The 56,416-nt window shown below is 71.1% G+C and carries 53 protein-coding genes and 3 pseudogenes (2 of these 56 cut by a window edge); 34 read left to right on the top strand and 22 right to left on the bottom strand.

The genetic code is table 11. The features are described 5' to 3' along the window. The 3 genes from ACZ7OO_RS28340 to ACZ7OO_RS28350 form a co-directional block, all read left to right on the top strand. A protein-coding gene (locus ACZ7OO_RS28340) for a class II aldolase/adducin family protein (RefSeq protein WP_471508927.1) crosses the window boundary here: on the top strand, window positions 1-112 show its 3' end. Its footprint begins 623 nt before the window's first position; 112 of the gene's 735 nt are visible here — the last part of the coding sequence; its start codon lies off the left edge, out of view; its stop codon occupies window positions 110-112. Window positions 113-232: 120 nt separating this feature from the next. Then, window positions 233-1,360 (top strand): alpha/beta hydrolase family protein, encoded by a 1,128-nt coding sequence (locus ACZ7OO_RS28345; RefSeq protein WP_471508929.1) that lies wholly within the window; start codon window positions 233-235, stop codon window positions 1,358-1,360. A gap of 341 nt (window positions 1,361-1,701) precedes the next feature. Beyond that, a complete protein-coding gene (locus ACZ7OO_RS28350) occupies window positions 1,702-3,090 on the top strand; it encodes a hypothetical protein (RefSeq protein ID WP_471508931.1) in 1,389 nt (462 codons plus the stop codon). A gap of 23 nt (window positions 3,091-3,113) precedes the next feature. Here the strand turns inward: ACZ7OO_RS28350 and ACZ7OO_RS28355 are convergent, their stop codons facing one another. Together ACZ7OO_RS28355 and ypfJ are read right to left on the bottom strand one after the other, a co-directional pair. Further along, window positions 3,114-3,527: a VOC family protein gene (locus tag ACZ7OO_RS28355; protein WP_471508933.1), complete on the bottom strand. Its 414-nt coding sequence runs from the start codon at window positions 3,525-3,527 to the stop codon at window positions 3,114-3,116. Between the two features lie 140 nt (window positions 3,528-3,667). After that, window positions 3,668-4,557, bottom strand: a pseudogene (ypfJ, locus tag ACZ7OO_RS28360) (KPN_02809 family neutral zinc metallopeptidase). Window positions 4,558-5,491: 934 nt separating this feature from the next. Between ypfJ and ACZ7OO_RS28365 the strand changes: the two are divergent. The 4 genes from ACZ7OO_RS28365 (at window position 5,492) to ACZ7OO_RS28380 (ending at window position 9,457) form a co-directional block, all read left to right on the top strand. Then, window positions 5,492-6,205 carry a hypothetical protein gene (locus tag ACZ7OO_RS28365; RefSeq protein ID WP_471508935.1) on the top strand — a complete coding sequence of 238 codons (714 nt, stop codon included), beginning with the start codon at window positions 5,492-5,494 and terminating at the stop codon, window positions 6,203-6,205. Window positions 6,206-6,297: 92 nt separating this feature from the next. After that, window positions 6,298-7,896, top strand: a complete 1,599-nt coding sequence (locus ACZ7OO_RS28370) for an ABC-F family ATP-binding cassette domain-containing protein (protein WP_471508937.1) — start codon at window positions 6,298-6,300, stop codon at window positions 7,894-7,896. 410 nt (window positions 7,897-8,306) lie between these two features. Next, window positions 8,307-8,525 carry a helix-turn-helix domain-containing protein gene (locus ACZ7OO_RS28375; protein ID WP_046727957.1) on the top strand — a complete coding sequence of 73 codons (219 nt, stop codon included), beginning with the start codon at window positions 8,307-8,309 and terminating at the stop codon, window positions 8,523-8,525. A gap of 128 nt (window positions 8,526-8,653) precedes the next feature. Further along, entirely contained in the window at window positions 8,654-9,457 is an 804-nt protein-coding gene (locus tag ACZ7OO_RS28380; protein ID WP_471508939.1) for an enoyl-CoA hydratase/isomerase family protein, read from the top strand. Between the two features lie 39 nt (window positions 9,458-9,496). On the opposite strand, the gene ACZ7OO_RS28385 is transcribed toward ACZ7OO_RS28380, so the two are convergent. Then, on the bottom strand, window positions 9,497-9,652 hold the full coding sequence (locus ACZ7OO_RS28385) for a hypothetical protein (RefSeq protein WP_471508941.1): 156 nt from the start codon (window positions 9,650-9,652) through the stop codon (window positions 9,497-9,499). A 176-nt stretch (window positions 9,653-9,828) separates the two neighbouring features. Between ACZ7OO_RS28385 and ACZ7OO_RS28390 the strand changes: the two are divergent. The 4 genes and pseudogenes from ACZ7OO_RS28390 to ACZ7OO_RS28405 form a co-directional block, all read left to right on the top strand. Continuing rightward, a pseudogene (locus ACZ7OO_RS28390) lies at window positions 9,829-10,178 on the top strand (hypothetical protein); the annotation flags it as partial. 7 nt (window positions 10,179-10,185) lie between these two features. Further along, on the top strand, window positions 10,186-10,791 hold the full coding sequence (locus tag ACZ7OO_RS28395) for a DUF6286 domain-containing protein (protein WP_471508943.1): 606 nt from the start codon (window positions 10,186-10,188) through the stop codon (window positions 10,789-10,791). Window positions 10,792-10,794: 3 nt separating this feature from the next. Further along, the gene (gene amaP, locus ACZ7OO_RS28400) at window positions 10,795-11,373 is read left to right on the top strand and encodes an alkaline shock response membrane anchor protein AmaP (protein ID WP_471508945.1); all 579 of its coding nucleotides are present in this window, start codon (window positions 10,795-10,797) and stop codon (window positions 11,371-11,373) included. Between the two features lie 212 nt (window positions 11,374-11,585). Next, on the top strand, window positions 11,586-12,482 hold the full coding sequence (locus tag ACZ7OO_RS28405; protein WP_471508947.1) for a LysR family transcriptional regulator: 897 nt from the start codon (window positions 11,586-11,588) through the stop codon (window positions 12,480-12,482). Window positions 12,483-12,557: 75 nt separating this feature from the next. Here ACZ7OO_RS28405 and ACZ7OO_RS28410 read toward each other — a convergent pair whose 3' ends face one another. From ACZ7OO_RS28410 to ACZ7OO_RS28425, 4 genes are all read right to left on the bottom strand, one after another. Then, on the bottom strand, window positions 12,558-13,334 hold the full coding sequence (locus tag ACZ7OO_RS28410) for an SDR family oxidoreductase (RefSeq protein ID WP_471508949.1): 777 nt from the start codon (window positions 13,332-13,334) through the stop codon (window positions 12,558-12,560). 148 nt (window positions 13,335-13,482) lie between these two features. Then, a complete protein-coding gene (locus ACZ7OO_RS28415; protein WP_471508951.1) occupies window positions 13,483-14,238 on the bottom strand; it encodes an SDR family oxidoreductase in 756 nt (251 codons plus the stop codon). A gap of 5 nt (window positions 14,239-14,243) precedes the next feature. Then, a complete protein-coding gene (locus tag ACZ7OO_RS28420; RefSeq protein ID WP_471508952.1) occupies window positions 14,244-16,028 on the bottom strand; it encodes a glycoside hydrolase family 15 protein in 1,785 nt (594 codons plus the stop codon). 65 nt (window positions 16,029-16,093) lie between these two features. After that, a complete protein-coding gene (locus tag ACZ7OO_RS28425) occupies window positions 16,094-16,891 on the bottom strand; it encodes an SURF1 family cytochrome oxidase biogenesis protein (RefSeq protein WP_471508953.1) in 798 nt (265 codons plus the stop codon). Window positions 16,892-17,115: 224 nt separating this feature from the next. Here ACZ7OO_RS28425 and ACZ7OO_RS28430 point away from each other — a divergent pair, with 224 nt between their 5' ends. From ACZ7OO_RS28430 to ACZ7OO_RS28440, 3 genes and pseudogenes are all read left to right on the top strand, one after another. After that, window positions 17,116-17,364 (top strand): hypothetical protein, encoded by a 249-nt coding sequence (locus ACZ7OO_RS28430; RefSeq protein ID WP_471508954.1) that lies wholly within the window; start codon window positions 17,116-17,118, stop codon window positions 17,362-17,364. A 117-nt stretch (window positions 17,365-17,481) separates the two neighbouring features. Next, a pseudogene (locus ACZ7OO_RS28435) lies at window positions 17,482-17,797 on the top strand (IS1380 family transposase); the annotation flags it as partial. Between the two features lie 48 nt (window positions 17,798-17,845). Next, on the top strand, window positions 17,846-18,868 hold the full coding sequence (locus tag ACZ7OO_RS28440) for a DUF7405 family protein (protein ID WP_471509049.1): 1,023 nt from the start codon (window positions 17,846-17,848) through the stop codon (window positions 18,866-18,868). A 231-nt stretch (window positions 18,869-19,099) separates the two neighbouring features. On the opposite strand, the gene ACZ7OO_RS28445 is transcribed toward ACZ7OO_RS28440, so the two are convergent. Together ACZ7OO_RS28445 and ACZ7OO_RS28450 are read right to left on the bottom strand one after the other, a co-directional pair. Next, a complete protein-coding gene (locus ACZ7OO_RS28445; protein WP_471508956.1) occupies window positions 19,100-19,633 on the bottom strand; it encodes a GNAT family N-acetyltransferase in 534 nt (177 codons plus the stop codon). Between the two features lie 441 nt (window positions 19,634-20,074). Continuing rightward, a complete protein-coding gene (locus ACZ7OO_RS28450) occupies window positions 20,075-21,064 on the bottom strand; it encodes a DEDDh family exonuclease (protein WP_471508958.1) in 990 nt (329 codons plus the stop codon). 213 nt (window positions 21,065-21,277) lie between these two features. On the opposite strand from ACZ7OO_RS28450, the gene ACZ7OO_RS28455 reads away from it, so the two are divergent. The 8 genes from ACZ7OO_RS28455 to ACZ7OO_RS28490 all read left to right on the top strand — a co-directional run bounded on the left by ACZ7OO_RS28455 (window position 21,278) and on the right by ACZ7OO_RS28490 (window position 28,959). Continuing rightward, the gene (locus tag ACZ7OO_RS28455; protein WP_471508960.1) at window positions 21,278-22,072 is read left to right on the top strand and encodes an acetoacetate decarboxylase family protein; all 795 of its coding nucleotides are present in this window, start codon (window positions 21,278-21,280) and stop codon (window positions 22,070-22,072) included. After that, window positions 22,072-22,956 carry an SDR family NAD(P)-dependent oxidoreductase gene (locus tag ACZ7OO_RS28460; protein WP_471508962.1) on the top strand — a complete coding sequence of 295 codons (885 nt, stop codon included), beginning with the start codon at window positions 22,072-22,074 and terminating at the stop codon, window positions 22,954-22,956. Before ACZ7OO_RS28455 ends, ACZ7OO_RS28460 begins: the two co-directional genes overlap by 1 nt. Window positions 22,957-22,968: 12 nt before the next feature. Continuing rightward, a complete protein-coding gene (locus tag ACZ7OO_RS28465) occupies window positions 22,969-24,255 on the top strand; it encodes an amidohydrolase family protein (RefSeq protein WP_471508964.1) in 1,287 nt (428 codons plus the stop codon). After that, window positions 24,252-25,478 carry an amidohydrolase family protein gene (locus tag ACZ7OO_RS28470; protein ID WP_471508966.1) on the top strand — a complete coding sequence of 409 codons (1,227 nt, stop codon included), beginning with the start codon at window positions 24,252-24,254 and terminating at the stop codon, window positions 25,476-25,478. Before ACZ7OO_RS28465 ends, ACZ7OO_RS28470 begins: the two co-directional genes overlap by 4 nt. A 45-nt stretch (window positions 25,479-25,523) precedes the next feature. Then, on the top strand, window positions 25,524-26,237 hold the full coding sequence (locus ACZ7OO_RS28475; RefSeq protein WP_471508968.1) for a VIT1/CCC1 transporter family protein: 714 nt from the start codon (window positions 25,524-25,526) through the stop codon (window positions 26,235-26,237). Window positions 26,238-26,347: 110 nt separating this feature from the next. After that, window positions 26,348-27,214, top strand: a complete 867-nt coding sequence (locus tag ACZ7OO_RS28480) for a sterol desaturase family protein (RefSeq protein WP_471508970.1) — start codon at window positions 26,348-26,350, stop codon at window positions 27,212-27,214. Then, complete coding sequence (locus ACZ7OO_RS28485; protein ID WP_471508972.1) at window positions 27,211-27,876, top strand: lysoplasmalogenase; 666 nt, start codon at window positions 27,211-27,213, stop codon at window positions 27,874-27,876. The genes ACZ7OO_RS28480 and ACZ7OO_RS28485 overlap by 4 nt, the downstream gene beginning before the upstream one ends. Before the next feature lie 36 nt (window positions 27,877-27,912). After that, window positions 27,913-28,959, top strand: coding sequence for a zinc-dependent alcohol dehydrogenase family protein (locus ACZ7OO_RS28490; protein ID WP_471508974.1), 1,047 nt, complete (start codon window positions 27,913-27,915; stop codon window positions 28,957-28,959). A 9-nt stretch (window positions 28,960-28,968) separates the two neighbouring features. Here the strand turns inward: ACZ7OO_RS28490 and ACZ7OO_RS28495 are convergent, their stop codons facing one another. The 4 genes from ACZ7OO_RS28495 to ACZ7OO_RS28510 form a co-directional block, all read right to left on the bottom strand. Next, window positions 28,969-29,979, bottom strand: a complete 1,011-nt coding sequence (locus tag ACZ7OO_RS28495) for a CopD family protein (protein ID WP_471508976.1) — start codon at window positions 29,977-29,979, stop codon at window positions 28,969-28,971. Between the two features lie 105 nt (window positions 29,980-30,084). Continuing rightward, on the bottom strand, window positions 30,085-31,461 hold the full coding sequence (locus tag ACZ7OO_RS28500; RefSeq protein WP_471508978.1) for a CoA transferase: 1,377 nt from the start codon (window positions 31,459-31,461) through the stop codon (window positions 30,085-30,087). Between the two features lie 39 nt (window positions 31,462-31,500). Continuing rightward, the gene (locus tag ACZ7OO_RS28505; RefSeq protein ID WP_471508980.1) at window positions 31,501-33,039 is read right to left on the bottom strand and encodes a S8 family peptidase; all 1,539 of its coding nucleotides are present in this window, start codon (window positions 33,037-33,039) and stop codon (window positions 31,501-31,503) included. A gap of 66 nt (window positions 33,040-33,105) precedes the next feature. Beyond that, window positions 33,106-34,632, bottom strand: coding sequence for a S8 family peptidase (locus tag ACZ7OO_RS28510; RefSeq protein ID WP_471508982.1), 1,527 nt, complete (start codon window positions 34,630-34,632; stop codon window positions 33,106-33,108). Window positions 34,633-34,966: 334 nt separating this feature from the next. Between ACZ7OO_RS28510 and ACZ7OO_RS28515 the strand changes: the two genes are divergently transcribed. The 3 genes from ACZ7OO_RS28515 (at window position 34,967) to moaA (ending at window position 38,083) form a co-directional block, all read left to right on the top strand. Next, window positions 34,967-35,323 carry a DUF485 domain-containing protein gene (locus ACZ7OO_RS28515; RefSeq protein ID WP_471508984.1) on the top strand — a complete coding sequence of 119 codons (357 nt, stop codon included), beginning with the start codon at window positions 34,967-34,969 and terminating at the stop codon, window positions 35,321-35,323. Beyond that, window positions 35,320-36,939 carry a solute symporter family protein gene (locus ACZ7OO_RS28520; protein ID WP_471508986.1) on the top strand — a complete coding sequence of 540 codons (1,620 nt, stop codon included), beginning with the start codon at window positions 35,320-35,322 and terminating at the stop codon, window positions 36,937-36,939. Before ACZ7OO_RS28515 ends, ACZ7OO_RS28520 begins: the two co-directional genes overlap by 4 nt. 154 nt (window positions 36,940-37,093) lie before the next feature. Further along, window positions 37,094-38,083, top strand: a complete 990-nt coding sequence (gene moaA, locus ACZ7OO_RS28525) for a GTP 3',8-cyclase MoaA (protein WP_471508988.1) — start codon at window positions 37,094-37,096, stop codon at window positions 38,081-38,083. Between the two features lie 17 nt (window positions 38,084-38,100). Here moaA and ACZ7OO_RS28530 read toward each other — a convergent pair whose 3' ends face one another. Then, window positions 38,101-38,322 carry a hypothetical protein gene (locus ACZ7OO_RS28530; protein WP_471508990.1) on the bottom strand — a complete coding sequence of 74 codons (222 nt, stop codon included), beginning with the start codon at window positions 38,320-38,322 and terminating at the stop codon, window positions 38,101-38,103. A gap of 234 nt (window positions 38,323-38,556) precedes the next feature. Then, window positions 38,557-38,955: a DUF3099 domain-containing protein gene (locus tag ACZ7OO_RS28535; RefSeq protein WP_471508992.1), complete on the bottom strand. Its 399-nt coding sequence runs from the start codon at window positions 38,953-38,955 to the stop codon at window positions 38,557-38,559. Between the two features lie 245 nt (window positions 38,956-39,200). On the opposite strand from ACZ7OO_RS28535, the gene ACZ7OO_RS28540 reads away from it, so the two are divergent. After that, window positions 39,201-39,479 (top strand): GlsB/YeaQ/YmgE family stress response membrane protein, encoded by a 279-nt coding sequence (locus tag ACZ7OO_RS28540; RefSeq protein ID WP_471508994.1) that lies wholly within the window; start codon window positions 39,201-39,203, stop codon window positions 39,477-39,479. Window positions 39,480-39,549: 70 nt separating this feature from the next. Here ACZ7OO_RS28540 and tyrS read toward each other — a convergent pair whose 3' ends face one another. The 3 genes from tyrS to ACZ7OO_RS28555 form a co-directional block, all read right to left on the bottom strand. Next, a complete protein-coding gene (gene tyrS / locus ACZ7OO_RS28545) occupies window positions 39,550-40,818 on the bottom strand; it encodes a tyrosine--tRNA ligase (RefSeq protein ID WP_471508996.1) in 1,269 nt (422 codons plus the stop codon). Between the two features lie 68 nt (window positions 40,819-40,886). Next, window positions 40,887-42,281 carry a metallopeptidase TldD-related protein gene (locus tag ACZ7OO_RS28550; RefSeq protein ID WP_471508998.1) on the bottom strand — a complete coding sequence of 465 codons (1,395 nt, stop codon included), beginning with the start codon at window positions 42,279-42,281 and terminating at the stop codon, window positions 40,887-40,889. A gap of 82 nt (window positions 42,282-42,363) precedes the next feature. Next, window positions 42,364-43,887, bottom strand: a complete 1,524-nt coding sequence (locus ACZ7OO_RS28555; protein WP_471509000.1) for a TldD/PmbA family protein — start codon at window positions 43,885-43,887, stop codon at window positions 42,364-42,366. A gap of 236 nt (window positions 43,888-44,123) precedes the next feature. Between ACZ7OO_RS28555 and fabG the strand changes: the two genes are divergently transcribed. From fabG to ACZ7OO_RS28570, 3 genes are all read left to right on the top strand, one after another. Continuing rightward, window positions 44,124-44,843: a 3-oxoacyl-[acyl-carrier-protein] reductase gene (gene fabG, locus ACZ7OO_RS28560; protein WP_471509002.1), complete on the top strand. Its 720-nt coding sequence runs from the start codon at window positions 44,124-44,126 to the stop codon at window positions 44,841-44,843. 5 nt (window positions 44,844-44,848) lie between these two features. After that, on the top strand, window positions 44,849-45,616 hold the full coding sequence (gene fabI / locus ACZ7OO_RS28565) for an enoyl-ACP reductase FabI (RefSeq protein WP_471509004.1): 768 nt from the start codon (window positions 44,849-44,851) through the stop codon (window positions 45,614-45,616). A gap of 188 nt (window positions 45,617-45,804) precedes the next feature. After that, a complete protein-coding gene (locus tag ACZ7OO_RS28570; RefSeq protein WP_471509006.1) occupies window positions 45,805-46,155 on the top strand; it encodes a hypothetical protein in 351 nt (116 codons plus the stop codon). Here the strand turns inward: ACZ7OO_RS28570 and ACZ7OO_RS28575 are convergent. After that, window positions 46,133-46,825: a FadR/GntR family transcriptional regulator gene (locus tag ACZ7OO_RS28575; RefSeq protein WP_471509008.1), complete on the bottom strand. Its 693-nt coding sequence runs from the start codon at window positions 46,823-46,825 to the stop codon at window positions 46,133-46,135. The two genes, ACZ7OO_RS28570 and ACZ7OO_RS28575, sit on opposite strands and share 23 nt — an antisense overlap. Before the next feature lie 102 nt (window positions 46,826-46,927). On the opposite strand from ACZ7OO_RS28575, the gene ACZ7OO_RS28580 reads away from it, so the two are divergent. The 4 genes from ACZ7OO_RS28580 to ACZ7OO_RS28595 all read left to right on the top strand — a co-directional run bounded on the left by ACZ7OO_RS28580 (window position 46,928) and on the right by ACZ7OO_RS28595 (window position 49,476). Next, window positions 46,928-48,217 carry a CynX/NimT family MFS transporter gene (locus ACZ7OO_RS28580; RefSeq protein ID WP_471509010.1) on the top strand — a complete coding sequence of 430 codons (1,290 nt, stop codon included), beginning with the start codon at window positions 46,928-46,930 and terminating at the stop codon, window positions 48,215-48,217. Between the two features lie 169 nt (window positions 48,218-48,386). Then, window positions 48,387-48,503, top strand: coding sequence for an SGM_5486 family transporter-associated protein (locus ACZ7OO_RS28585; protein ID WP_089107830.1), 117 nt, complete (start codon window positions 48,387-48,389; stop codon window positions 48,501-48,503). 168 nt (window positions 48,504-48,671) lie between these two features. After that, window positions 48,672-48,878 (top strand): hypothetical protein, encoded by a 207-nt coding sequence (locus tag ACZ7OO_RS28590; protein WP_471509012.1) that lies wholly within the window; start codon window positions 48,672-48,674, stop codon window positions 48,876-48,878. A 79-nt stretch (window positions 48,879-48,957) separates the two neighbouring features. Next, a complete protein-coding gene (locus ACZ7OO_RS28595) occupies window positions 48,958-49,476 on the top strand; it encodes a SixA phosphatase family protein (protein ID WP_352226160.1) in 519 nt (172 codons plus the stop codon). A gap of 97 nt (window positions 49,477-49,573) precedes the next feature. On the opposite strand, the gene serB is transcribed toward ACZ7OO_RS28595, so the two are convergent. Continuing rightward, window positions 49,574-50,782: a phosphoserine phosphatase SerB gene (gene serB, locus ACZ7OO_RS28600; protein WP_352226161.1), complete on the bottom strand. Its 1,209-nt coding sequence runs from the start codon at window positions 50,780-50,782 to the stop codon at window positions 49,574-49,576. Between the two features lie 245 nt (window positions 50,783-51,027). Continuing rightward, the gene (locus ACZ7OO_RS28605; RefSeq protein ID WP_471509014.1) at window positions 51,028-53,382 is read right to left on the bottom strand and encodes a streptophobe family protein; all 2,355 of its coding nucleotides are present in this window, start codon (window positions 53,380-53,382) and stop codon (window positions 51,028-51,030) included. Between the two features lie 232 nt (window positions 53,383-53,614). On the opposite strand from ACZ7OO_RS28605, the gene ACZ7OO_RS28610 reads away from it, so the two are divergent. Then, the gene (locus ACZ7OO_RS28610; protein ID WP_471509016.1) at window positions 53,615-56,149 is read left to right on the top strand and encodes an ABC transporter ATP-binding protein/permease; all 2,535 of its coding nucleotides are present in this window, start codon (window positions 53,615-53,617) and stop codon (window positions 56,147-56,149) included. Window positions 56,150-56,231: 82 nt separating this feature from the next. Here ACZ7OO_RS28610 and ACZ7OO_RS28615 read toward each other — a convergent pair whose 3' ends face one another. Further along, on the bottom strand, window positions 56,232-56,416 hold the 3' portion of the coding sequence (locus tag ACZ7OO_RS28615) for a transglycosylase SLT domain-containing protein (RefSeq protein WP_471509018.1). 619 nt of this gene lie beyond the right edge of the window; 185 of the gene's 804 nt are visible here — the last part of the coding sequence; its start codon lies beyond the right edge, outside the window; its stop codon occupies window positions 56,232-56,234.

Genomic DNA, 56,416 nt, shown 5'->3' on the forward strand with positions numbered 1-56,416 from the left:
CCTGTGGCTGACGGCGTCCGCCGTCCCCGGCCTGACCCCGAGCCTGCTGTCACCGGCACAGGTGGCGGAGGTGGGGGAGCTGCTGCGGGGGTACGGCCAGCGGACGGGGTGAGACCGGCGGCTGACAGGGAACCCGGACGCCCCTGTCGGAACCTCCTCCCACACCCCAAGGCGGCTCATGTTTCCCCTGCCCCCGCTGGCCGTCGCCGAAGTCCGCCCCGACACTGGACAGGTGCGCCCAGTCAAAGTCACGGCCGCAGCCGTCGGTGCCGTACTCGCCGCCGGCGTGGCCGGCGTGGCCGCGGGGCGGTTCGCCAGTGACGCCGCGCTGAAGGCGCCGCCGGGGCGCCCCCTGCCCACCGAGCCCCGGCTCACCGTGCACGGCACCGCGGTCGGCCGCATCGCCCTGACCCGGGACCTCGCCTCGCTGCGCCCCGGCACCTACGGCCTGGCCGGCAACGGCTCACACGCGGTCGTCGGCGCCGTCCTGGAGTCCGCAGCGCACACCGCCGACACCGTCGTACGGCGGCTGGAACGCGTGACTCACGGCACCCTCGAACCCGGCGACAAGGTCTGGCTCACCCCCAACGTCCACATCGGCAACCCGCGCGCGGCACTGGGCCTGGACCACGCCGACATCGACATACCCGGCGAACTCGGGTCGCTGCCCGCATGGTTCGTGCCCGGCTACCGGGACACCTGGGTGATCGCGGTGCACGGCCTCGGCACCACCCGCGAGCTCCCCATGAACGTCATGCCGTTCCTGCACGGCCGGCGCCTGCCCGTCCTCGCCCTCGCCTACCGCGGCGACCTCGGCGCCCCTCGCCCCCGTGACGGCCTGAACCACCTGGGCGAGAGCGAGTGGCGCGACCTGGACGCGGCGATCCGCTACGCCGTCCGCTACGGCGCCCGCCGCGTCGTGCTGTACGGCTGGTCCACCGGCGCCACCATGGCGCTGCGCGCCGTCGCCCACTCGGCACTGCGCGAGCGCGTCTCCGGGCTGGTCCTGGACTCGCCGGTGCTCAACTGGGAGGCCACCCTGCGCGCCCTCGCCAGGGCCCGGCACACCCCCGAGCCGCTACTGCCACTCGCGGTGCGTGCCGCCCAGGGCCGCGCCGGCCTGCACGCCGGCCACGTCGGCGCCCCCGTCGACCCGGAGCAGCTCACCGTGCCCACCCTGATCGTCCACGGCCCGGACGACACGGTGGCCCCCTGGACGTACTCCCGCCGACTCGCCGCCCGGCGCCCCGACCGCATCGCCCTGCACACCGTGCCGGACGCCCCGCACGGAGCCATGTGGAACGCCGACCCCAACCAGTACGAGGAGCGGCTGCGCCGATTCCTCACGCCCTTGATGTGATGGCCGCGATATCGGCTGATGTCCCCTCTTGGGTGCCATGGCGTTCTTGATGTGATGTTGCCCTCACATGTATCCCTTCCCGTGTCCCACCTCGACACAGGCCGGAGGTCCCGATTCCAGTCGGTGTCGCAGGTTCCGTTTAAGGTCGTACCACTGGCCTGAACATGCCTCCTCGCCTCCCCTCGGGCCTCGTGCGTTGGCCAGCCCCGTCGCCCGCCGTGACATTCCGTTTGGGTTTTCGGACCGTCAACCGGAAGACTGCACCCGTGACGTCCCGTATCCCGCGCGACTCAAGGCTTCGACTCGTCCGCACGCGACCCCTGGCCGCCGCCCCCCGAGCGATGAACCAGCGGCCCGCGCGCCGCCCCGCACCCCGCCCACCCGAGGGCACCCCGGCCCCCGCCGAACTGGCCAGAATGGCACGGTCCGGGCTGGCCGGAGCGGCCCGAGTCGCCCACTGGGCCGACACGGCCCTCGGTCCGGGCAGCGACGGCGCGACCGCCGACGGCAAGGCCACTCTCTCCGAGGCGTCCGCCGAACGCGCGGCCGGCGACCTGGGCCTGACCGTGGCTCAGATCCGCGCCGACTGGGACACCGCCCGGCTCGCCGGCCTGGTCGAGGTGCACGGGGACAGCGCGCGCCCCGGCTGGCGCCTGCGCGCCTGGGACCGCGACGACAGCGCCGTGCTGCGCGGCTGGGTCGCTCTCTTCGACGCCTGGTCGCTCGCCCATCCGGAGCCCCCGGAGTTCGAGGCCGCCGCCGTCGCCGAGGTCGTCTCGGCCATGCCTCAGGTGCTCTCCTTCCTCCAGCTGTCCGCCGGTCCCGTCCCGGTCGAGCAGCTCCTGGACCTGCTCCGGCAGCGGGTCACCGAACTGCGCACCGAGCGCTGCGAGGTCCCCTACGGGACGGAGACCGGGTCCGGGTCCGCCGTTCCCGTCGCCGCCCTGCCCGCCGCCCGCACCGACCCGGCGGACCGTGCACCGGCCGAGGACCCCGCCCCCGCCGAGGACGCGGAGCTCGCTCCCCTCCTCGACTGGGCCCTGCACGCGCTCGCCTCCGTCGGCGCGCTGACCTACGGCGCCGGCCAGGCCACCCTCACCCCGCTGGGCAGCTGGGCGGTCTGGGTCAAGCTGGAGCAGATCTGCGTGGCCGCGCAGAGCCCCGCCGGGAACATCGAGGTCGCCGCCGAGGAGATGCTGCGCGGCTGCGCCCAGCTCCGCCCCAACGCGGCCCGCGCCGAGTACCGCGCCTGGCTCGCCGCCCGCCCCGTCGGCAGCGCCGTCGCCGAACTCGTCGCCGCCGCCCGTGGCGAGGACGCCCTGCTGCGTGGCCTCGCCTTCGAGGCGCTGCGCGTGGTCGGCGCCCCCGCCGAACCGGACGTCCGCGCCGTCGTCGACGAGCCCACCCTGCGGCCGTACGCCCTGCTGTGGCTGGCCGAGCACGACGGGGTCGACCCGGAGGACGCCCACGAGGTGCTCACCCGCGAAGAGGCCACCTGGCTCTGGGTGGACACGGCCGCCGCGGTCGCCGACCACGGCGAGGCACCGCTGCTGGTGCGTCATCTGGAGTCGGCGCTGCAGCCCACCGTCCCCGCGCTGCTCGACGAGGTGCGGGCCGTCGGGCATCCGCGCACCGTGCAGGTCCTGGTCGCCCTCGCCGCCGCCCACCCCGACCCGGCGCTGGCCAAAGCCGTCCGCCGGGCCGCCTTCCAGGTGCACACCGGCGGCTGACGGCAGGAGCGGGTCGGGGTGGGTCAGGCCGTTATCTCCGGGGCGTATGTACCGAAGCTCCAGATATTGCCCTCGACATCCCGGGCCATGTAGTCCCGCGAGCCGTAGTCCTGGTCCGTCGGGGGCATCAGGATCTCGGCGCCATGGTCCACGGCCCGCTGGTGGTGCGCGTCGACGTCGTCCACGACGATGTACACGCCGGTCGGGCCCGCGCCCTCCATCGCCGCGTCGAAACGGCCGCCGCGGCCCTTGGAACCCAGCATGATCGCGCCGTTGCCCTGCACCAGCTCGGCGTGCAGCACCATGCCGTCCTCGCCCTCGTACACCGACAGCTCGGTGAAGCCGAAGGCCTCCGTCAGTTGCTTGATCGCCGCCTTCGCGTCCGCGTACAGCAGCGACGGATAGATGCTCGGCCGTCCGCCGGTCGTGCCTGCCATGCCGATCACTCCCTTGTGTGCCGGTCCCCCGAAAGCCGTCGTTCCGGCCTGCTCCACAGTCTTGCACCCGGCACTGACAACGCCCCCGGCCCGCGCCGCCGGTGAAGGTCGGCGGCTCAGTGGCTCATCCGTTCATCCGTTCATCGGAAGGTGCTGCACTGCCCCATGTCCCCGGTCCGGTAACCCTGGTGGAACCACTGCTGCCGCTGCTGCGCCGACCCGTGCGTCCAGGTCTCCGGCGTCACCCGCCCCTGGAACCGCTCCTGGATCCGGTCGTCCCCCACGGCCGCCGCCCCGTCGAGACCGTCCCGGATGTCGGCTTTCGTCAGACTGGTGATCAGGGGCCTGCGGTCGACTCGTCCTTCGTGGTCGTGGCGTGCCGCGCCCACACCCCGGCGTAGCAGTCGGCCTGGAGCTCCACCCGCACCGAATTGCTGTCCACGCCGGTCAGGTTGTCCTGCGACCTGCTCAACGTGCCCGTCAGGTCCTGCACATGGTGCCCCTACTCGTGCGCCACGACATACGCCTGCGCGAACGGCCCGCCGCTCGCGCCGAACTTGGACCGCAGCTCGTCGAAGAAGCCGAGGTCCAGATAGACCTTCCGGTCGCCCGGGCAGTAGAACGGCCCGACCGTCGAGGTCGCCGTACCGCACGCGGTGCCGACCCGGCCGCTGTAGAAGACCGTCGGGGCGTTCGTGTAGGTGCCCCGGCGCTGCTGGAACTCCTGCTTCCAGAAGTCCTGCACGCTGTTGACCACCGCCACCGTCCGGCAGTCCTCCCTGGTGTTCGCGTCCCGCCCGGTACGGCAGCTCTGCTGCACCTGCGCCAGCGAGGAGGAGGCGGGCGCGGGCGAGCTGTCACCGGAGGAGAGACCCAGCTGGTCGGGGCCGACACCGAGGAACAGGGCGAGGAGCAGCGCGATCAGGCCGGCCAGGCCGCCGCCGATGGTCGCCTTCCCACCCGGAACCCGGCTGCCACGCGCGTCCTGGACCTCGGAGGTGTCCAGGTTCGCGTCGTCGTCGAACTGCATGGGGCACCGCCTTCTGCTCGCACCGTCCCCCGCACCCACCTTGAGCCATCCCCGCCGTCACTTCGCGCCGATGGCCCGACGAACGCCCGATCGGGCGACGTCCCGCCCCGCCCCCGCGTCACGCCCGCCCCTGCCTCGCGGGCATGGCTACGCTCTGCGCCTGATCCATGGGACGAGGGCGCCCGACCGGACGCCGAAGGGGGGAGCGGTGCCCGTTCTGCCACACGGGAGAACCCCACCGCCCGCCACCGGAACCTTCAAGACACCGCCGCCGCCCGCAGCCGACGGCTTCCGGGACGAGCCCCCCGCTGCGGACACTCTTCGGGACGAGGCGTCTTCTGCGGGTGGCGTTCGGAACACGGTCCCGGTGGTTGGCGGTCTTTGGGAGGGGGTCTCTTCTGCGGGAGGCGTCCGCGCCCCGGTCCCTGTGGTGGGCGGCTTCCGGGACGAGGCCCGCGCGGACGGTCTCCGGGCGGCAGCCTCCGCTCTGGTTGGTCTGCGGGCTCGGGTCCCTGGTGCGGACGGTCTGCGGGCCGGAGTCTCCGTTCCCGATGGTCTGCGGGCTCGGTTCAGTGGTGCGGACGGTCTCCGGGCCGCAGGCTCCGTTCCCGTCGGCTTCCGCGTCGAGGCCCGCGCTGCGGACGGTCTTCGGGACGAGTTCTCCTCTGCGGGCGGCGCTCGGGCCCCGGTCCCTGTTGTGGGCGGCCCCCGGGACCAGATCCCCGCTGCTGGTCGCCTCTGGGCCCCGGTCCCCCTTCCCGGTGGCCTCCGGAACCCGATCCCTCCCGCCGTTCGTCTCCGGGCGCCGGTCCCCCTTCCCGGTCGCCTCCGGCCCTCAGCCCCTCCTCCCGGTAGCCCCCAGAATCCGGTCCCCCGTCCCGGTGGCTCCCGGGACCGGGACCCCGCGGCCCGCGGCCCCCGCGCGCTCGGCCCGTTGGCGGCTCCCGCCGAACAGCGCCCTCCGACCCCCCTCCCGCGCAAACCCCCCACCCACCACCTCCTCCCCACCCTCGTCCTTCTCCTGGCCGGCGCCCTCCTCTGTGTGGGGCAGCAGATCCGTCCGGCCCCCTACGGCGACCACCTCACCCCCGGTCCTGCCGCGCACAGCGCACGCGCGCGTGGCGCGGTGGTCGAGGCGTATGACGGGCGGACCCTGCGGTGGCGGTACGCGCGCGCGGGGCGGCGTCCGCTCAGCTTGCTGCCCGCGCACGGGCATGCGATCGCCGTCTGGGACGACGGGCTCGTCACCGACACCGACGGCCGTTCCGTGCGCTGGCACCGCGCCCTGCCCGCCGCCACCGGCTGGCTCCGGCGCCAGGGCGGCACCGGCGTCCTGCGCTCCCTCGGCCGCGGCATGCTCGCGGTCGTCACCCCGGCCCGCATCGCCGCGTACCGCACCGCCGACGGCGACCTGCGCTGGGTGCTGCCCGCCCGCGCGGGCTGCGCGTTCCGCCCCGAACGTGCCGTACGTCACGGCCCCGCCCTGCTGATCGCCCAGCCCTGCGCCCACGGCGCCTGGACCGCGCAGCTCATCGCCGTGGACGACCTGGGCCGGGTCGTCCCGCACCGCACACCCCTCGGCAACCACCTCCCCGGCACCCGCCCCGAACACCCGCGCACAGAAAAAGCGCTTGCGCCACCCCGTTAGACTTGGCCCATGGCCATTCTCCTCGCGCATTAGACGGCGGGAACGTCCTCAGCCGCCCACCCGTCAAATCCCGTACGCCCTGGAGTCTGTCCGTGATCTCCGCCTCCGGTATCGAGCTGCGCGCCGGTGCGCGCGTCCTCATCGAGAACGCCACCTTCCGCGTCGCCAAGGGCGACCGCATCGGCCTGGTCGGCCGCAACGGCGCAGGCAAGACCACCCTCACCAAGGTCCTGGCCGGTGACGGCATCCCCGCCGCGGGCACCGTCACCCGCTCCGGCGAGGTCGGCTACCTCCCGCAGGACCCCCGTACCGGCGACCTCGACGTCCTCGCCCGCGACCGCATCCTCTCCGCCCGCGGCCTCGACGTCCTGATCCGCAAGATGCGTGACAACGAACAGCGCATCGCAAACGGCCAGGGCGCCACCCGGGAGAAGGCGCTGCGGCAGTACGAGCGCCAGGAGACCGAGTTCCTCACCAAGGGCGGGTACTCCGCCGAGGCCGAGGCCGCCACCATCGCCGCCGCGCTCAACCTGCCCGACCGGGTGCTGGGCCAGCCCCTGCACACGCTCTCCGGCGGTCAGCGCCGCCGTATCGAGCTGGCCCGCATCCTGTTCTCCGACGCGGACACGCTCCTGCTCGACGAGCCGACGAACCACCTGGACGCTGACTCGATCGTCTGGCTGCGCGACTACCTGAAGACCTACCGCGGCGGCTTCATCGTGATCTCCCACGACGTGGACCTGGTTGAGACGGTCGTCAACAAGGTCTTCTACCTGGACGCCAACCGCTCCCAGATCGACGTCTACAACATGGGCTGGAAGCTCTACCAGCAGCAGCGTGAGGCCGACGAGAAGCGCCGCAAGCGCGAGCGCGCCAACGCCGAGAAGAAGGCGGCCGCGCTGCACTCGCAGGCAGACAAGATGCGCGCCAAGGCCACCAAGACGGTCGCCGCGCAGAACATGGCCCGTCGCGCGGACAAGCTGCTGGCCGGTCTGGACGCCGTCCGCGTCTCCGACAAGGTCGCCAAGCTCCGCTTCCCGGACCCCGCGCCCTGCGGCAAGACCCCGCTGACCGCCGAGGGCCTGTCGAAGTCGTACGGCTCGCTGGAGATCTTCACCGACGTCGACCTGGCCATCGACAAGGGCTCACGGGTGGTCATCCTCGGACTCAACGGCGCCGGCAAGACCACGCTGCTGCGGCTGCTCGGCGGGGTCGAGACGCCCGACACCGGCGAGGTGATCGAGGGCCACGGCCTCAAGCTCGGCTACTACGCCCAGGAGCACGAGACCCTGGACCCGGACCGCACGGTCCTGGAGAACATGCGCTCGTCCGCCCCCGACATGGACCTCGTCGAGGTCCGCAAGGTGCTGGGCTCGTTCCTGTTCTCCGGGGACGACGTCGACAAGCCGGCCGGTGTCCTCTCCGGCGGTGAGAAGACCCGGCTCGCCCTCGCCACCCTGGTCGTCTCCTCGGCGAACGTCCTGCTCCTGGACGAGCCGACCAACAACCTCGACCCCGCCAGCCGCGAGGAGATCCTCGGCGCCCTGCGGACCTACAAGGGCGCGGTCGTCCTCGTCACCCACGACGAGGGCGCCGTGGAGGCGCTCCAGCCCGAGCGGATCATCCTGCTCCCCGACGGTGTCGAGGACCTGTGGGGCGCCGACTACGCGGACCTGGTCGCCCTCGCCTGAGAACCGGCCTCATCGGCTCTTGTCGCTGTTGTCGTCCTCCGTCGCCCTCCGTCGCCCTCTGTCGTCCTCGCTTGATCGAATGCCTGATCCACTGGCTATGGATCATTCGGCTTATCGGTGATCCATCATCTGTGTGAGATCTCCTCGTATCGAGGTGTGTCCTGCACCGATTTCGCCGCCGATCCCTTTGTCGACAAGGGGTCGGCCGCTTCCCGTGCCTGACCTGGCACTTCACGGAAGAACCCGTTCGGCCCCATGGGCAACCCTTGCCGGAATCACAGATACCACTTGTGGGGATGCGCTCCTGTCGTCACAACGATGTCTCACGGACCTTGCCGAATGGGTGGCCATCGCGCCCCGGAGGGGTGATCATGAGGGGACCAGAGCGCACTTCCCATGAGGAGGCACGGGTGGCCGAGACTCTGAAGAAGGGCAGCCGGGTAACCGGCGCCGCGCGCGACAAGCTCGCGGCAGACCTGAAGAAGAAGTACGACTCCGGTGCGAGCATTCGGGCACTGGCCGAGGAAACCGGCCGCTCGTATGGCTTCGTCCACCGGATGCTCAGCGAGTCGGGTGTCACGCTGCGTGGGCGTGGCGGGGCGACGCGGGGCAAGAAAGCCGCGTCCTGACCCCGGGCGGGCCATCGGCTTCGATGGTGGCCACCCGGTCGGTCGAGTGATCGACCGGGTGGTTACTGTGCAGTCACTTAGCATGTCGTTCGGCAATGCGTGATGACCGCACACATCGGAGGCGCCCCATGGCTTCGCCCGACCAGGACCTCGCTCCTGTTCTCGACAAGGACGGCGTAAGGCTCACCGTCGACGACGCGCTCGCCACGGTGACGCTGACCAACCCGGCCAAGCGCAACGCCCAGAGCCCCGCACTGTGGCGGGCGTTGACGGAGGCCGGGCGGTCGCTGCCGGGGTCGGTCCGGGTTGTCGTGCTGCGCGGTGAGGGCCAGTCCTTCTCCGCGGGCCTCGACCGGCAGATGTTCTCGCCGGAAGGGATCCCGGGGGAGCCGACCTTCATCGAACTCGCGCGCCGTGACGACGCCGGGCTCGACGCGACCATCGCCGAATTCCAGGAGGCGTTCACCTGGTGGCGGCGCACCGACATCGTGTCGATCGCCGCCGTGCAGGGCCACGCCATCGGGGCCGGCTTCCAGCTGGCCCTCGCCTGTGACCTGCGCGTCGTCGCGGACGACGTGCAGTTCGCCATGCGCGAGACCAGTCTGGGCCTGGTGCCCGACCTCACGGGTACACATCCGCTGGTCTCCCTCGTCGGCTATGCCCGCGCGCTGGAGATCTGCGCGACCGGGCGGTTCGTTCAGGCCGAGGAGGCGGTGGCGTCGGGGCTCGCGAACCTCGCGGTGCCGGGCGCCGAACTCGACGCCGCGGCGGGTGACCTGGCCGCTGCGCTGCTGGCCGCGCCACGGGACGCGGTGGTGGAGACCAAGGCGCTGCTTCGGGGTGCGGGAGATCGGTCCTACGACGAGCAGCGCGCCGCCGAGCGGCAGGCGCAGGCCCGGCGGCTGCGGGACCTCGCGGGAGTGGGCGAGTAGATCGACACGGCCCCTCGGCCCCGCCCCTGAAGGCGCGCTTCAGCCGATGCCTGTGACAAGGACGGCCACCGTCGGCTGACCGTCCAGCTCCACGCCGACCGCCGTACGGACCCGCCGGGCCACCTCCACGGCCGGTGGGCCGTAGGTCAGCGCCACCTCGACCCGCACATGCCGGCGCGGCGACGCGGCGTCCAAGTGCACCTCCCGGCGCAGCGCCCCCTCACCTGCGCCCCTTTCGGCACCGCCAGCGCCGCCGTCACCCGTGCCCCGTACGGGATCGGCGCCGTCCCGGACCGACGGCGGCCGAGGCGGACGTACGACCTCCGGCTCCGCCCGGTCCGCCGCCGAGACGACCGGCGTGACCGTCGGCCATGCCCACCGCCGGCAGTGAGACACGCAGGCCCGCGACGGCCGTGGCGCCCGGCGAGCGCGGGGCCGTCCGGGTCGCCGACCGGGCGGTGGCGAAGATCGCGGCGCAGGCGGCCCGCGAGGTCCTCGGCCCCTTCCGAAGGACGCCGTACCCTCGCACGTCACGGTGGCGGTCCACCACGACACCGCCCCGGTCCGCGTCCACCTCGAACTGGACTGTCCGTCCGACATCGGAGCCCCGTGCGCGCCCGTGCGTCGGCATGTGGTCGAGCGGGTAGGCGCGTTGGTGGACATGGCGGTGCGGGAGGTCGTCGTCCACGTCGAACGGCTGCACCCGGGCCAGACCAGGGGAGGGCATGATGAGCGCCGAGCAGACACAGGTCATCGAAAGGCCACCCGAGGCCGCGCCGCCCCCGGCCGGCCACGAGGCTCGCTTCTGGTCGCCGCGCCGCGGGCCCGCGGCCCTGGTCGCCGTCCTGCCACTGGTGACGGCGGCCGCCCTCCTGTACGACATCGCGGCCGTACGGGCCCACCACCCCGCGATGCACTGGCGCCGCGAACTGGCCCGGCAACTCGCGCAGCAGCCCCTCGACGGCACCCAGGTCCTGGTGGGCGCGGGCATCGCCGCCGCCCTGGGCGCGTGGCTGCTGGCCCTCGCCGTCACACCCGGCCTGCGGGACGTCCTGCCGATGCGGCGCACCCACCCCGACGTCCGCGCCGGGCTGCGTCGCGACGCGGCCGCGATGGTGTTGCGCGACCGGGCCATGGAGATCTCGGGCGTACGCCGGGTACGCGTACGACTGCATCGCTCCCGCGCCCATATCCTCGCCGTCTCCCACTTCCGTGAACTCGACGAGGTGCAGGCCGACCTGGACGCGGCACTCACCGACGCCATCCACGGCCTGGGCCTGGCCCGCCCGCCCAGGCTGACCCTGCACGTCATCCGTCCCGGCCGGAAGGGTTGAGCGATGCTCACGGCGATCAACCGCGTACTGATCGGTCTGGCGGGCCTGGTGCTCCTCGCCCTGGGCGGCGCGGTCCTGGCCGTCGGGCTCGGCGCCCCGGCCCCCTCCTGGTGGATCCACGACGGCCGTCACGACGTCCTCCTCACCACCGCCGAACGCACCCACTGGCGTCACGCGGGCTGGTGGTGGCCGACGGTCCTGGCCGCCCTGGTGGTCCTGCTCCTGCTGTCCCTCTGGTGGCTGACCGCACAACTGCGCCGCCGTCGGCTGACCGAGGTCCTGGTGGACACCGGAGACGGCGAGAGCGCGCTGCTGCGCGGCAGGGCCCTGGAGACGGTCCTGGTGACGGACGCGGCCCACCAGCAGGGCGTCGCCCACGTCCAGGCGGTACTGCGGGGCAGGCGGACGGCTCCGGAGGTACGGGTGCGGCTCCAGCTGGATCCGGACGTGCCACCACGCGAGGCCCTGGACGACCTCACCACGCAGGCCCTGGCCCACGCCCGGGACTCGGCAGCCCTGAAGAAACTCCCGGCAGAGGTCCGCCTGACCTCGGTGAAACACCGCGCGGACAGGGTCACTTGAAACACAGGCCGGCAGTGAACGCAGGCGAGATCACCACCGAACCTCTTCGGCTCGCACGGCATGTTCAGCCTGAAGGTTCTTAGGCGGAGGGAGACCGGTTTTCGGAGGCGGACCGGCCGTGCCGAGGCCGTCGCCGTGCCCAGGGAATCTTCACCGGCGGAACCGGGTTGCTTCCCGTTGCCACGATGACAACGGGAAGGGGACGGCAGCCGATGAGCCTTCGTCAGTTCGAGTACGCCCTGGCCGTCGCCGAGGAAGGTTCGGTGACGGCGGCTGCGGAGCGGCTGCGCGTCGCGCAACCGTCGGTGTCCCAGCAGATCCGCGGCCTGGAGCGGGAACTCGGCGTGGAACTCTTCGCCCGTACGCCGACCGGACTGGTGCCCACGGTGGTCGGCCGCGCGTTCCTGCGGGAGGCGGAGGTCGCGGTGAGCGCGTCGCGGCGAGCGCGGGCGACGGCGCGGGCCGGTGCCGATGAGCTGGTGGGGGAGTTGGTGGTCTCGGTGCAGATGGGCTTCGGCACGCGGCAGCTGCCGGCCGCGCTGGGCGCGCTGCGCCGCCGTTTCCCCCGGCTGGAGATCACCGTCTTCGAGGAGCCGAGCTCCGCCGAGCTGGAGCGGCTGTGCCGCCGGGGCGTGGTGAACCTCGCCTTGATGGCGGCGTGCGAGCGGACCCCCACCGACGCCCACCACCTCGGCGACGAGGAGTTCGTCGTGGTGCTGGGCGCCGGTCACCGGCAGCTCGCCGCGGACCGGGTCGAGCTGCGCGAACTGAAGGGGGAACCGTGGGTGCGGTTCGACCGCGACAGCGCGCTCGACGGCGTGCTGCTCAACGTGGTCCGGGACAACGATCTGACCCCGACCACGGCCGCCCGCGTGTCCCAGACGGCGACGGCCGTGCGCTGGGCCGCCCACGGCCTGGGGGTGACGCTCGTCCCGGCCTCCGCGGTGCCCGACGGTCACGAGCACCTCGCGCGCCCGGTGTTCCCGGCCGTGTCCCAACCCGTCATCGCCGTGCTCCAGCCGGGCGCGGGCCCGGCGGAGACGGCCCTGCTCGAACTCCTGCGCAAGGAGAACTGGTCCGAGTCCGCTTCCTCAGCACCGGTGTCCTGACGGCCGGGAAACAAACGGGCTACGTCGAATTCCTTTTGCCGAAAGCGGTGTTCCAAAATTCGAATTCCGTGGGCGTCACCGCCTGGGGAATTCACCGCCGTCCACGACGAGATTGCTCCCGGTCAGCCAGCTCGCCCGCCCGGACGCGAGGAACAGCACCGCCTGGGCGATGTCGTCGGGCTGACCGTCGCGCCCCAGCGGCGGGGTGTCGTCGGCGTTGGTCCGGCTCGGCGCCAGACCCAGACGCGCCCACTGCTCCCGCGTTTCCTCACCGCCGGGGGTGGCGACCCGGCCCGGAGTCACGGTGTTGACCCGGATTCCGAACGGGGCCTGTTCCAGGGCCAGCCCCCGGCTGTAGTTCTCCAGCGCCGCCTTCGCCGCCGTGTAGTGCAGGAACGGTGCCAGCGGGGTGAGTACCGCGGCCGAGGAGACATGCACGATCACCCCCGAACGCCGTTCCCGCATGCCCGGTACCAGCAGCGAGTCCAGCCGCACCGACGCCAGGAAGTTCAGGTCCAGCGCGTCCTGCCACTCCTCGTCGGGGATGGCCGAGCTGCCCTCGTACGGTCCCGCCCCACCCGCGTTGTGGACCAGGACGTCCACCCCGCCGAGCACCTCCCGCGCGGCCTCGGCGAGCGCCTCGGCGCCGGCCCGGGTCCGCACGTCGGCCGCCACGAAGGCGGCGCCCTCCGGCACCGTACTCGTCGCCGACCTGGCGGTCGTGAGCACTTCGGCGCCCGCGTCCAGGAGCCGGCGCACCACAGCCGCGCCGATTCCGCGGGAACCACCCGTGACCAGGGCCCGCTTTCCCGTGAGTTCTCGCGTTCCCGATCCGTTCTCGATTGTGGCCATGCCACCGGTCCTTTCCATACGTGTCGGTCCGCTCGACAGAGAAATCGTGGTGAGCACCTCGTCGAGCTGTTTCACGGTACGTACGGAAAAGAACCGGAGGCAAAGACGAATTATCAGCAGGCCCTATAGGGAATCCCTATGCCATCCGTCAGAACCCGTGCCGCATACCCCCGTCGACAGGCACCATGATTCCCGTCAGATAGGACGCCGCGGGCGACAGAAGAAACGCGCCCACCCGCCCGAACTCCTCCGGCCTCCCGTACCGGCGCAGCGGAATCCGGGACTCGTTCTCCATCCGCGTGGCCTCGGGGTCGGCCGACAGTGCGTCCAGCTCCCGGACCCGGTCCGTGTCGATCCGCGCCGGCAGCAGCCCCACCACCCGGATCCCGCGCGGCCCCAACTCGTCCGCCAGCGACTTGGCGAACCCGGCGAGCCCCGGCCGCAGCGCGTTCGAGATCGTCAGCCCGGGAATCGGCTCGTACACCGACCCGGACAGCACGAACCCGATGACACCGCCGTCCCCCAACTCGGCCGCTGCCGCACGCGCGAGCCGTACCGCGCCCAGGAACACCGACTCGAACGCGCTCTGCCACTGTTCGTCCGTGTTGTCGGCGAGAAACCCGGCCGGGGGTCCACCCACACTCAGCAGGATGCCGTCGAAACGCCCGAAGTGCTCACGCGCCGCCGAGATCCCCCGCTCCGGCGCATCCGCGTCCGCGTTGTCGACGGCGACACCCACCGCGTTCGGCCCCAGCTCGGCCACCGCCTCGGCGACCCGCTCCTCGTCCCGTCCGGTCACCACGACCTTCGCCCCGTCGGCGACCAGCTCGCGCGCGGTCGCGTTGCCCAGCCCGCGGGTCGCTCCGGTGACGACGTACACCCGGTCCTTCAGCCCAAGATCCATGGCCCCTATCCTGCCCCGTCGCCACCGAACAGTGTGAGGGCGGTGTTCACCAGCCCGATATGGCTGAACGCCTGCGGGAAGTTGCCCAGCTGGCGTCCGAGGTCCGGTTCGTACTCCTCGGAGAGCAGTCCCACGTCGTTGACGAGTCCCACCAGCCGTTCGAACAGTTCCTTCGCCTCGTCGGTACGGCCCGTCATGTGCAGCGCGTCGGCCAGCCAGAACGAGCAGGCCAGGAAGGCGCCCTCGCCACCGGGCATCCCGTCGACGCCGATCGCGTCGGTGTCGTAGCGGCGCACGAAGCCGCCGTGGCCCAGGTCGTCGCGGATCGCGTCCACCGTGCCGATCACCCGCGGGTCGTCCGCCGGCAGGAAGCCGAAACGGGGGATCAGCAGCAGGGCGGCGTCCAGTTCGCGCGAGCCGTAGTACTGGGTGAAGGTGTTGCGCTTCGGGTCGTACCCCTTCTCGCACACCTCCCGGTGCACCTCGTCGCGGAGCTTGCGCCAGCCCTCCAGTTCGCCCTCCAGCTCCGCGTGCTCCTCCAGGGTCCGCACCGCGCGGTCCGCGGCCACCCACACCAGCACCTTGGAGTGCACGAACTGCCGGCGGCCGCCGCGCACCTCCCACAGGCCCTCGTCGGGCTGACGCCAGATCTTCTCCAGGAACCTCATCAGCGAGCACTGGATGGCCCACATGTGCGGCTTGGTGGACAGACCGGCGCTGCGGGCCAGCGACAGCGAGTCCATGACCTCGCCGTACACATCCAGCTGGAGCTGGTCGACTGCGCCGTTGCCGATGCGTACCGGCGCCGAGCCGGAGAAGCCGGGCAGCCAGGGCAGTTCGAACTCGGGCAGCCGGCGCTCGCCCGCGAGACCGTACATGATCTGCAGGTCCGCCGGGTCACCGGCGACCGCCCGCACCAGCCAGTCGCGCCAGGCCTCGGCCTCCCTGTGGAAGCCGGCCGACAGCAGGGCGCCGAGGGTGAGGGTGGAGTCGCGCAGCCAGCAGAAGCGGTAGTCCCAGTTGCGCACCCCGCCCAGCTCCTCGGGCAACGAACTGGTGGCGGCGGCGACGATACCGCCGGTCGGCGCGTAGGTGAGTGCCTTGAGAGTGATCAGGGAGCGCATCACCGCCTCCCGGTGAGGGCCTTCGTAGGTGCAGCGGGCGGCCCAGCGCCGCCAGCCGGTGACGCTGGAGCGCAGCGCCTCGTACGGGTCCACGAGCGGCGGCCGCCGCTCGTGCGAGGGGTGCCAGGTGAGCACGAACGCGACCCGCTCGCCTTCCGAGACGGTGAACTCCGAGTGGGTGCCGAAGTCCTCGCCCCACGTCCGTACGGACGGTTCGCTGCGCAACCACACCGAGTCAGGACCGGCTACGGCGACCCGGTTGCCGCCCGAGCGGCGCATCCACGGGATGACCGAGCCGTAGTCGAAGCGGAGGCGGAGCGTGCTGTGCACGGTGACGCGGCCGCTGACGCCCTCGACGATGCGTACCAGGTCGGGCGCGTGCTCGCGTTGGGGCATCAGGTCGGTGACGCGGACCGCGCCCTCGGCGGTCTCCCACTCGGTGTCGAGGACCAGCGTGTCGGGCCGGTAGGCGCGCCGGGTGCACGTGGTGGCGTCCCTGGGGGCGATCCGCCAGTGGCCGTTGTCCTCGTCGCCCAGGAGCCTGGCGAAGCAGGCCGCCGAGTCGAACCGGGGCAGGCACAGCCAGTCGACGGAGCCGTCCCGACCGACCAGCGCCGCGGTCTGTTCGTCGCCGATGAGGGCGTAGTCCTCGATACGTCGGTCCACGGACTCCGGTTTCCCGGCGCGCCGGTGGGCCAATCAGGGCATGCGCCGGGGGAGTGACCCGGCGCTCAGACGGCGGCCGCCGGCTCCGCTTCCGCCGCTGGCTGCTCCTTCGCGGCCTCCTCACGGGCGCGGGCCTCACGGCGGACCAGCACGAACCAGCCGTAGGGGACACCCGCGGCGAACAGCCACCACTGGATCATGTACGCGTAGTTCAGCGGGGCGTCTTCCTTGCCCGGGTCGGAGATCTGCTCCGGCGTGGCGCCCTTGGGCTCGGGCGCGGTCTGCTGGATGTAGCCGCCCAGCACCTGCTTGCCGAGCCGGCGCGCCTGCTCCTCGCTGTTGATCAGCATGATCTGCCGGGCGGGCAGCCCCTTGATGTCCTTGATGCCGCTCGCCGCGGTGGTCTCGTCGGGCATCAGCCGGCCCTGGATGGTGACCTGGCCGCCCGGCGGGGCCGGGACCTTGGGGAACGCGGTCTGGCTCGGGCCGTCCGAGGAGATCCAGCCCCGGTTGACCAGCAGCACCTTGCCGTCGGCCAGCACGAAGGGGGTGAGGACGTGGTAGCCGACCTCGTCGTCGGAGTTGGTGCGGCGGCGGACGACGACCTCGTCGGCGGTGTCGAAGGTCCCGGTCGCGGTGACCGTGTGGTACCGCTCCTTGCGGGTCACCCCGTGCCCCGGCTCGGTGACCTGCTCCACCGGCACCGGCTTGGCGTTGAGCGCCTCGGCCACCAGTGCGTTACGGGCGCTGCGCTCCTCGTACCGGTGCTTCTGCCAGAACCCAAGCCGGATCATCGTGGGGATGAGGAGCAGCGAGATCAGGGTGAGGATCACCCACTGCCGGGACAACAGGAAGCGGTACACCCCACGACCGTACAACTCGGTCGTGGGGCGCGATCGGGCGGGTACCGGGTCGGTGCCCGGTCAGACGCGGGCGACGCGCGGGCGCGGGCGCCAGTGCCGAGTGCATGGAGGTGGCGTACTCCCGTCCCTTGTCCCTCCCCGTGTCTGCTTCAGGCGCCATCACGCGGTGGTCGGCGGAGCATGTCAGCTTGCGAGGGTCAGCCCGGCCACTGACGATGTGGCTTATGACTCGTTGCGAAGTGTGTGGGAACGATTACGAGCTGGCGTTCACCGTCGAGACCCGGGACGGGGCACGCCATGTCTTCGATTCGTTCGCTTGTGCGATTCATCGCATGGCCCCGATCTGTGAGCACTGCCGTGTGCAGATCATCGGCCAGGGCGTCGAGGTCGAGGGTCACTGGTACTGCGGCGCTCACTGCTCGCGCGCGGAGGGCAAGGTCGGCATTGTGGGCAAGGTTGGCTCCGCCACATAGCCAAGGACCCTTGCCGTGGACCGCGTCCCGCGAAGTGCCGTAGGGATTCCCGCCTTGCCAGGACGCTTCGCGGTCTGCCGCCGGCGCAGGCACCGGAGCGATACGCTTACCGGAACAACGCCGACCGTGGAACCCGACGGCGAACTCCGCGACATTGCCTGGGTCGCCGAACTGGCCGGCGACTGCCCGACCGGCCGGCCCTGGTCACGCGACTGATCGTACGCAAGGAACGACCGCACCCCAGTGCCCAGTTGCGCTTCACCGACGCCGACGGCAGGGCGCTTGCTGTGCCATCAACAACGCGGGCGAGGCGATCGTCACCCTCGAACCGCGCCACCGGCAAAGCGCCCGTGCCAAGGACCGCATCCGCGCCGCACGCGCCACCGGCCTGCGCGGAACACCGCCGCAGAACTCTCCGCCGCCGCCCAGCTGGAACCCGGCGCACACCCGACACGACAACCGGGCCATCAACCTGCCCGGAATCCGAAACCCCCACCAACACTCACCACAAAGGGCCAGGACGTTCCCCAGCGACCAGTCACCGCCTGGCTTCGGACCGGTCCGCCTGGAACAGAATGACGTGGCCGTGCTAATCCGCAGTGACTCGCTCGCCAATATCAAGGCAGCCCAAAACGCCCTCTTCGGCGGGAGCAACCAGGCGGGCAGCCTGTTCAAGGTGACGAGTATCCGCCAGGGCTTCTCCGGGGGCGGTTTCTACGGGAAACAGGGCCTGCCGAGCAAGCTGGCGCTGGCGGCAAACATCCCCGGTGCGCAGTCGATTCCTCGGCAGTCGCAGGGATTCCTCGGCTTCGCCACCACACTGGACTCGAATATGGGACCCGGCAACATCGCTAATCTGGAGACCCTGCCTGGCATCACCGATCAGTGGCCCAACGGTTACTTCAAACAGGGAACCACCATGCATCTCTCGCACCTGTTTCAAGATCTGGTGACCTGGTACGAAAAGAACTTCCCCCGGTACGCGGATCGCGTGCAGGCGATGCTCCAGCCCGGCCTCTCGCCCGCCCCCGCGCCCGGTACGGTTGCCCTCCAACCGCCGGGTCAAAGTGAGGCCCAAGTGGCGCAAGGGGTCCAGCTGTACCACGCCTACGGCCACACTGGGAGCATGTCGAAGGTGGACAGCACCGCGTCATCGACGACCAGCAACTACGGGAAGGTCTACCCCGCGGGGACGACCATCCCCGTGCGCGGCGATTTCGACACGCTGGACAATCCGTTCCACTACACATCCGATCCGACGGCAGACCACTACAGCAAGGAGCGGGCGGCCGGGATGCACTTCATTCAGTTCCAGCCGACGACTGCAATCTTCGATCTCGTTCGGCTCTCGATGGACGGCCACTATCCCGATATGACACTCCCTGTCGCACCGCGCAGCCCCCAGGCCGGCATCAACTCGGTCCTGCACACGACCCACCGGCAGAACTATCTGGTACCACCGCGTCGCCATCGCTCCTTCCCGCTCGCCGAGTTCCTCGTCTGACAGGAGCCGCGTGCCGCGAACACCTTGAAGTGCGCGCGGCTCTCGCCCTGGCGTCGTGAGGCTGGTCTCCACCGTTGGCGGAGGAACGTTGGAATGTTCGGGATGAGCCGAAGCGACTCGCAAACTCCCGAGATCGAGCGTCATGTTCCCGCTCGGCGAAGGCTCATGAGGCCGTGTCACGCGCAGTCGGTGAGGTCGCCCTTTCTCGTGGTGATCGACGGCTCGGCTGGTTCACGCCTGGAACTCGGTGAGATCGATGGTGTGAACGCGCAGCGGATAGCCGTACACCGGGTGCACCGTCTCTCGCTCCGGCGCCATGCCGAGCTTGCGGATGACGTTCTCGGAGGCGTCGTCACCCATTCGGTTGATGCTGATGACGCGGTCGAGGCCGCGGTCCTGGAGCGCGAACTCCAGCGTGGCATGGGCGGCTTCGGATGCGTACCCCTGACCCCAGAACTGTGAGCCGAGCCGCCAGCTGATCGCCACGGCGGGCAGTACCTCCGGCAGGAACTCGGGCACCGAAAGACCCGTGAAGCCGGCCAGCTCACCAGAAGCGAGCAGCTCGACAGCAAAGAGCCCGAAGCCTTCCTCGTCCCACTCCTCCTCCCACCGCTCGATGGCCTCTGCCGTGTCGTCCAGATCGCGCACCGAGCCGTCGTCGATCCAGCGCATGACCTGTGGGTCCGCGTTGATGTCCGCCATCGGCGGGAGGTCGTCGTCATGCCAGCGACGGAGGAGGAGGCGGGGTGTACGGATCTCGGTCATGGCGCTCATCCTGCCGAATGCAACGGCCTCGTCGGTAATCGGCGCTTCCGGTGCTGCCGCTCCGGCAGACAAGGCACCGGGCCGCCCGCACCGCGCAGCGTGACGGGCGAATCGCCAGGGCTCGGCGGGGTGAAGTCCGGGGACCTCGACGGTGTTGATGTCTCCGTGGTGTTCCGCTGGTGGGAGCGGGACGGCTCCGGCGGTCGTATGGGTGACCGCAGTGGCGATGGGTTCGGTCACGGGGCGGGTGCTTCCGCCGTTGACGGTGCGGTGGCGGTCGCCTCCCCGGGGCGACCAAGGATCGCAACTCCGAGTTCGCGTCCAGCGGGCCCGACAGCCATTTCGCCATGCGCCTCACGGTGGGCGGCCGTCTCCGCGCGGGCGAGCGGGCGCCGGGCGGGTCGCACGGCAATCACCCGTCCGTACGGCTTCGCGGCGGGGTCACTTCTGCGACGCCGGCGCCACGTCCCGCAGCAGCTGCCCGAAGGCCGCCTCGTCGACGACCGGTGTGCCGAACTGGCGCGCCTTGAGCACCTTCGAGGTGCCCGAGCCCGGGTCGTTGGTGACGAGCAGGCTGGTGAGCCGCGAGATGCTCGTCGACACATGCAGACCGGCCTCGACGGCCCTGTCCTCCAGAAGCTCCCGCTCGATCGAGGTGTCCCCGGAGAACGCCACCCGCATGCCCTGCTTGAGCGGCTTGCCGTCCTCGTACCGCCCCGGATTCGGGTACGGGCAGGCCGGCCGCTTGCGTGACGGACGCCAGCCGTTCGGCCGGTAACCGCCGTAGCCGCCGCTCGCCTGGTGCCCGATCCGGGGCGTCTGTGACCACTCCGTCAGCGGCCGGCACTCCAGGAGCGGCAGCCGTACGTTGCCCGCCGCCGCGGCCCGCAGACTGGGCCGGAACGCCTCCGCCAGCACGCGCGCGTCGTCCAGCGCGTGGTGCGCCCGCCGCTGTACGACACCGAAGTGCGCGGCCAGGGTCTCCAGCTTGTGGTTGGGCAGCGGCAGTCCCAGCTCCTTGGAGAGCGCGATCGTGCACAGCCGCTGCCTCACCGGGGCCGCGCTCTTCGCGCGCGCGTACTCGCGCGCGATCATCTGCCAGTCGAAGACCGCGTTGTGCGCGACCAGCACCCGGCCGTCGAGCCGGGCCGCGAACTCCTCGGCGATGTCGGTGAAGAGCGGCGCCCCCTCAAGGGTCTCGCTCGTCAGACCGTGGATCCACACCGGACCCGGGTCGCGCTCGGGATTGACCAGCGTGTACCAGTGGTCCTCGACCTCGCCGCGCCCGTCCAGCCGGTAGACGGCCGCGGAGATTATCCGGTCGTCCCGGGCCAGTCCGGTGGTCTCCACGTCGACGACCGCATACCCCTGGGGATACGCGGCCGGCCACGGGGTGCCGGGGGACACTGCGGTCGTCAGGTCTTCGAGCATGGTCATTGAGGATACGGGCCCCGACCGACAGTCCGGTCCGTCAGGTCACCCGCCGCCACCCGTTCGCATGTCCTGATTGCCCTTCGCGCGGCTATGGACCTTTTCGCCGCCCGGTGCGACCGTGCACCCGCCCGCCGCTGACGCGGCGACGACTCAGCGGCAGCGCGGCGGGCGGACGGCCGACGGAAGGGCGAGGGAAGGGCGGTACGGCGGATGGCACGCGTACGGTACGGCGCTCGGACCGAGGCGGAGATCGCGGCCGCGCGCACCACGAAGCTCCCGGACGTGTGGTCCACCGGCGTGGTGGCCGTCTGGGAGACCGACCCGGACGCGGTCGCGGCGGTGCTGCCGCCGCCGCTCAAGCCCACCGGCCGCCCCGTGGTCCGCGTCAACATCAGCCAGGTCCAGCTGCCCGGATACCCGCTGGGCGCGGGCTCGTTCGCGGTCGCCGCCGCGCACGGCACGGTCGAGGGCTGGTATCCGCTGGTGATGCCGATGACCCATGAGCGCGCCCTCACCGGCGGCCGTGAGGTCTTCGGCGAGCCCAAGAAGCTCGGCGAGGTGACCGTCGAGCGCGAGGGCGGCCTCGTGCGCGCGTCCCTGGCCCGGCACGGCGTCGTCTTCGTGGAGGTGCGCGGCACGGCCGACGGCCCGCTGCCGCTGCCCGAGCCCGCGCCGAAGACCGACTTCTACTTCAAGTTCCTTCCGGCGGTGGACGGTTCGGGCTTCGACGGCGACCCGCTGCTGGTGCACTGCGTCCGCGAGGAGAAGGTCCGCCGACTGGAACGGGTGACGGGGGAGGTCATCCTCCGTGAGTCGGCGTACGACCCGGTCGCCGACCTGCCGGTGCTGCGCCTGCTGGACATCACCCTCGGTGAGAAGACCAGCGACCAGCGCGGCCGGATCGCCGAACGCGTCGACCCCCAGGCCTTGTTGCCGTACGTCCACCAGCGCTACGACGACCCGCGCCAGATCGTCGACGCGCCCCCGGAAGGGAGCGAGGCCTGATGGAACTGCGTGCCGGACAGGTCGCCGTGGTCACCGGCGCGGCGAGCGGGATCGGGCTCGCGATGGCCCGGCGGTTCGCCGCCGAGGGCCTGAAGGTGGTCCTCGCCGACGTGGAGCCGGCCGCCCTGGACAAGGCCGCGGCCGACCTCCGCGCGGAGGGCGCCGACGTGCACACACGGGTGGTCGACGTCGGCGTGCGCGAACAGGTCCTGGAACTCGCCGAGTCGGCCTACGACACGTACGGCGCGGTGCACGTCCTGTGCAACAACGCCGGGGTCGGCTCGGGCGCCGAGGGCCGTATGTGGGAGCACGAACCGAACGACTGGAAGTGGGCGTTCGAGGTCAATGTGTGGGGTGTCTTCCACGGTGTACAGGCATTCCTGCCGAGGATGATCAAGTCGGGTCAACCCGGTCATGTGGTCAATACATCCTCCGGTGACGGCGGTATCGCGCCGCTGCCGACGGCTTCCGTGTACGCCGTCACCAAGGCGGCCGTGGTAACGCTCACCGAGTCGCTGTACGCCCATCTCAGGGCGGAGCACGCGCGTGTGGGCGCCTCGGTGCTCTTCCCGGGGCCGCACATGCTGCGTACGGGCCTGTGGGAGTCGCACCGCAACCGGCCCGAGCGTTACGCCAAGCAGCGGCCGCGCAGGACCCCGTACCGCAGCCTCGACCAGTGGGAGGCGGCGATGCGCGCGGCGGGCAAGGAGGTCGCCTTCACGCCCGTCGAGGAGGTCGCCGAGTTCGTCGTGGCCGGCATCCGCGCGGACCGCTTCTGGCTGCTGCCGGAGAGCGAGCGCAGCGACGCCCAGATCCGGGCGAGGGCGCGTTCGATGCTGGACCGGGCGAACCCGTCGTACCTCGAAAGCTTCATCCTGGACTGACAGGGGGCTGTCGTGACGTCGTTTGACGACCCGTATCTGATCATCTCCTCCGACTGCCACGCCGGGCTGCCCACCGAGGAGTACCGGCCCTATCTGGACGCACGGTTCCACCGGGACTTCGACGAGTTCCTCGCCGGGCGGGACCGCCGCCGGGAGGAGATGACCCGGCTCGGCATCCGCAACGAGGCGTTCGCGAGCAAGTGGTTCCAGGACAACGAGGAGGGTCTGCGCGGGGGCTGGGACAGCGCGCAGCGCCTGAAGGAGCTGGACGGCGACGGGGTGGCCGCGGAGGTGGTCTTCCCGGACGCCGACGCGGTCGACAGCCGGACGGCCGCGCCCTTCGGGGTGGGCCTCGGCCTGTCCGGAGACCACGACCCGGAGCTGGGCATGGCCGGCGCCCGGGCCCACAACCGCTGGCTGGCCGACTTCGTCTCCGAACACCCCGAACGGCATTGCGGGGTAGCCCTGTTGCCGGTCACCGCCCCGGTGGACCGCGTCGTCGCCGAGGTGCACCGCGCGAAGGAGACCGGCCTCGGCGCGCTGATGATCCCCGCCATGTGGGTCGACAGGGAGCCGTACCACGACCGCCGTTACGACCCCGTGTGGGCGGCGGCCGCCGACTGCGGGATGCCGGTCCTCACCCACTCCGGAGCCGCGCCGCGCCACGAGTACGGCGACCATCTCGGCATCTATGTCAGCGAGGTGACCTGGTGGCCGGCCCGGCCGCTGTGGTTCCTGCTCTGGTCGGGGGCCTTCGAACGCCATCCCGGGCTCAGGTTCGGCGTGGCGGAGTCGGGCTGCTGGTGGCTGCCGAACCTGCTCTGGTTCATGGACCGCCTCTACCTCGGCGCGCACGGCGGCAAGAAGCTGTCCCCCTTCGAGGAACTGAAGCGCCCGCCGCACGAGTACCTGGACCGGCAGGTCTTCGTCTGCGCCACCAACACCAAACGCCGTGAACTCGCCCAGCGCTACGAGATCGGTGTCGACAACATCCTCTGGGGCAGCGACTTCCCGCACCCGGAAGGCACCTGGCCCGACACGCGCGCGTGGCTGCGCCGCACTTTCCATGACATCCCGGTGGCCGAGACCCGCCGGATGCTGGGCCTGGCGGCGGCCGAGGCCTTCGGCTTCGACGTGGCGCGCCTGACGCCGCTGGCCCGCCGTATCGGCCCCACCCCCGCCGACCTGGGCCAGCCGGCCGACCAGACGGCCGTGGAGGCCTCCTGGGCGCGTTCGCGCGAGGTGGGCCGGCACTGGCTGACGGACAACGACTTCCCGGCTCTGGGGGTGACACGGTGAACGACCGCTACACGGTGATCTCGGCCGACTGCCACGCGGGCGCGGACCTCCTCGACTACAAGCCGTACCTGGACAAGCGCTACCACGACGACTTCGACGCCTGGGCGGCGACGTACGTCAACCCGTACGAGGACCTGCTCTCCGACTCCGCCGACCGGAACTGGAACTCCGCGCGGCGGCTCGCGGAACTGGAGCAGGACGGGATCGTCGCTGAGGTGATCTTCCCGAACACCATCCCGCCGTTCTTCCCGTCCGGCTCCCTGATGGCCCCGGCGCCCACGGGTGCGGAGATCGAGCTGCGCTGGGCGGGCCTGCGTGCCCACAACCGCTGGCTGGCCGACTTCTGCGCCGCCGCGCCGGGCCGCCGGGCGGGCGTCTTCCAGATCCTCCTGAACGACGTCGACGCGGCCGTCAAGGAGATCCGTCGGGCGGCGGACGCGGGCCTGAAGGGCGGCCTCATGCTGCCCGGCACGCCACCGGGCTCGGGCCTGCCCGAACTGCACGCGCGCGTGTACGACCCGATCTGGGCCCTCTGCGCGGAACTCGGCGTCCCCGTCAACCACCACGCGGGCTCGGCGTCCCCGCTGCTCGGCGACGAACCGGCCGCCCGCGCGGTCTTCATGGTCGAGACGACCTGGTTCTCGCACCGGGCGCTGTGGCACCTCGTCTTCGGCGGCGCCTTCCGCCGCCACCCTGACCTGAAACTGGTCCTGACCGAACAGGGCTCCGGATGGATCCCCGGTGTCCTGGCCATGCTGGACTACTACCACGGCCGTCTGCTGGCCGCGGCCACGACGGCGACGACCGCGGAGGCGAAGTTCGGGGCGGGGCTGGCGGAGGGCATGGGCAGGTCGCCGTCCGAGGTGTGGCGTTCGAACTGCTTCGTCGGCGCCAGCTTCATGCGCCCGCACGAGGTGCCGCTGCGCGACCGCATCGGCCTGGACAAGATCATGTGGGGCAGCGACTACCCGCACGACGAGGGGACGTACCCCTACACCCGTGAGGGCCTGCGCTTCGCCTACGCGGGCGTCCCGCGCGAGGAGATCGCGGCGATGCTCGGCGGCAACGCGGCCCGCGTGTACGGCTTCGACCTGGATCTCCTGGACCCGATCGCGGCCAAGGTGGGGCCGACGGTGGCGGAGATCGCGGAGCCGCTGCGGGAGCCGCCGGCGGACGCCACGAGTCCGGTGTTCGCACGGGGGGCCTCGGTACGGGTCTGGTGACGTCGGTACTCGGCTCACAGGTGCCGGGGTGCGATCCTCCCTGCTGTGATGGAACCAACGCACGACAACGAGGCCCACAGGGGAGCGCTCGGCTCCCGGCTGAACTGGCTGCGGGCAGCCGTACTGGGCGCGAACGACGGCATCGTGTCGACGGCGGGCCTCGTCGTCGGCGTCGCGGGCGCCACCGACGACCGGGGCGCCCTGCTGACAGCGGGCCTGGCGGGGCTGCTCGCCGGATCGATGTCGATGGCGGCGGGGGAGTACGTGTCGGTGTCCACCCAACGCGACTCGGAACTGGCCGCCCTTGCGATGGAGAAACGGGAGCTGAAGGAGCAGCCTGAGGCGGAACTGGAGGAGTTGACCGAACTGCTGGAGCGGCGCGGGCTGTCCCGGGAGGTGGCGCGGGAGGCGGCGGTCCAGCTCACCGAGCGGGACGCGCTGAGGGCCCACGCGAGCGTGGAGCTGGGCATCGATCCCGACGAACTGACGAACCCGTGGAACGCGGCACTGGCGAGCTGCCTGTCGTTCACGGTCGGGGCGCTGCTGCCCCTGCTGGCGATCGTGCTGCCACCTGCTGACTGGCGGCTTCCGGTGACCGTGGGTTCGGTGCTGGCCGCGCTCGTCCTGACGGGATGGAGCAGCGCGCGGCTGGGGGCGGCGGCGGTGGGTCCGGCGGTGGTGCGGAACGTGGTGGGCGGCGCGCTGGCCATGGGGGTGACCTATGCGGCGGGGAGCCTGCTGGGGGCGGTGGGGGTGTGACGGCCGCCCGGCCGTTGGCGGAGATCGCCAACAAGCAAGCGCATACCGCCGGTAATACTTGTGGGTAACAACGTCTAGCCGCAGCCGACCAGCGGTTCTACGGTGCCCCCATGCCGAACCTGCCCGATGTCGTGCTGTGGTCGATACCCGCCTTCGTGCTGCTCACCGTGATCGAGGTGATCAGCTACCGCATCCATCCCGACGACGACGCCGGCGGGTACGAGGCCAAGGACGCGGCCACCAGCGTCGGCATGGGGCTCGGGTCCCTCGTCTTCGACTTCGTCTGGAAGATCCCGATCGTCGCGATCTACACGGCGATATACGAACTCACCCCGCTGCGTGTCCCCGTCCTGTGGTGGACGGTCCCGCTGATGCTGTTCGCGCAGGACTTCCTCTACTACTGGTCCCACCGCGGCCACCATGTCATCCGCATCCTGTGGGCCTGCCACGTCGTCCACCACTCCAGCAAGAAGTTCAACCTCACCACCGCGCTGCGCCAGCCCTGGACCTCGCTGACGGTCTGGCCGTTCTACGTCCCGCTCGTCGCCGTCGGTGTGCACCCGGCCGCGCTCGCCTTCTGCTCCTCCGCGAACCTCGTCTACCAGTTCTGGATCCACACCGAGCGCATCGACAAGATGCCCCGGTGGTTCGAGTTCGTGTTCAACACCCCGTCCCACCACCGCGTGCACCACGCCTCCCAGGGCGGTTACCTGGACCGCAACTTCGGCGGGATCCTGATCATCTGGGACCGGTTGTTCGGGTCGTGGGTGCCGGAGGTCGAGCGGCCTGTGTACGGGTTGACCAAGAACATCAACACGTTCAACCCGATCAAGGTGGCCACCCATGAGTACCTGGCCATCGGCAGGGACCTGAAGGCCGCGCGCGGTTGGCGGGAGCGGGCCGGGCGGCTGTTCCGGGGGCCGGGCTGGGCGCCGGCGGCCGCCGTGGAGCAGGCCGAGGAGTCCGTGGCCGCGTGAGAGCGTCCCGGGCGCTGCTCGCCGCCTTCGCCCTCGCCGTCGTCCTCGACCTCGGCTGCCTCGCCGTCGGCCTCCACTCCGGGCACGTGGTGGCCAAGGTGCTCCTGATGCCCCTGCTCGCCGCCTGGACCGCCCGCGCGGGCGGCCCGCGGCTGCTCGTCGCCGCCCTGTTGTGCGGCTGGGGCGGCGATGTACTGCTGCTCTCCGACGCCGACCCCGCCTTCATGGCCGGTATGGCCTGCTTCGCCGCCGGGCACGTCTGCTACCTCGTCCTCTTCCGCCGCCACGGACCGCCACGCGCGCGTGCGGGTCTGTTCGCCCTCGGGTACGCCGCCGCCCTCGTCACCCTGGTCGTCCTGCTGTGGCCGGACCTGCCCGCTGGACTCCGTGTCCCCGTCGCCGGCTACAGCACCCTCCTCACCGCCATGGCGTACACGGCGGCCACCCGGCTCGGCCCGGTCGCCGGGCTCGGCGGTGCGCTCTTCATGCTCTCCGACACGCTCATCGCGACCGGTGTCGCCGACTGGCCGCAGCTGCCGAGACCCGACTTCTGGATCATGCTCACCTATGCGGGCGCACAGTTCCTGCTGGTCCGGGGCGCCCTCGACGCGCGACCCGCGCCGGCGACGGCGTACCGTGAGGTGCGCCCGGTCACCCCCTGAGCGCACCCACGACACCGCACGAGAAGGATCCTCGCCATGCGCGCCACCACCATCCACGCCCCGTACGACATGCGCGTGGAGGACGTGCCCGAGCCGGTGGTGCGGCTGCCCACCGACGCCGTCGTACGCGTGCTGCGCGCCTGCATCTGTGGCAGCGACCTGTGGGCCTACCGGGGCGAGGCGGCCCGGCAGCCGGGGCAGCGGATCGGGCACGAGTTCCTGGGTGTCGTCGAGGAGACCGGCTCCGAGGTGGGCACCGTACGCCGCGGCGACCTGGTGGTGGCCCCCTTCATGTGGTCCGACGGCGTCTGCGACTACTGCCGTGAGGGACTGACGACGTCCTGCGAGCACGGAGGTTTCTGGGGCTCGGTGGGGTACGACGGCGGCCAGGGCGAGGCCGTGCGCGTCCCGTTCGCCGACGGGACCCTGGTCCAGTTGCCCAAGGACGCGGCCTCCGACGACCATCTGCTGTCCGCCCTGCTGACGCTGTCCGACGTGCTCGGCACCGGTCATCACGCGGCCCTCGGCGCGGGCGCCCGTCCCGGTGCCACGGTCGCCGTCGTCGGGGACGGCGCGGTCGGCCTGTGTGCCGTGCTGGCCGCCAAGCGGCTGGGTGCCGAGCGGATCATCGCACTGGGCCGGCACGAGGTCCGTACCGACATCGCGCGCCGCTTCGGCGCCACCGACGTCGTCGCCGAGCGCGGGGACGCGGCCGTGGCAGCCGTACGCGAACTCACCCGGGGCCAGGGCGCGCACTCCGTCGTGGAGGCCGTGGGCACCGAGCAGTCCATGCGAACGGCCGTCGAGATCACCCGGGACGGCGGGGCGATCGGCTTCGTCGGCGTCCCGCACGGCAGTGGCACCGGGCTGGACCTCAGTGTCATGTTCGACCGGAACATCGCCCTGCGCGGCGGTGTCGCCCCGGTGCGCGCGTACATCCCCGACCTGCTGCCCGACGTCCTCGCCGGCACGATCGACCCGTCGCCGGTCTTCGACCTGACCGTCGGCATCGAGGGCGTGCCCGACGGCTACAAGGCGATGGACGAGCGCACCGCCCTCAAGGTGCTCGTCACCAACGGCTAGCCCACCTGATCAAGTCCATCTGATCGGTACCGGCAGCGCCGTCAGCACTCCCGACACCGCGACCACCACCCCGAGCACCACCACCTCGGCACGCGCGGGGACGTACGCGGTGAGCGGGTCGGCCGCCCGGCGCAGCCGGAACCGTGCCCACAGCGCGAGCGCGGCGACGGCGGCGACGAGGACCACCTTGGCCAGCAGGGTGCGCCCGTACGCCGTCGTCGTCAGCTGGGCCAGGATCGTGCCCGCGGGCATCCGCCGCAGCGAACTCCACACGCCCGTCGCGGTGATGGCGGCGAGCAGTACGGCGGCCACGCGCGCGTAGAGACCGAGCAGCGCCGCCCCGGCCGCCCGGCCCTGCCACCGCCGCAGCAGGCGCAGCGCGTGCAGCAGACCGCCCACCCACAGCGTCGCGCACGTCAGATGCACCAGGGTCAGCGCCGAGCCGAGCAACGGGCTGTGCTCCGGCGCAGGATGGGCGCGCAGCGCCTCGGCGGCGACCACCGCGGCCAGCGGCCACACCTGGGTCGCCGGGCGGCGCGAGCGGGCGCAAAGGCCGGCCAGCAGAAAGGCGTTGACCTCGATCAGCGCCAACTCGCCGTCACGCGACTGGTACAGGCCGCCCACGTCGATGTCGGCGAGACCGCGCGGCACCAGGTTGCCCGTCGACACGACCGACGCGAGCCCCAGCGCGGCGACGAAACCGGCGGCGGCCGCGAACACCGCCCGGCTGGACGGCCGTTCGGGCGGCGCGTCCGGCAGCCGACGGGTCAGCCGGTCCACGAACAGCTCGCCCAACGGCACGCACAGGGCGGCGAACAGCACCCCGCGCAGCAAGGCGATGCCGCCCATCCCCGGCGCCGCGGCCTCCCCGGTGTCGTGCAACGCGACGGACGGCCCGAGCAGCGGCACCAGCGCGGCCAGCGTCACCAGGACCAGGACGGCGACGGCCCGGCCGGTACCGGGGCGTCTCGCGGGGCCGCTCGCGTCGGCTGCTTCGGTGGTCGGTCGTGTCGCCGTCACCCCACGATCTTCGCCAGACATGACAGAACCGGGCAAGTAGCAGAAAACAACTGACGGAGCGTCATTCCGTCTATTCGTACGTTTCCGGCCGTGCGGGCCGTGCGGTCATGCCCACTTGGCCGGATCCGACCCCCACGGCACCGGGGGCCGCGCCCAGTCGGCCGGGCCGCCCGCGAAGGACACCGGCGACCGTGCGTACCGCAGCCGCCCCAGCGCGCTGTCCGTCTCGGCGAGCCAGGCGTCCGGCCCCTCGTACGGCTCACCGCCCTCGGCCCCCGCCTCCGTCTCCGCCGTCAGCCACCGCGCGGTGCGCGCCAGGGCCAGCCGTACGAACCTGCTCCCGCCGTCGTAGGACTGCTCGGTCAGTGCTCGCAGCACGCCGGCCGCCAGCAGATACCCCGTGCCGTGGTCGAGCGCCTGCGCGGGCAGCGCACCCGGCCGTTCCGCCGAGCCCTCGGCCTTCGCGATGCCGGTGGCGACCTGCACCAGGCTGTCGAAGCCGCGCCGCCCGCCCCACGGCCCGTAACCGCCCCAGGCGGACACCTGGGCCACGACCAGCCCCGGCCGCCGTTCGGCCAGCGCCTCGGGGGAGAGCCCGAACCGGTCCAGGGCGCCCGGCCGGTACCCGGTGACCACGACGTCCGCCGAGGCCAGCAACTCCGCGAAGGCCGCCCGGTCGGTCGTGAGGTCGAGCGTCGCCGAGCGCTTCCCGAAGCCCGTGTCGGCGTGCTGGTCGGGGAGTTCCGGCAGCCAGGGCGCGTCCAGGCGCAGGACCTCCGCGCCCAGCAGCGCCAGGGTGCGGGTGGCGACCGGGCCGGCCAGGACCCGGGTCAGGTCCAGGACGCGCAGACCGGCGGCGGGCAGCAGGGGAGAGACGTCGGCGTCGAGCGGCGGGAGCACGCGCGCGTGGGCCGCGTCCAGGCGGCCCCGCTCGACGAGGGGGCGCGCGGCCACCTCGAGCGCCTGCTCGTGCGTGGCCCACTCCTCGGGTGAGCGCAGTGCCACGGCGAGCCCGCCGGCGCCGTAGACCGCGTCCTCCACCTCCAGCGCGGGGCGCCCGGCGATCCGGGCCCCGGCTTCCTCCGCCGAGGCGCCATCCGGCAGTCCCAGCGCGGCCAGCAGCCGGGCCTGGTGGTGGGGGTAGTTGGCGTGGGTGCGCACCCACCCGTCGGCCGCGCGCCAGAACCGGGACAGCGGGGCGAACGGCACCGGCGCCCGCCCGTCGACCAGCAACTGCCGCTCGCTGGTGAACGCGGTCGCCACGGCCCCGTCGTCCACCCGGACCGCGGGCACCTCCGTCGTACCGGCGCGGCGCGCCCCCAACTCGGCGGCGGCCAGCGCGCACACGCCGACACACGCGCGGGCGAGCGGTCGTACCGGAAGGTGCGCCTGGAGCGTGCCCGCGCGTGCCACGGTCGTGATCCGCGCGGACAGCGAGGGGTCGCCGCCCAGTGCGGACCACGCGTACTTGATTGCAGTCATGACTGCACTATGCAGTATTGACTGAATCAATATCTGTGCCTAGTGGGTCACTGCCGCCAGTGCGTCCGCCGTGCCCCAGCCGTAGAAACCGTTGTGGTTCTTCGCGCCCTCGCACACCGCGTCGACCTTGCCGTCCCCGTTGATGTCGTACGGGTCGGTGCACGGCGTGGCGGTCGCCTCTGCGTACAGCAGGGCCTTCACCAGGGCGGAGGAGGCATGTGGATGGGTTGACTTGATCAATGCTGCGACGCCGACGACATGCGGGGTCGCCATCGACGTACCCGCCATGTAGCCCCACTTGCCGCCCGGCAGCGGGCCCAGGATCAGGCCGCTGGTCGCCGGGGGCGCCGGGGCCTGGTAGGCGGTCGAGTCGCCGCCGGGCGCGGCGATGTCGATGACCCCGAGGCCGTAGTTGGAGAAAGACGACTTGAGGCCCTTGGCTCCGGTGGCCGCGACGGTGACGACGCCCGGCAGCTGGGTCGGTATGTCGTAGCACGTGTGCGGGTCGATCACCCGGTCGCTGGGGGTGCCGTCGTTCGGCGAGACCGGGTCGGTGATCGAGTGGGAGGCCAGGTCGTAGCTTTCGTTGCCGGCCGCCGCCACGTTGACGGTGCCCTTCTTCTCCGCGAACCGGGAGGCACGGGTGATGGCGTCGACGAGCGCCTTCTGGTCCGGGTCGTCGGTGCAGTTGAAGTACCAGGGGTCGGTGTAATAGCTGTTGTTCGTGACGTCGATGTGGTGCTCGGCCGCCCACACGAAACCGCAGACGACGGCCTCCGTGTAGAAGTACCCGCTGGTGGTTGCTACCTTGATGCCCGCCACCTTGACGCCGGGCGCCACGCCGGTGATGCCGATCCCGTTCTTGGCGCCCGCGATCTCACCCGCCACATGCGTGCCGTGCGGGCTCTCGGCGGCGCTGGGCCGCCAGGCGCCGTACGTCGTGTCCGGCTTGCCCGACACGCAGTTGGTGGACTGTGCGGCGGAGAAGTTCGGGGCGATGTCCGGGTGGGTGTCGTCGACGCCGGTGTCGATGACGGCGACGGTGACCTTCGAGCTGCCGAGGGTCTTCTCGTGCGCCTTGTCGGCCTTGATGGCGGGCAGATCCCACTGCAGCGGCTCCAGCGGGTCCTGCCCGTCGGCCGCCTGCGCGTCCGCCTCCGTGACCTGCTCGGAGCTGAGCACCTTGGGCGTCCCGACGTCGGTGGTCGACTGGGCGGGCAGCGGCGCGTTGCGGGTGGCACCGGCCGAGTCCACGCCGGGCACCTTGCGGATGACCTTGGCGAAGTCGGGGTTCGACGAGTGGACGACGATCACGCCGATCTCGTCGTACGCGATCACCACCGAACCGCCGGCCCGGTCGATCGCCCGCTGGACGCGTTGCGAGGTGCCCTGCCCGGGGCGGACGTTGACGACATAGCTGAGGGACGTGGCGTCACTCGCGTCCGAAGCGACCGTGGTCGTGGCCGTGGTGTCGGCGGCGGACGCCGAGACGTTGGGCAGGAACGCGAGGGCCGTGGCCATGGCCATGCCGAGCGGGATGGCGAGCGCGCGGCGGTGGCGCGAGTGGGGCGCTGTCATGTGGGTGAGCCTCCGGTTCGTTCGCGAAACGAGCATGCCGTGCGGGAAGTCCTGCTGGGGGGGTGGTCACTTGACCGCGCGGAGCGCGTTAACGACCCCCGAGCCGTAGAAGCCGTTGACGTGTTCTCCGCCCACGCAGGTGGCGTCCACGACGCCGTCGCCGTTCCCGTCGTAGGGGCCCGCCGGGCAGCCCGGGTTGTCCGCCTCGGCCTTCAGCAGGGCCTGGAGCCGGGCCGGGGAGGCGTGCGGGTGGGTCGACTTCAGCAGCGCGGCCACCGCGGCCACGTGCGGGGACGCCATCGAGGTGCCCTGGAGGAATCCGTACTGGTCGTTCGGCAGCGTGGACAGGATGCGGCCGTTCTGCGACGGCGTGTCCGGGATCTGGTACTTGTCGCCGCCCGGGCCCGCCACGTCGATGACGCCTTGGCCGTAGCTGGAGTAGTAGGCCTTGGCGTTGTCGACGCCGACCGCGCTCACGGTGACCACACCGGGCAGCTGGGTCGGCACGTCGAAGCACTCGTGCGGGTCGACCGTGCGGGTCGTGGCAGTCGAGTCGTCGGGGCTGGAGGTGTCCGTGAGGGCGTTCGCGCCGAGATCGTCGTTCGAGTTGCCGGCCGAGGCCACATTGAGCGTGCCCTTGCTCTGGGCGTACAACTGCGCCCTGTTGACCGCGTCAACGATGGCACGTTGATCCGGGTCGTCCATGCAGTTGTACAGCCATGGATCAACGTAGTAGCTGTTGTTGGTGATTTCCACGCCGTGGTCGGCGGCGAAGACGAAGGCGCAGACGACGCTCTCCGGGTAGAACAGCTGTGTCGAGTCGGGCTGGGCCACGGTGATGCTCGCGACCTTCACGCCCGGTGCCACGCCCGCCACGCCTACGCCGTTGCGGGCGGCGGCTATCTCGCCGGCGACATGCGTGCCGTGGTAGTGGTCGGCGTCCACCGGCCGCCAGGCGCCGTAGGTCGTGTCCGCCTTGCCGCTCACGCAGTTGGCGGACTGCGCGGCGGAGAAGTTGGGAGCGATGTCCGGGTGGGTGTCGTCGACGCCGGTGTCGATGATGCCGACGGTCACCGACCGGCTCCCGGGGTTGACCGTGGCGGCCTTGTCGGCGCCGATCGTCCGCAGGTCCCACTGGTCGGCCTCGAGGGGCTCCTGGCCGGCCGCCGCCCTCTTCTCGACCCGCGCGGCCTCCGCCTTCGACAGGACCTGCACGGCCCCCTCGTCCGTGGTCCCCGCCGCGCTCAGCGGCGCCGTCCGGGTCGCCCCCGCCGACCGCACCCCGCGCACCGCGCGCATCGCGGGGCCGAACTCGGGGTTCGCCGAGTGCACGACGATCACGCCGATCCTGTCGTACGACGCGACGATCGTGCCGCCGTTGCGGGTGATCGCCCGCTGCACCGACTCGATCGTGCGGTGGTCCGTCCTGGTGTTGACGACATAGGCCAGGTTCGGCCCGTCCGCCGCCGGCGTCGCCGAGGCCGTCAGCGGTGCCGCAGAGGCCGCCGCCGGCAGCAGGCCGAGCGAGGCGGTCAGCGACAGTACGACCGGTACGGCGAGCGCCAGCCCGCGTCTGGAACGCAGATGAGCCATGGGGTCTCCACATCATCCGGAACATCAACCGAAAACGGCCCGCCCAGGCCGCGCGTGACCGCTTGAGCAGGTACATGACGGGTGGTGCAGGGTGAAGCTATCCCCCGCACTCACCGGCCAGCAATGACCGGAGACGACTCGCGCGCACGACTTCCGAAAGAACTCGGGCGAGTTGAACCTGTCCACGCGTGGCGCCGTGACCTTGAGCAGGGAGCCGCAGCAGGATCGAGGCCCCCTGTCGGTATCACTTACGGGAGCCGCTCCATCACTCCGGGTAGGTGATCCAAGTGTCTGTGAGGTCAGAATCCGCATGTCCGTATCGCGAGGAGACTCCGTGGCTACCGAGAAACCACCGCCCTCGAACACGCAGACCCGGCTCCCCTCCAGCGAGGAGTTCGCCGAGGTGCAGCAGAGTCCGGAGTTCACCGAACTGCGGCACTCCTACCGCTCCTTCGCCTTTCCGCTGACCGTCGGCTTCATCGCCTGGTACCTGCTGTACGTCCTGCTCTCCAACTACGCGGGCGACTTCATGGGCACCAAGGTCGTCGGCAACATCAACGTGGCCCTGGTCCTCGGCCTCGCCCAGTTCCTCACCACGTTCCTCATCGCCTGGTGGTACGCGCACCACGCCGCCGCCAAGCTCGACCCCAAGGCCGAGGCCATCAAGTCCCGGACGGAGGGCGGCGCATGAGCCCCGCGATCACCATGGCGGCCGGCGAGGCAAGCCAGCACCGGACGCTGATCATCACCCTGTTCGCGGTGTTCGTCGCCGCGACCCTCGTCATCACCATCTGGGCCGGCCGCCAGACCAAGGACGCCGCCGACTTCTACGCCGGCGGCCGCCAGTTCACCGGCTTCCAGAACGGCCTCGCCGTCTCCGGCGACTACATGTCCGCCGCGTCCTTCCTCGGCATCGCCGGCGCCATCGCCCTCTTCGGCTACGACGGCTTCCTCTACTCCATCGGCTTCCTGGTCGCCTGGCTCGTCGCCCTCCTCCTGGTCGCCGAGCCACTGCGCAACTCCGGCCGCTACACCATGGGCGACGTGCTGGCGTACCGCATGCGCCAGCGCCCGGTCCGCACCGCGGCCGGCACCTCGACGATCGTCGTGTCGATCTTCTACCTGCTGGCCCAGATGGCGGGAGCGGGCGTCCTCGTCTCCCTCCTCCTCGGCATCACCAGCGACGGCGGCAAGATCGGCATCGTCGCCCTGGTCGGCGTACTGATGATCGTCTACGTCACCATCGGCGGTATGAAGGGCACCACCTGGGTCCAGATGGTCAAGGCCGTGCTGCTCATCCTGGGCGCCCTGCTGCTGACCTTCATGGTCCTGTGGAAGTTCAACTTCAACGTCTCCGACCTGCTCGGCAAGGCCGCCGACAACAGCGGCAAGGGCAGCGCCTTCCTGGAGCCCGGCCTGAAGTACGGCGCCACCAGCACCAGCAAGCTGGACTTCCTCTCCCTCGGCATCGCCCTGGTCCTGGGCACCGCCGGCCTGCCGCACATCCTGATCCGCTTCTACACCGTGCCCACCGCGAAGGCCGCCCGTAAGTCCGTGCTCTGGGCGATCGGCCTGATCGGCGCCTTCTACCTGATGACCCTCGCCCTCGGCTTCGGCGCGGCCGCGCTGATCAAACCGGACGAGATCATCGCCTCCAACAAGTCGGGCAACACCGCGGCCCCACTGCTCGCCCTCCATCTGGGCGGCGTCGACTCCAACTGGGGCGCGATCCTCCTGGCCACCATCTCGGCGGTCGCCTTCGCGACGATCCTCGCCGTGGTCGCGGGCCTCACCCTGGCCTCGTCCTCGTCCTTCGCGCACGACATCTACGCCAATGTCATCAGGAAGGGCCAGGCCACCGAGAAGCAGGAGATCAACTCGGCCCGCTGGGCCACTGTCGGCATCGGCGCGGTCTCCATCGTCCTCGGCGCCCTGGCCCGCGACCTGAACGTCGCCGGCCTGGTCGCGCTCGCCTTCGCGGTCGCCGCCTCCGCAAACCTGCCGACCATCCTCTACAGCCTCTTCTGGAAGCGGTTCACCACCGCGGGCGCCCTCTGGTCGATCTACGGCGGCCTGGTCACCGCGGTCGGCCTGGTGCTCTTCTCGCCGGTGGTGTCCGGCAAGGAGACCTCGATGTTCCCGGGCGTCGACTTCCACTGGTTCCCGCTGGAGAACCCGGGCATCATCTCGATCCCGGTCGGCTTCCTCCTCGGCGTCGTGGGCACCCTGCTGTCCAAGGAGGTCCCGGACACCGCGAAGTACGCGGAACTGGAGGTGCGGTCCCTGACCGGCACCGGAGCTCACTGACCTGCGTACGACTGGCCGCGTCGACGGGATCGTAGGGTCCTACGACGCGGCCGCCTCGTACCTCGTGGCATCGGGACCCTCGCGATGTCAGCGTTGTCACGTAGGCTCGCTAGTGACGGTAGAGAACTGATCCGTGACGAGGGAGGGGGCCCACGTGCTCATCGATACCTACGGCCGGGTGGCCACCGACCTGAGGGTCTCAGTGACCGACCGGTGCAATCTGCGCTGTACGTACTGCATGCCCGAGGAGGGCCTGCAGTGGCTGGCCAAGCCCGACCTGCTCACCGACGACGAGCTCGTCCGCCTGATCGACATCGCCGTCCGCCTGCTGGGCATCGAGGAGGTCCGCTTCACCGGCGGCGAGCCGCTGCTGCGCCCCGGCCTGGTCGGCATCGTGGAGCGGGTGGCGGCGCTGGCCCCCCGCCCCCAGATGTCCCTGACGACCAACGGCATCGGCCTGCGCCGCACCGCGACGGCCCTGAAGACGGCCGGCCTGGACCGGGTCAACGTCTCCCTCGACACTCTCCGTCCGGACGTCTTCAAGACCCTCACCCGCCGTGACCGCCACAAGGACGTCCTCGACGGCCTCCAGGCCGCCCGCGACGCCGGCCTCACCCCTGTCAAGGTCAACACGGTCCTGATGCCGGGTCTGAACGAGGACGAGGCCCCCGACCTGCTGGCCTGGGCGGTGGAGCACGACTACGAGCTGCGCTTCATCGAGCAGATGCCGCTGGACGCCCAGCACGGCTGGAAGCGCGACAGCATGGTGACGGCGGGGGACATCCTCGCCTCGCTCCGCACCCGCTTCGACCTCACGCCCGAGGACGCGGACGAGCGCGGGGCGGCCCCGGCGGAGCGCTGGCTGGTGAACGGCGGCCCGTACCGCGTCGGTGTCATCGCCTCGGTCACCCGCCCGTTCTGCGCGGCCTGCGACCGCACCCGCCTGACGGCCGACGGCCAGATACGCAACTGCCTGTTCGCCAAGGAAGAGACTGACCTGCGCGGCGCGCTCCGCTCGGGCGGATCCGACGAGGAGATCGCCCGCATCTGGCGACTGGCGATGTGGGGAAAGAAGGCGGGGGCGGGCCTGGACGACCCGTCGTTCGTACAGCCGGAGAGGCCGATGTCCGCGATCGGAGGCTAGAGCCGCCTACTGGAGCCCTACTGGAGTGACTCCCACTCCCTCAACAACACGACATCCTTCAAAAACCCCCGCACCCCCAGGAACTGCGAGAGATGCTCCCGGTGCTCGTCACAGGCGAGCCAGGTCTTCCGCCGCTCCGGCGTGTGAATCTTCGGGTTGTTCCACGCCAGCACCCACACCGCGTCGGCCCGGCAACCCTTCGCTGAACAGATAACGTCACTCACTGCTTCGTCTCGCACTGCTTCGTCCTGCGCTGCGTTGTCTTGCAAAGGCGGGCCCCGCAAACAAGGCGACGCCGAGCAGCCACGGGGGGAGCTGCCCGGCGTCGGTCCGTCGCTCCGACGGGGGATGCGGAGCGCGTACGCAGTATGTCATGGGTCACCCGTCGCCCGGCACCGGAACAGCGCGATTGATCTGAGCTTTTCTTGAGCCTTGTGTGGAGCCACCGGCCGCTCAACCCGCGTCCCTGGTGCTCAGACCGACTCCGGCCGCTCACCGCGCACCCCCGCCGCCGGGTCGGCCACCACGTCCTCCGGGACGGATTCCGGGTGCGGGTCCTCCGCGCGCGGCGGCGCGATCATCAGCCTTGTCGGTGCGACACCGAACGTCGACGGAAGCGATGACGGCCGCTCCCGGCCCGCATTGGCGATGACGACCGCCACGTAGGGGAGCAGTGCCCCGAGCACCAACGCGACGACGGCGACGTACCGCTCCACGTTCCACAACGTGACCGCCAAGATCACCGACAAGGTCCGGACGGTCATGGAGATGACGTACCGCCGCTGCCGGCCGCGCACGTCCTCCGCAAGGCCGGTGCGGGCCCCGGTGATCCGGAACACCTGGACGCTGCCGCCGCCACGCTGCTTCCGCATCACATTCCACCATCCGCCCGCATCGGACTCGCCCAGGCCCGTACTCTGTCCGCACCCGTACGGGGAACCGGGCCAGGACACCTCTTACGTTACGCCCCGCCTGCGCCGCCTTCGAGACCGGGTCGCCCGCCCGCCTGCGTGAACGTCATGCGCCGTACCGCGTACGGCCGTACCGACATGCGCCGTACGCCGGACGGGCCGAGACTTGGCGTAATGCTCACGTCGAGCCGTACGAGGAGGCAGCCATGGGCTGGTTGTGGGCGATCATCGTGGGTTTCGTGCTGGGCCTGATCGCGAAGGCGGTCATCCCGGGCAAGCAGCACAGCCCCCTCTGGCTGACGACCATCTTCGGCATGCTGGGCGCGATCGCCGGCAACGCGGTCGCCCGCGCGGTGGGCGTGGCGGCAACCCCGGGTATCGACTGGACCCGTCATCTGTTCCAGCTGGTCGCCGCGATCATCATCGTGTTCCTGGGAGACATGCTGTACATGGCGACGCTGGGCAAGCGCAAGCACCGAGTCTGAGGCGCCGGAAACTGAACGCCCCCGAGGGGCGCGGGCTGTGTCAACAGAACACCCCGCACCCCTGTGGCGCTCAGGAACCAACGACCTCCACAGCCGCCAGATTCTTCTTCCCCCGCCGCAGCACAAGCCACCGCCCATGCAGCAGCTCCTCCACGGAGGGCACCTCGTCCTCGGCGGTCACCTTCACGTTGTTCACGTAGGCCCCGCCCTCCTTCACGGTCCGCCGGGCGGCGGACTTGCTGGCCACCAGCCCGACCTCGGCGAACAGATCGACCACCGGAGCGAGCTCGGCGACCTGGATGTGCGGCACCTCGGAGAGCGACGCGGCCAGAGTCTTCTCGTCCAGCTCCGCCAGCTCCCCCTGCCCGAAGAGCGCACGGCTCGCGGCGATCACCGCGGCCGTCTGGTCGGCGCCGTGCACCAGCGTCGTCAGCTCCTCGGCCAGCGCCCGCTGGGCCGCCCGCGCCTGCGGACGCTCCTCGGTCTGCTTCTCCAGGTCCTCGATCTCGTCGTGCGACCTGAAGCTGAAGATCCGCAGGAACTTGGAGACGTCCCGGTCGTCCGCGTTCAGCCAGAACTGGTAGAAGGCGTACGGCGTGGTCATCTCCGGGTCGAGCCAGACCGTGCCGGACTCCGTCTTGCCGAACTTGGTGCCGTCGGCCTTGGTGATCAACGGCGTGCCCAGCGCGTGGACCACGGCGTCGGGCTCGACCTTGTGGATCAGATCGGTGCCCGAGGTGAGGTTGCCCCACTGGTCGCTGCCGCCGGTCTGCAGCGTGCAGCCGTACCGCCGGTACAGCTCCAGGAAGTCCATGCCCTGGAGGATCTGGTAGCTGAACTCGGTGTAGCTGATGCCTTCCTGGGACTCCAGACGCCGGGCGACGGCCTCCTTCGCGATCATCTTGTTGACGCGGAAGTGCTTGCCGACGTCCCGGAGGAACTCGATGGCGGACATGCCCTGAGTCCAGTCCAGGTTGTTGACCATGACCGCCGCGTTCGGCCCCTCGAAGTCGAGCAGCGGTGCGATCTGCGCGCGCAGCCGCTCCACCCACTGGGCGACGACCTCGGGCGCGTTCAGCGTGCGCTCGGCGGTCGGTTTCGGGTCGCCGATCAGGCCCGTGGCACCCCCGACCAGGCCCAGCGGGCGGTTGCCCGCCTGCTGGATCCGGCGCATCGTGAGGATCTGCACGAGGTTGCCGAGGTGCAGACTGGGCGCGGTCGGGTCGAAGCCGCAATAGAACGTGACAGGACCGTCCGCGAACGCCTTGCGCAATGCGTCCTCGTCCGTGGAGAGGGCGATGAGCCCCCGCCACTTCAGCTCGTCGACGATGTCCGTCACGGTTCTCGTATCTCCTTGGGCGATCTTCGGATGATCTTCGGGCAGTCGAGCAACCACCGGCTACGAGGTTATACGCCCTGACTGACAGAGCTCATGTTGAAGTCGGGCACGCGCAGCGCGGGCATCGCAGCCCTAGTGAACCAGTCGCTCCACTCCCTCGGCAGCGTCTTTTCCGTGCGCCCGGCCTCCGTGGCCCGCCCCAGCAGGTCCACCGGCGACTCGTTGAACCGGAAGTTGTTCACCTCTCCTGTGACCTGGCCGTTCTCCACCAGGTACACGCCGTCCCGGGTCAGGCCGGTGAGCAGCAGCGTGGCCGGGTCGACCTCGCGGATGTACCAGAGGCAGGTCAGCAGCAACCCGCGCTCGGTCGCCGCGACCATCTCCTCCAGGGAGCGGTCCTGGCCGCCGTCCAGGATCAGGTTCCCGCCCGCCGGGGCGACCGGCAGCCCGGTCAGACCGGCCGTGTGCCGGGTGGTCGTCAGGTGCTTCAGCTCACCGTCAGCGACCCACTCGGTGGCGCCGACCGGCAGCCCGTTGTCGAAGACCGACTGGTCACCGCCGGAGGAGTGCGCCACGACGAACGGCGCGGACTCCAGCCCCGGCTCGTTCGGGTCGCTGCGCAGGGTCAGCGGCAGGTCGGTCAGCTTCTCGCCGACGCGGGTGCCACCGCCCGGCTTGGAGAAGACCGTCCGCCCCTCGGCCGCGTCCCGCCCGGACGCCGACCACAGCTGGTAGATCAGCAGGTCGGCCACGGCGGTCGGCGGCAGCAGCGTCTCGTACCGGCCTGCCGGCAGCTCCACCCGGCGCTCCGCCCAGCCGAGCCGTACGGCCAGCTCGGCGTCGAGCGCGCCCGGGTCGACGTCCTTGAAGTCCCGCGTGGACCGCCCGGCCCAGGCCGACCGGGCACGGTCCGGCGACTTGGCGTTCAGCTCAAGGGTGCCGTTGGGCTGGTCGTGGCGCAGCCGCAGCCCGGTCGAGGTGCCGACGTACGTCGAGACCAGCTCGTGGTTGGCGAAGCCGTACAGCTCACGGCCACCGGCACGCGCGCGTGCGAAGGCCTCGCCGAGCGCCGGGGCGAAGTCGGTGAACACGGCGGAGGAGGTCTCGGCGGGCGCGTCCGTGAAGTCCGGCGCCTCCGGTACACCGGTGACCAGTGGCTGCGCGTCCTCGGCCGGACCGGCGCCCCGCGCGGCGGCCTCGGCGGCCCGCACCAGCGGCTCCAGGTCGTCGGCGGTCACGGCCGACCGGGACACGACGCCCGAGGCCGTCCCCTCCTTGCCGTCGACGGTCGCGACGACGGTGAGCGAACGGCCGCGCGTGACGCCGTTCGTGGTGAGCGCGTTGCCGGCCCAGCGCAGGTTGGCGGTGGAGTGCTCGTCGGCGATGACCACGCAGCCGTCGGCGCGGGAGAGCTCCAGAGCGCGCTCGACGATCTCGTGCGGCTTGTTGTTGCGGGCGCTCATCGACCGGCCTCCTGCGTGGTGTTGAGACTGTGCTTTCCCGGGGGATAACCCCCGGACCCCCAGCAGATCCTCGTGCTGGCGCTCATCGACCGGCCTCCTGCGTGGTGTTGAGGATGTTGACGCCCTTGAAGAGGGCCGAGGGGCAGCCGTGGGACACGGCGGCGACCTGTCCCGGCTGAGCCTTGCCGCAGTTGAAGGCGCCGCCCAGGACGTAGGTCTGTGGGCCGCCGACGGCCGCCATGGAGCCCCAGAAGTCGGTGGTCGTCGCCTGGTAGGCGACATCCCGCAGCTGTCCGGTGATCCGCCCGTTCTCGATCCTGAAGAACCGCTGGCCGGTGAACTGGAAGTTGTAGCGCTGCATGTCGATCGACCAGGAACGGTCGCCTACGACATAGATCCCGCGGTCGACCCCGCCGATCAGATCCTCGGTCGACAGGCCGCCCGGATCGGGCTGGAGCGAGACATTGGCCATGCGCTGCACGGGCACATGCCCGGGTGAGTCGGCGTACGCGCACCCGTTGGAGCGCTCGAAACCGGTCAGCTTCGCGATCCTGCGGTCCAGCTGGTAGCCGACGAGTGTGCCGTCCTTCACCAGGTCCCAGGACTGGGCCTCGACGCCCTCGTCGTCGTACCCGATGGTCGCCAGGCCGTGCTCGGCGGTGCGGTCGCCGGTGACGTTCATCAGCTCGGAGCCGTACCTGAGCTTGCCGAGCTGGTCGAAGGTGGCGAAGGAGGTGCCGGCGTAGGCGGCCTCGTAGCCGAGCGCACGGTCAAGCTCGGTGGCGTGGCCGATCGACTCGTGGATGGTCAGCCACAGGTTGGACGGGTCGACCACCAGGTCGTACAGCCCCGCCTCGACGCTCGGCGCCCGCATCTTCTCGGCGAGCAGCTCCGGGATCTGCTCCAGTTCGGCGTCCCAGTCCCAGCCGGTGCCGGTGAGGTACTCCCAGCCACGGCCGACCGGCGGTGCGACGGTCCGCATCGAGTCGAACTCGCCGCTCGACTCGTCCACCGACACCGCGGTCAGCTGCGGGTGCAGCCGCACACGCTGCTGGGTGGTCACGGTCCCGGCCGTATCGGCGTAGAACTTGTTCTCGTGCACGGTGAGCAGCGAGGCGTCGACATGGTTGACGCCGTTCGCCGCCAGCAGCCGCGCGCTCCACTCCGCGAGCAGCGCGGCCTTCTCCTCGTCGGGAACGCTGAACGGATCGATCTCGTACGACGAGACCCAGGTCCGCTCCGCGTGCACCGGCTCGCCGGCCAGCTCGACGCGCTCATCGGACCCGGCGGCCTTGATGACCTGCGCCGAGAGCTTCGCCATGGCCACCGCCTGGGAGGCCACCTTGGCGGCCGCGTCCAAAGTCAGGTCCACCCCCGACGCGAAACCCCAGGTACCGCCGTGTACGACCCGGACCGCGTATCCGAGGTCGGTGCTGTCCGACGATCCGGCGGGCTTGGCGTCCCTGAGGCTCCAGGACGCGCTGCGCACCCGCTCGAACCGGAAGTCCGCGTGCTCGGCCCCCAGCGCACGCGCGCGTGCCAGCGCGGCGTCGGCCAGGGCCCGTAGCGGAAGAGCCGTGAAGGCTTCGTCGATGGAATGAGGCACGGAGGTCTCCCTGCTGTCGTGGCCTGTCCGCCCGATCATGTCGCGCCCGCGGGCATACGGACCACAGGTTTCGGCCCGGCGCCGGTCCTTTCTGTAGGGACCCGACAGCGACACCCCCGCGCCACTGTCGGTGCCCGCTTGCTCGCGGTAACGGCGGGACCGATAGGTTTTCGATGAAGCCACCTGTCGTGCCGGCTGTTCCGGCGGGTGGTCAGACCGAACGAAAGGGTGATCCGTTGAGCCGCTCGGTTCTCGTCACTGGAGGCAACCGGGGCATCGGCCTCGCCATCGCCCGCGCTTTCGCCGACAACGGCGACAAGGTTGCCATCACATACCGCTCGGGTGAGCCGCCGGCCGTCCTCAAGGAATTGGGCTGCCTCGCCGTCAAGTGCGACATCACCGACTCCGAGCAGGTGGAGCAGGCCTACAAGGAGATCGAGGAAGCGCACGGCCCGGTCGAGGTCCTGATCGCCAACGCCGGAATCACCAAGGACACGCTTCTGATGCGTATGTCCGAGGAGGACTTCACCTCGGTCGTCGACACCAACCTCACCGGCACCTTCCGCGTGGTCAAGCGCGCGAACCGCGCCATGCTGCGCGCCAAGAAGGGCCGCGTCGTCCTCATCTCCTCGGTCGTCGGCCTCTACGGTGGTCCCGGCCAGGCCAACTACGCCGCCTCCAAGGCCGCCCTGGTCGGCTTCGCGCGGTCCCTCGCCCGTGAGCTGGGCTCGCGCAACATCACCTTCAACGTCGTCGCGCCCGGCTTCGTCGACACCGACATGACCAAGGTGCTCACCGACGAGCAGCGCGCCACCATCGTGTCGCAGGTGCCGCTCGGCCGGTACGCGCAGCCCGAGGAGGTCGCCGCGACGGTGCGGTTCCTCGCCTCGGACGACGCCTCGTACATCACTGGAGCCGTCATCCCTGTTGACGGCGGACTGGGAATGGGTCACTGATCACCATGAGCGGAATCCTCGAGGGCAAGCGTGTCCTGATCACGGGCGTGCTGATGGAGTCCTCCATCGCCTTCCACGCGGCCAAGCTGGCCCAGGAGCAGGGCGCCGAGATCATCCTCACCGCGTTCCCGCGGCCCACGCTGACCGAGCGCATCGCCAAGAAGCTCCCCAAGCCCACCAAGGTCATCGAGCTCGACGTCACCAACGACGAGCACCTCGGGCGGCTGGCCGACCTCGTCGGTGAGGAGCTCGGGGGACTCGACGGTGTCGTGCACTCCATCGGCTTCGCCCCCCAGGACGCGCTCGGCGGCAACTTCCTCAACACGCCCTTCGAGTCCGTCGCGACCGCGATGCATGTGTCGGCGTACTCCCTGAAGTCGCTGACCACGGCCTGCCTGCCGCTGATGCAGAACGGCGGCTCGGTCGTCGGCCTCACCTTCGACGCCCAGTACGCCTGGCCGCAGTACGACTGGATGGGCCCGGCCAAGGCCGCCCTGGAGGCCACCAGCCGCTATCTCGCCCGCGACCTCGGCAAGCAGAACATCCGCTGCAACCTCATCTCCGCCGGTCCCATTGGCTCCATGGCCGCCAAGTCCATCCCGGGCTTCAGCGAGCTGGCCTCGGTCTGGGACCACCGCGCCCCCCTGGAGTGGGACCTCAAGGACCCCGAGCCGGCCGGCAAGGGCATCGTCGCCCTGCTGAGCGACTGGTTCCCGAAGACCACCGGCGAGATCGTCCACGTGGACGGCGGTCTGCACGCCATCGGCGCCTGACCCGCAAGGACAGCGTCCGCACGGACCTACGGACCTGCCGAGGCCCGCATCCCGTGAGGGGTGTGGGCCTCACCCGTTCGGCCCACCGGCCGGGCCGTCGCCGTACCGGCGGCGCACCCTGGGAGCACGCGTCGGATCACCCGTTCACCGCGCGATTCCCTCCCCAGCCCGGCCGAGGAGGTCCCCTTGTGCGCCTGTCCCGCAGCCTGGCCCCAGTGACCGTGGCCCTCGCCCTTGTGCTGGCCCTGCCGTACGACGCCGTGTGCCACGCGCGCGTGCCGGGCGGTCACAGGCCGGCCCCGGAGCTGTTCGGCGCGTCGTGCCGGACGACCGTCCGCGGCTCCCATGTGGTGGCCTACTGCCACAATCCCTATGTGGACACCGATCGGGTACGGCTGCACATCGAGTGCGCCGAGTGGTGGGACATCGACACCGACGGCTCCCCGGTCGACACCGGGCCGGCGATGACCGTACGGCTCACCGGCCGCTGCTGGCAGGACGTCCGCTCGGTGTGGGTCAGCCACCAGAAGGCGAGCTGAACCTGCCCGGACGGCACAGGTACGGGTAGCTGGCCGCCTCCTTGGCGGCCGAGTCCACGTCGCCCGCGCGGATCGCGTCGACCAGGCGGGCATGGTCCATGTACGTCTCCGGCGTCAGCTCGGCGCCGACGTCCGCGCGCAGCCAGTCCCGCAGCACCTCGCCCAGGTCGGCGTACATCGCCGTCATCACGTCGTTGTGCGAGGCGGCCACCACGGCCAGGTGGAAGGTCGCGTCCGCCGTCACGAAGGCCTCTGCCTCGCCCGACTCCCAGGCCTGTTCGCGGCGCACCAAAAGGGCGTCGAGCTGCCTGAGGTCCTTCTCCGTGCGCCGGGCGGCGGCCAGCCGGGCCGCCGACGACTCCAGCGTGGAGCGCAGCTCGGCGATGTGCCGGGGATCGGCCCCGGCGAACCGGCGGTGCATCACGCCGGCCAGCTCACTGGTCGCCACGACGTACGTGCCGGAGCCCTGGCGGATGTCCAGCAGGCCGTTGTGCGCCAGCGCGCGGACGGCCTCCCGGACGGTGTTGCGAGCCACCCCGAGCTGCTCGACCAGCTCCGGCTCGGTGGGGATGCGTGAGCCGACCGGCCACTCGCCGGAGGCGATCTGGTTCCGCAGCTCGGCGATGACCTGCTCGGACAGCGCCGAGCGGCGCGGGTGGCTCAGAGGCATGACACACCTTCGCACGCGAGGGCCGGGCAGAAGTGGCGGGGTCACCGTGGTCCTCCGCCCGAGACTGGACAACCAATCATCCCATGATTCTATGATGGGCGTATGGGAGCCGAGGAAACCACCGCGCCGACATCCACGACAGCACGCCCGACGGCACCCGGTGGGAGTCCCGCGAACGCCACGCGCGCGTGGACGACACGGCTGTTCGTCGTCGGCATCCTGCTGGCCGCGGTCAACCTCCGGCCCGCCATCACCAGCCTCGGCGCGCTCCTGGAGGAGGTCCGCGACGGGCTCGGCATGAGCGGCAGCGTGGCCGGGCTGCTCACCTCCGTGCCGCCGCTCTGTTTCGCCGTCTTCGGCGTCACGGCTCCCCGCCTCGCCCGCCGCTTCGGGCCGCCGGCGGTGGTCTGCGCCGGCATGGTCGCCATCACGGCCGGTCTGCTGATACGCCCCTACGTCGGGGGCACGGGCGGATTCCTGGCCGGCAGCGCACTCGCGCTCATGGGCATCGCGGTCAGCAACGTGCTGATGCCGGTCATCGTCAAGCGCTGGTTCCCCGACCGGGTCGGCTCCATGACCGGCCTGTACTCGATGGCCCTCGCCGCCGGCACCTCGATCGCCGCCGCGGTGACCGTGCCCTTGACCGACGCGCTGGGCGGCGGCTGGCAGTCCGGGCTCGCCGTGTGGGCGGGGCTGGCGGCGGCCGCGGTGCTGCCCTGGCTTCCGCTGGTCCGGGACCGGGGACCGGAGCCGGCGCCCGTGGCCGAGGCACGCGCGCGTGCGGACCGGCAGCCGCCCGCCCTGCGGATCACCCGCAGCCGTACCGCCTGGGCGCTCGCCGTGTTCTTCGGGCTCCAGGCCACCGCCGCCTACATCACGATGGGCTGGATGGCGCAGATCTTCCGGGACGCGGGCGTGCCCGCGGGCACCGCCGGACTGCTGCTGGCCGTCACCATGGTGATGGGTGTACCGCTGGCCTTCGTCATCCCGCGCGTGGCCACTCGGCTGCCGCACCAGGGCCCGATCGTGATCGCCCTCGGCGTCTGCGGCCTCGCCGGATACGCCGGCCTGTGGGCGGCCCCCGCCGGCGGCGCCTGGGCCTGGGCCCTACTGCTCGGCGTCTCCAACTGTGCCTTCCCACTGGCCCTCACGATGGTCGGGATGCGGTCCCGGACCAGTGCGGGCGTCGTACAGCTCTCCGCCTTCGCCCAGAGCGTCGGCTACCTCATCTCCATCCCGGGCCCGCTGCTGGTGGGCGTGCTCTACCAGCACAGCGGCGGCTGGGGCCTGCCGATCGCCCTCATGACCGGGCTGATGATCCCGCAGATGGCCGTCGGTGTCCTGGCGGGCCGCGACCGCACGGTGGAGGACGAGGCGGCCGCGGCCGGCTGAGGCCGGCGCGGACCGGCCGCAGCTCGCCGGCCGGCGCGGACCGGCCGTGGCTCGCCGGCGGGCGCCGACGTGGCACGCGAGGACACCGCCCCGGTCCCGCCGGCACTCGGCGGGGTGTTGCGGCCACCCCGCCCGATCCGTCCGCTTCGAGGGGTGCCAGACTGGTCCCATGCCAGTGCTCGACCCGAACCCCCAGAACGGTCAGAAGAAGATGCTGATCGTCTTCGGCTCGTTCTTCGCCATCTTCATCGTCATCGCCGTCATCGCGACCCTCGCGTCCCCCTGACCACCGCCCCGGCGGCCGATGGTGGGGCTAGCACCACCATCCCCTAGGGGGTGAGGGTCAGGGTCAAGTGGGTGGATCACCGGATGGGTTGGCGGCCGTGGATTCCGTAATTTCGAGGTGTGGCCGCGAGGGGCGGTCACCGAAGCCCGGAGACCAGCGGAGGCGATCATGCCGGCCCGTACGCACCCCCTGCCCCACCCCGCCACCCCGGGCAGCGTCGACGTCCGGCTGCCCTGGTGGGCCCTCGCCCTGCCCGCGCTCGCCTTCGTCGCCCTGCTGGTGCTGATACTGAACCCGGCCGACGCCCACGCGACCACCGGTGACCCGGCCGTCACCCATCTCGTCGAGCGGGTCCAGCAGATCATCACGCGTTAGCCCCACCGCCTCCGGACAGGGCGAAGCCGCATGTCAACTCCCTGCGCCTGATGGCCTGTTTCGTGCGAAGCTGGGTGACATGAGCGTCGCAGAATCCCGCAGGATCGTCTTCTTCCGCCATGCGAAAGCCGACTGGCCACAGGTGACCGACCACGAGCGGCCGCTCGCTGACCGGGGCCGAATGGACGCAGCCGTCGCCGGGCGCAAGCTGGCGGACAGCGGCATCACCTTCGACCTGGCCCTGTGCTCCACCTCCGTGCGCACGCGGGAGACCTGGAAACTCGCCGTCCATGAGCTTGCGCACCGGCCGAAAACAGTCTATGAGGAGCGGGTGTACGACGCCTCGCCGGGCGAGCTGATCGCCGTGCTCAACGAGGTGCCCGAGGACGCGCATGACGTCATCCTCATCGGCCACAACCCCGGCGTGCACGGCGTGACCGAGATCCTGGCCGGCAGCTCCGAGGGCGATGCCCGTGAGCGGATGAACAGCCGGGGCTTTCCCGCTGCCGCCTTCGCCGTCGTGACCTTCGAGGGCTCCTGGAAGACCCTGGAACCCGGCGTGGCCACGCTCGTGGACTACTGGGCGCCCTCCGACTGAGATCACCGAAGGCCACCGCTCTCCGCCGCGGGACGACCAGGGGCCCGGCACCGATCTCCTCGGTGCCGGGCCCCTCGTATCGGGATCGCCGGGCGGTTCAGCTCTCGTCGTGGGTGTCCGCCGCCTCGACCTCTTCGCGGGTGACGCCCAGCAGATACAGGACCGTGTCCAGGAAGGGGAAGTTAACCGCCGTGTGCGCGGCCTCGCGGACCACCGGCTTGGCGTTGAAGGCGACACCGAGACCGGCCGCGTTCAGCATGTCCAGGTCGTTGGCGCCGTCACCGATGGCCACCGTCTGCGACAGCGGTACGCCCGCCTCGGCGGCGAACCGGCGCAGCAGCCGTGCCTTGCCAGCACGGTCCACGATCTCGCCGGTCACCCGGCCGGTCAGCTTCCCGTCGACGATCTCCAGCGTGTTGGCCTGGGCGAAGTCCAGCCCGAGCCGCTCCTGCAGATCGTCGGTGACCTGGGTGAAACCGCCCGAGACGACGCCGACTTGGTAGCCGAGCCGCTTCAGCGTGCGGATCAGGGTCCGGGCGCCCGGCGTCAGCCGTACCTCGGCGCGCACCTTCTGTACGACCGATTCGTCCAGCCCCTTCAGCAGCGCCACGCGCGCGTGCAGCGACTGCTCGAAGTCCAGTTCCCCGCGCATCGCGGCCGCCGTCACCTCGGCGACCTCGTCCTCGCAGCCGGCGTGCGCGGCGAAGAGCTCGATCACCTCGTCCTGGATGAGCGTCGAGTCCACGTCCATGACGACCAGACGCTGGGCCCGCCGGTGCAGGCCCGCCGCGACCACCGCCACGTCCACGCCGAGCTCGGCCGCGTCGGAGGCCAGGGCGGTGCGCAGTGCCTCGGTCTCCACGCCGGACACCGCGAACTCCACTGCCGTCACCGGGTACTTGGCGAGCCGGAAGATACGGTCGATGTTGCCGCCCGTCTTGGCGATCCGGGCGGCGATGGCGGCCGTCGACTCAGCGGTCAGGGGGTGACCGAGGACGGTGACCAGGGAGCGGCCCAGACCACGCGGGCGGTTGTCGCCGTGGCCGGAGATGATCTCCGCCTGCATCTTCATGGACTCGGCCCAGCCGTGCACGGTCGCCCTGAGGTCACCCTCAAGCCCCGCCGCGGGGTGGGTCACGAGCGCGCACAGCACCAGCCGGCCTCGCGTGACGACCTGCTCGATGTCGACCACGTCGACCATGTACGCGGCAAGGGTGTCGAAGAGGCCGGCCGTGATGCCCGGCCTGTCCTTGCCGAAAATCTTGACGAGGAGAGTGGGGACCTCGGAGGTCTGCGGATCGCTCATGGTGTAACCACCGTAACCGGCACGCAGTGCCCGCGGCGCAGGTCGTCCGCCTGACGGACACGGAACAACAAGTGTCGGGTCGGTGTCCGAGGCCTTGCTTCCGCGCTTCGGACGAACGTGCGTGCGATGTCGGAGACCGAGGTGCCTCCCTCCTGGACCGTCGCCTTCGCACACAGTTCAGCACCGGTCCACGCACGGTGCAGACACCACCGGCCACACCGCCGCGCCCGCCCCGGCGGGCGACCTCACCGAGGGGGCCGCCGGGGCGGCGACGCGGGAGGAGGCGGGGGAGGCGGGGGAGGCGGCGGGGGACCCGCGTCCGGATCGTCCGGGGCCCTTCGGCCGCGCCGCGAGGAGCGGGGCGGCGGGTCGATCGGCCGGGCCATGGTGGGAGCGCCGTACACATCGTCGGAACCAGGCGGTAGCTCGGAGGGATCGTCACCGCTACCGGACCGCCACTCCTCCGACGACCGACGACCGTCGGACCGACCGTCCACCGGGTCCGATGCACCCGATGGCGACCGATGGCCCGGCCCGCCCGGCCCGCTCGCCGGCGTCCCCCCAGACCTCGGCGCCCCACCGCCCCAGGGCCCCGGACTCCCGTACGGCCCCACCGAGTCCCGCGGCTCCCGCGCACCCCCGGGCCGGCCGCCCCGCCCCTCCGCGGGCCTGGAGTCCTGCGGTTCCTGCGGCGTGCCGGCCCAGGGTGCCCGTCCGTCGTAGGGCGCCTGGGCCTGTCGTTCCTGCGGTGCGTCGGACGGGGGCGTCTGCCTGTTGTGCGCGCCCGGGGACCGCGGTTGCCGCGGCGCGTCGGGCTGGCGCGTCCGGCTGTCGGGGTACGGCGCCTGGGCCTGCCGTTCCTGCCGTGCATCGGGCCAGGACGCCCCACCGTCGTACGGCGCCGGGCTCCGCCGTTCCCCTGGCCTCTCGGGCCGGGACTCCTGGCCGCTGCCCCCCGTCTCCCGCAGCTCGTTCGGTACCCGGAGATAGGGATTCGTGTTCGGATTCGGCGGACGGTACGGAGTCACCGGTGCGTAAGGCCCCGTCGCCCCGCTTCCGGTCCGTTCCGGAGTCCCGCTCCCCACCGGATACGTCGTTTCGTCGCCCGCGTCACCGCTTCCCGCGCCACCCAGTGCCAGCCGTGCCGTGCGTGTACCGGCTGCGCCGGTCGTCCATGCCAGCAGCGCCCCCGCCGCTCCCGCCGCCGCACCCCAGGCCGCCCCGAGGAGCAGTGCCATGCCCAACTGCCCGTGCAGTTCGATGCCGGCGCCGAAGGCGTCGAAGCCCAGCACCGACAGCGACGCGTCCACGGACACGTCCGTCAGCCAGGCCAGCAACGGCAGCGTGAGCGCGGTCACGATCCCCAGCCGCACCGCACACCGCCCGGCGAAACCGAGCGCGCCCGGGCGCGAGCCCCGCCCGCCCCTGCCGTCCGCGTCGTCGCGTGAGCCCCGCCGCGCCCCCGCCACCCCACCGGCCCCGGGGCCGACCACCGGCGTCCGAGCCGCCGTGAACACCCCGGCCAGCAGCATCAGCAGCGCCGCGGCGATGCCCAGCAGCCACACCCGCCCGTCCAGGTCGGCCAGGTGTCCCAGGGTCACCGACTGGTCGGACGGCGAGTTCAGGAGGTCGTCCAGGGGGTGCGGCAGGAACATGGTGAGGACGCCCGTCGCCCTGCCGTCGAAGGGGACGAAGAGGCCGATCGGGATGCCGAGCCAGACGCCGTTCGGGGCGCCGAGCAGTGCCGCGCCCATGATCCGGGCCGGGTGCGGGTCGCCGACCGCCGCATAGGCTGCCGCCGCCCAGCCCGCCGCGACCGCCACCAGGAGCACGGTCACCAGGGCGGAGACCGCCGGCCGTACCACCCGGTGCACCACCTCCCAGCCGCGCGGCAGCGGAGTACGCCGGGAGGCGAGCAGGGCGATCAGCAGGATGCCGACCGACCAGCCGAGGCCGCCGAGCAGGGTCGCCGCCGTGTCCACGCTGAAGCCGACCGCCGCGTTCGCGTGTACGAGGTCTCCGAGGCGGTCCGGCAGCAGCCCGCCGACATCCCCGATTCCGGGGATCTTGAGACCGCCCCCTCCCCCGCCGGTGCCCGGCAGCTTGTCCAGCCCCGGCGCACCGCCGTCGATCGTCACGACGGAATGCCCCGCCCAGGCCAGGCCGCCCAGCGTCGCCACGAACAGCACGACCACCGAGCCCGCGCGGGCCAGCAGTTCGGCCGGTGCGATCACAACTCCGGCCGTGCGCAGGGACCGTAAGAAGAACCAGGACAGCAGGAGGGCTCCCACCAGGCTCACACCCAGTGGCGTGATCTCGATGGCCGTGGTGGCCTGCGCCCCTTTCAGACCGAATGCAGACAGGTCGCCGTTCGGCGTGACCGAACCACCCGCACCGAGTGCCACAACCGCCGCTGTCATCGGGCCCAGTGAGCCCGCCGTGTCCGCCTGCAGCAGATGCAGACCCAGCGCCGCAGTACCCGCCATTCCGATCAACGCCCAGCTCACGGCGGCGATCGCGGACAGCAGGATGTCTCCCCATGGCAGCCGCGCGCCGTGCCTCGTGTTCTCGACTCCCGTGCCGGACGTGCCAGAACTCATGGCTGACCCCCCGATCCGCGGACGCGCCGGGCCGCTCCGCCGCGCTTGTCCCCCTCGCGTGGATTACCACTCTCCGGCCCGGTTTCAACCCCGTCAACGGAAAGAGTTGAAGCGCTCGTACGAGCCCTCCGCAAGGCCCGACTTTCGGTCAGAGGGCCGAGCCTGAAATAGTTCCCGACGATGTTCGACATCCCTAGACTCCCTGTGATGGGGGTAACTCGGGGGACTATTCATGGGGCTTGGAGTGCCGGAACTCGTACTGGAATCAAACGGACGTACCTGGACGCTCGACCCGTCCAGGTCCTACACCCTCGGACGCGATCCGCAGGGGGACCTCGTGTTCGACGACGCCAGGGTCTCCTGGCGGCACGCCACGATCAGCTTCGACGGCCGCAGTTGGGTCATCGAGGACCACGGAAGCACCAACGGCACCTTCGTGCAGAGCCAGCGCGTCCAGCGGACGGAGATCGGCCCGGGCTCGGCCGTACACCTCGGCAACGCCAACGACGGACCCCGCCTGAGCCTCTCCGGCGCGGCGACCGCCGTATCCCAGCCCCAGCCCCGGCAGCAGCCGTACGCGGCCCAGGGCGCGGGCGGCGCGGGCTGGTCCCAGCCGGCGGCTCCGCAGCAGCAGCCGGCTCCGCAACAAGGCTGGCAGCAGGCCCCGTCGGCGATCCCGCAGCAGCAGGGCGCCCCGGCCATGGCCTCCGGTGGTGGCGCGGGGGCGCCGCCGGTCTACGGCGACCGCAGCCCGACCACGTTCCACCAGTTCTCCATCGGCCGTGTGATGCGCATCGGCCGTGCCCTGGAGAACGATCTGGTCGTGTCCGACCTGCAGGTCTCGCGCCATCACGCGGAGTTCCACTCCACGCCCGACGGCCGCATGGAGATCCGCGACCTGGGCTCGCACAACGGCACGTACGTCAACGGTGTGGCGATCGCCAAGAGCGGCAGTGCCCTGCTCGGCCCGAGCGACATCGTCGGTGTCGGCCACTCCACGTTCCGGATCGTCGGCGACCGGCTCGAGGAGTTCGTCGACACCGGTGAAGTCTCCTTCTCCGCACGACACTTGACGGTCACCGTCGACGGCGGCAAGCAGATCCTCAAGGACGTGTCCTTCGGCGTCCCGGAGAAGTCCGTGATCGCGGTCATCGGCCCGTCCGGGTCCGGCAAGTCGACCCTGCTGAAGGCGCTCACCGGCTACCGCCCCGCCAACGAGGGCGAGGTGCTGTACGACAACCGCAACCTGTACAAGCAGTTCGCCGAGTTGCGCCAGCGCATCGGTCTGGTCCCGCAGGACGACATCCTGCACAAGGAGCTGACCGTCAAGAAGGCCCTCAAGTACGCGGCCAAGCTGCGCTTCCCGGCCGACACCACCGGCCAGGAGCGCGACGACCGCATCGACGAGGTGCTGCGCGAGCTGAAGCTCGACATCCACAAGGACAAGAAGGTCACGTCCCTCTCCGGCGGCCAGCGCAAGCGGGTCTCGGTGGCCCTGGAGCTGCTCACCAAGCCGTCGCTGATCTTCCTCGACGAGCCCACCTCGGGCCTCGACCCGGGCATGGACCGCGATGTCATGCAGCTGCTGCGCGGCCTCGCCGACGACGGCCGTACCGTCCTCGTCGTCACCCACTCGGTGGCCGAGCTGGCGCTGTGCGACAAGCTCCTGGTGATGGCGCCGGGCGGCGCGGTCGCCTACTTCGGCCCGCCCGAGGAGGCGCTGAACTTCTTCGGCTACGACACCTGGGCCGATGTCTTCTCCGCCTTCGAGAACTACCGCGACTACGACTGGGCGGGCCGCTGGAAGGGCTCGCAGCACTACCAGATGTACGCCGCGGACATCGACGCGATCGCCCCGCAGTCCGTACAGATGCCCGCGATGCAGGCGATGAGGCCGAAGAAGCCGCAGAGCTGGGGGTCGCAGCTGCTGACCCTGGTGCGCCGGTACGTGGCGGTCATCGCCTCCGACAAGGGCTTCCTGGCGCTGACGGTGATCCTGCCGGCGGTGCTCGGCGCGGTCAGTCTGCTGATCGACAGCGAAAAGGGTCTACTGGTGAACCCGGTGAACTCGAAGACCGGGGTGCCCGTCCCGAACGGCACGGCGACCACGGTCCTGCTGATCCTCGCCGTCGGCGCCTGTTTCGCGGGCGCCGCGAACTCCGTGCGCGAGCTGATCAAGGAACGGGTCATCTACGAACGGGAGCGGGCGACCGGCCTGTCCCGGTCGGCGTATCTGATGTCCAAGGTGGTCGTGCTCGGCGTGATCACCGTGCTGCAGGGCCTGATGGTCGGCCTGATCGGCTTCTCCAGCCGGGAGATCCCGGGCGAGGGCGTGGTCCTCGGCCACTCCACCCTCTTCGAGCTCTGTATCCCGATCATGGGGCTCGGCTTCACCTCGATGATGTTCGGCCTGGTCATCTCCTCGCTGGTGAAGACGTCCGAGAAGACCATGCCGCTGCTGGTGATGTTCGCGATCATCCAGGTCGTGTTCACCGGCTGCCTGTTCAACCTGAACGGAGCGGTCGGCGTCAACCAGGTCTCGTACCTGATGCCGTCCCGCTGGGCGGTGGGTGCCGACGGCGCCACGCTGGACTTCAACAACATCGCACCCAACACCGCCGACCCGACGAGCACGGACCCGCTGTGGAACCACACGGCCGGTGCCTGGACCATGGACATGGCCGCGCTGATCGTCCTCGGTGTGATCTGCGGCTTCCTGGTGGCCCGCTTCCTGCGCCGCCACGAGCCCGAGGTCATGCGCAAGTAGTCGCCCGTACGACGCCGAAGGGCGGCGCCCCGCAGTGGGGTGCCGCCCTTCGGCGTGTGCGTGCAGAGGTCCGCGCCGGGCCTCAGTACGCGCTGTTGACGTTGTCGATCGAGCCGTACCTGCCGGCCGCGTAGTTGGCGGCGGCGGTGATGTTGGCTACCGGGTCGTAGATGTTCCAGGACGTGCCGTTGACGTGGTACGCGGAGAAGGTCGGCGGGATGACCTGGAGCAGGCCCTTGGACGGAACGCCGTTGATGGCGTTGATGT

This window comes from Streptomyces sp. NPDC111744 (assembly GCF_055634995.1).

Coding starts and splice junctions, on each gene's coding strand:
- ACZ7OO_RS28350 (WP_471508931.1), top strand. CDS start 1,702: ATGAACCAGCGGCCCGCGCGCCGCCCCGCACCCCGCCCACCCGAGGGC.
- ACZ7OO_RS28355 (WP_471508933.1), bottom strand. CDS start 3,527: ATGGCAGGCACGACCGGCGGACGGCCGAGCATCTATCCGTCGCTGCTG.
- ACZ7OO_RS28380 (WP_471508939.1), top strand. CDS start 8,654: ATGGCTTCGCCCGACCAGGACCTCGCTCCTGTTCTCGACAAGGACGGC.
- ACZ7OO_RS28395 (WP_471508943.1), top strand. CDS start 10,186: ATGAGCGCCGAGCAGACACAGGTCATCGAAAGGCCACCCGAGGCCGCG.
- amaP (WP_471508945.1), top strand. CDS start 10,795: ATGCTCACGGCGATCAACCGCGTACTGATCGGTCTGGCGGGCCTGGTG.
- ACZ7OO_RS28405 (WP_471508947.1), top strand. CDS start 11,586: ATGAGCCTTCGTCAGTTCGAGTACGCCCTGGCCGTCGCCGAGGAAGGT.
- ACZ7OO_RS28410 (WP_471508949.1), bottom strand. CDS start 13,334: ATGGCCACAATCGAGAACGGATCGGGAACGCGAGAACTCACGGGAAAG.
- ACZ7OO_RS28415 (WP_471508951.1), bottom strand. CDS start 14,238: ATGGATCTTGGGCTGAAGGACCGGGTGTACGTCGTCACCGGAGCGACC.
- ACZ7OO_RS28430 (WP_471508954.1), top strand. CDS start 17,116: ATGACTCGTTGCGAAGTGTGTGGGAACGATTACGAGCTGGCGTTCACC.
- ACZ7OO_RS28445 (WP_471508956.1), bottom strand. CDS start 19,633: ATGACCGAGATCCGTACACCCCGCCTCCTCCTCCGTCGCTGGCATGAC.
- ACZ7OO_RS28450 (WP_471508958.1), bottom strand. CDS start 21,064: ATGCTCGAAGACCTGACGACCGCAGTGTCCCCCGGCACCCCGTGGCCG.
- ACZ7OO_RS28455 (WP_471508960.1), top strand. CDS start 21,278: ATGGCACGCGTACGGTACGGCGCTCGGACCGAGGCGGAGATCGCGGCC.
- ACZ7OO_RS28460 (WP_471508962.1), top strand. CDS start 22,072: ATGGAACTGCGTGCCGGACAGGTCGCCGTGGTCACCGGCGCGGCGAGC.
- ACZ7OO_RS28480 (WP_471508970.1), top strand. CDS start 26,348: ATGCCGAACCTGCCCGATGTCGTGCTGTGGTCGATACCCGCCTTCGTG.
- ACZ7OO_RS28490 (WP_471508974.1), top strand. CDS start 27,913: ATGCGCGCCACCACCATCCACGCCCCGTACGACATGCGCGTGGAGGAC.
- ACZ7OO_RS28500 (WP_471508978.1), bottom strand. CDS start 31,461: ATGACTGCAATCAAGTACGCGTGGTCCGCACTGGGCGGCGACCCCTCG.
- ACZ7OO_RS28505 (WP_471508980.1), bottom strand. CDS start 33,039: ATGACAGCGCCCCACTCGCGCCACCGCCGCGCGCTCGCCATCCCGCTC.
- ACZ7OO_RS28510 (WP_471508982.1), bottom strand. CDS start 34,632: ATGGCTCATCTGCGTTCCAGACGCGGGCTGGCGCTCGCCGTACCGGTC.
- ACZ7OO_RS28520 (WP_471508986.1), top strand. CDS start 35,320: ATGAGCCCCGCGATCACCATGGCGGCCGGCGAGGCAAGCCAGCACCGG.
- ACZ7OO_RS28535 (WP_471508992.1), bottom strand. CDS start 38,955: ATGCGGAAGCAGCGTGGCGGCGGCAGCGTCCAGGTGTTCCGGATCACC.
- ACZ7OO_RS28540 (WP_471508994.1), top strand. CDS start 39,201: ATGGGCTGGTTGTGGGCGATCATCGTGGGTTTCGTGCTGGGCCTGATC.
- ACZ7OO_RS28550 (WP_471508998.1), bottom strand. CDS start 42,281: ATGAGCGCCCGCAACAACAAGCCGCACGAGATCGTCGAGCGCGCTCTG.
- fabI (WP_471509004.1), top strand. CDS start 44,849: ATGAGCGGAATCCTCGAGGGCAAGCGTGTCCTGATCACGGGCGTGCTG.
- ACZ7OO_RS28575 (WP_471509008.1), bottom strand. CDS start 46,825: ATGCCTCTGAGCCACCCGCGCCGCTCGGCGCTGTCCGAGCAGGTCATC.
- ACZ7OO_RS28580 (WP_471509010.1), top strand. CDS start 46,928: ATGGGAGCCGAGGAAACCACCGCGCCGACATCCACGACAGCACGCCCG.
- ACZ7OO_RS28585 (WP_089107830.1), top strand. CDS start 48,387: ATGCCAGTGCTCGACCCGAACCCCCAGAACGGTCAGAAGAAGATGCTG.
- ACZ7OO_RS28590 (WP_471509012.1), top strand. CDS start 48,672: ATGCCGGCCCGTACGCACCCCCTGCCCCACCCCGCCACCCCGGGCAGC.
- ACZ7OO_RS28595 (WP_352226160.1), top strand. CDS start 48,958: ATGAGCGTCGCAGAATCCCGCAGGATCGTCTTCTTCCGCCATGCGAAA.
- serB (WP_352226161.1), bottom strand. CDS start 50,782: ATGAGCGATCCGCAGACCTCCGAGGTCCCCACTCTCCTCGTCAAGATT.
- ACZ7OO_RS28605 (WP_471509014.1), bottom strand. CDS start 53,382: ATGAGTTCTGGCACGTCCGGCACGGGAGTCGAGAACACGAGGCACGGC.
- ACZ7OO_RS28610 (WP_471509016.1), top strand. CDS start 53,615: ATGGGGCTTGGAGTGCCGGAACTCGTACTGGAATCAAACGGACGTACC.